The sequence below is a fragment of the Mycolicibacterium sp. XJ2546 genome, assembly GCF_053483195.1.
Genome location: NZ_JBEFRW010000015.1, coordinates 1 through 56,528, shown reverse-complemented (window position 1 = coordinate 56,528; position 56,528 = coordinate 1). Strand labels below are relative to the sequence as shown.

At 64.9% G+C, this 56,528-nt stretch carries 55 protein-coding genes, 1 tRNA gene and 3 pseudogenes (1 of these 59 running past the window's edge); 24 read left to right on the top strand and 35 right to left on the bottom strand.

Annotated features, from left to right (window positions below):
* The 4 genes from prcA to dop form a co-directional block, all read right to left on the bottom strand.
* Positions 1-602 carry the 5' portion of a proteasome subunit alpha gene (gene prcA / locus ABQE44_RS20765; protein WP_448394169.1) on the bottom strand. It extends 121 nt beyond the left edge of the window, so only the first 602 of its 723 coding nucleotides appear in the window; the start codon lies at positions 600-602; its stop codon lies beyond the left edge, outside the window.
* On the bottom strand, positions 599-1,480 hold the full coding sequence (gene prcB, locus ABQE44_RS20760) for a proteasome subunit beta (RefSeq protein ID WP_448394313.1): 882 nt from the start codon (positions 1,478-1,480) through the stop codon (positions 599-601). Before prcB ends, prcA begins: the two co-directional genes overlap by 4 nt.
* Positions 1,481-1,500: 20 nt before the next feature.
* Positions 1,501-1,695, bottom strand: a complete 195-nt coding sequence (locus ABQE44_RS20755) for a ubiquitin-like protein Pup (RefSeq protein WP_069408097.1) — start codon at positions 1,693-1,695, stop codon at positions 1,501-1,503.
* A gap of 103 nt (positions 1,696-1,798) precedes the next feature.
* Positions 1,799-3,307, bottom strand: coding sequence for a pup deamidase/depupylase (dop, locus tag ABQE44_RS20750; protein WP_448394170.1), 1,509 nt, complete (start codon positions 3,305-3,307; stop codon positions 1,799-1,801).
* Positions 3,308-3,347: 40 nt separating this feature from the next.
* On the opposite strand from dop, the gene ABQE44_RS20745 reads away from it, so the two are divergent.
* The 3 genes from ABQE44_RS20745 (at position 3,348) to ABQE44_RS20735 (ending at position 6,431) form a co-directional block, all read left to right on the top strand.
* On the top strand, positions 3,348-4,517 hold the full coding sequence (locus ABQE44_RS20745; RefSeq protein ID WP_448394171.1) for a hypothetical protein: 1,170 nt from the start codon (positions 3,348-3,350) through the stop codon (positions 4,515-4,517).
* 45 nt (positions 4,518-4,562) lie between these two features.
* Positions 4,563-5,708: a hypothetical protein gene (locus tag ABQE44_RS20740; protein ID WP_448431749.1), complete on the top strand. Its 1,146-nt coding sequence runs from the start codon at positions 4,563-4,565 to the stop codon at positions 5,706-5,708.
* Positions 5,709-5,804: 96 nt separating this feature from the next.
* The gene (locus tag ABQE44_RS20735; RefSeq protein ID WP_448394172.1) at positions 5,805-6,431 is read left to right on the top strand and encodes a hypothetical protein; all 627 of its coding nucleotides are present in this window, start codon (positions 5,805-5,807) and stop codon (positions 6,429-6,431) included.
* 105 nt (positions 6,432-6,536) lie between these two features.
* Here the strand turns inward: ABQE44_RS20735 and arc are convergent, their stop codons facing one another.
* On the bottom strand, positions 6,537-8,372 hold the full coding sequence (gene arc, locus ABQE44_RS20730) for a proteasome ATPase (RefSeq protein ID WP_448394173.1): 1,836 nt from the start codon (positions 8,370-8,372) through the stop codon (positions 6,537-6,539).
* A gap of 146 nt (positions 8,373-8,518) precedes the next feature.
* On the opposite strand from arc, the gene ABQE44_RS20725 reads away from it, so the two are divergent.
* The 3 genes from ABQE44_RS20725 to ABQE44_RS20715 are packed head-to-tail and all read left to right on the top strand — an operon-like array spanning position 8,519 to position 9,867.
* Positions 8,519-9,013 (top strand): MTB12 family secreted protein, encoded by a 495-nt coding sequence (locus ABQE44_RS20725; RefSeq protein WP_448394174.1) that lies wholly within the window; start codon positions 8,519-8,521, stop codon positions 9,011-9,013.
* 9 nt (positions 9,014-9,022) lie between these two features.
* Entirely contained in the window at positions 9,023-9,568 is a 546-nt protein-coding gene (locus tag ABQE44_RS20720; RefSeq protein WP_448394175.1) for a lipoprotein LppK, read from the top strand.
* A gap of 5 nt (positions 9,569-9,573) precedes the next feature.
* On the top strand, positions 9,574-9,867 hold the full coding sequence (locus ABQE44_RS20715; RefSeq protein ID WP_448394176.1) for a DUF503 domain-containing protein: 294 nt from the start codon (positions 9,574-9,576) through the stop codon (positions 9,865-9,867).
* 76 nt (positions 9,868-9,943) lie between these two features.
* Here the strand turns inward: ABQE44_RS20715 and ABQE44_RS20710 are convergent, their stop codons facing one another.
* Complete coding sequence (locus ABQE44_RS20710; RefSeq protein WP_448394177.1) at positions 9,944-10,786, bottom strand: tRNA (adenine-N1)-methyltransferase; 843 nt, start codon at positions 10,784-10,786, stop codon at positions 9,944-9,946.
* A gap of 74 nt (positions 10,787-10,860) precedes the next feature.
* On the opposite strand from ABQE44_RS20710, the gene ABQE44_RS20705 reads away from it, so the two are divergent.
* The 6 genes from ABQE44_RS20705 to ABQE44_RS20680 all read left to right on the top strand — a co-directional run bounded on the left by ABQE44_RS20705 (position 10,861) and on the right by ABQE44_RS20680 (position 14,527).
* Complete coding sequence (locus ABQE44_RS20705) at positions 10,861-11,739, top strand: RecB family exonuclease (protein WP_448394178.1); 879 nt, start codon at positions 10,861-10,863, stop codon at positions 11,737-11,739.
* Positions 11,736-12,533, top strand: coding sequence for a thioesterase family protein (locus ABQE44_RS20700; RefSeq protein WP_448431689.1), 798 nt, complete (start codon positions 11,736-11,738; stop codon positions 12,531-12,533). The genes ABQE44_RS20705 and ABQE44_RS20700 overlap by 4 nt, the downstream gene beginning before the upstream one ends.
* 174 nt (positions 12,534-12,707) lie before the next feature.
* Complete coding sequence (locus tag ABQE44_RS20695) at positions 12,708-13,025, top strand: ArsR/SmtB family transcription factor (protein ID WP_448394180.1); 318 nt, start codon at positions 12,708-12,710, stop codon at positions 13,023-13,025.
* On the top strand, positions 13,022-13,525 hold the full coding sequence (locus tag ABQE44_RS20690; RefSeq protein ID WP_448394181.1) for an SRPBCC family protein: 504 nt from the start codon (positions 13,022-13,024) through the stop codon (positions 13,523-13,525). Before ABQE44_RS20695 ends, ABQE44_RS20690 begins: the two co-directional genes overlap by 4 nt.
* A 1-nt stretch (position 13,526) precedes the next feature.
* Entirely contained in the window at positions 13,527-14,171 is a 645-nt protein-coding gene (locus ABQE44_RS20685) for a flavodoxin family protein (protein WP_448394182.1), read from the top strand.
* On the top strand, positions 14,171-14,527 hold the full coding sequence (locus ABQE44_RS20680) for a DoxX family protein (RefSeq protein WP_448431687.1): 357 nt from the start codon (positions 14,171-14,173) through the stop codon (positions 14,525-14,527). Before ABQE44_RS20685 ends, ABQE44_RS20680 begins: the two co-directional genes overlap by 1 nt.
* Here ABQE44_RS20680 and ABQE44_RS20675 read toward each other — a convergent pair.
* The 6 genes from ABQE44_RS20675 to ABQE44_RS20650 all read right to left on the bottom strand — a co-directional run bounded on the left by ABQE44_RS20675 (position 14,524) and on the right by ABQE44_RS20650 (position 19,875).
* The gene (locus ABQE44_RS20675; RefSeq protein ID WP_448394184.1) at positions 14,524-15,894 is read right to left on the bottom strand and encodes an FAD-containing oxidoreductase; all 1,371 of its coding nucleotides are present in this window, start codon (positions 15,892-15,894) and stop codon (positions 14,524-14,526) included. The two genes, ABQE44_RS20680 and ABQE44_RS20675, sit on opposite strands and share 4 nt — an antisense overlap.
* 10 nt (positions 15,895-15,904) lie before the next feature.
* The gene (locus ABQE44_RS20670) at positions 15,905-16,387 is read right to left on the bottom strand and encodes a DUF4126 family protein (protein WP_448394185.1); all 483 of its coding nucleotides are present in this window, start codon (positions 16,385-16,387) and stop codon (positions 15,905-15,907) included.
* Between the two features lie 67 nt (positions 16,388-16,454).
* On the bottom strand, positions 16,455-17,306 hold the full coding sequence (hisG, locus tag ABQE44_RS20665; protein WP_448394315.1) for an ATP phosphoribosyltransferase: 852 nt from the start codon (positions 17,304-17,306) through the stop codon (positions 16,455-16,457).
* A 5-nt stretch (positions 17,307-17,311) separates the two neighbouring features.
* Complete coding sequence (locus tag ABQE44_RS20660) at positions 17,312-17,593, bottom strand: phosphoribosyl-ATP diphosphatase (protein ID WP_448394186.1); 282 nt, start codon at positions 17,591-17,593, stop codon at positions 17,312-17,314.
* Positions 17,594-17,619: 26 nt separating this feature from the next.
* On the bottom strand, positions 17,620-19,134 hold the full coding sequence (locus ABQE44_RS20655; RefSeq protein ID WP_448394187.1) for a sugar porter family MFS transporter: 1,515 nt from the start codon (positions 19,132-19,134) through the stop codon (positions 17,620-17,622).
* Positions 19,135-19,191: 57 nt separating this feature from the next.
* On the bottom strand, positions 19,192-19,875 hold the full coding sequence (locus ABQE44_RS20650; protein ID WP_448431685.1) for an HAD family hydrolase: 684 nt from the start codon (positions 19,873-19,875) through the stop codon (positions 19,192-19,194).
* Positions 19,876-19,915: 40 nt separating this feature from the next.
* On the opposite strand from ABQE44_RS20650, the pseudogene ABQE44_RS20645 reads away from it, so the two are divergent.
* Positions 19,916-20,069, top strand: a pseudogene (locus tag ABQE44_RS20645) (NmrA family NAD(P)-binding protein); the annotation flags it as partial.
* A 55-nt stretch (positions 20,070-20,124) separates the two neighbouring features.
* Here the strand turns inward: ABQE44_RS20645 and metH are convergent.
* Complete coding sequence (gene metH / locus ABQE44_RS20640; protein WP_448394189.1) at positions 20,125-23,871, bottom strand: methionine synthase; 3,747 nt, start codon at positions 23,869-23,871, stop codon at positions 20,125-20,127.
* Positions 23,872-24,223: 352 nt separating this feature from the next.
* Here metH and ABQE44_RS20635 point away from each other — a divergent pair, with 352 nt between their 5' ends.
* Positions 24,224-25,120, top strand: a complete 897-nt coding sequence (locus ABQE44_RS20635) for a PAC2 family protein (RefSeq protein ID WP_448394190.1) — start codon at positions 24,224-24,226, stop codon at positions 25,118-25,120.
* Here the strand turns inward: ABQE44_RS20635 and ABQE44_RS20630 are convergent.
* From ABQE44_RS20630 to ABQE44_RS20590, 9 genes are all read right to left on the bottom strand, one after another.
* On the bottom strand, positions 25,117-26,463 hold the full coding sequence (locus tag ABQE44_RS20630) for a DUF1254 domain-containing protein (protein WP_448431683.1): 1,347 nt from the start codon (positions 26,461-26,463) through the stop codon (positions 25,117-25,119). The two genes, ABQE44_RS20635 and ABQE44_RS20630, sit on opposite strands and share 4 nt — an antisense overlap.
* Entirely contained in the window at positions 26,460-27,338 is an 879-nt protein-coding gene (locus tag ABQE44_RS20625) for an SDR family oxidoreductase (protein WP_448394192.1), read from the bottom strand. The genes ABQE44_RS20630 and ABQE44_RS20625 overlap by 4 nt, the downstream gene beginning before the upstream one ends.
* A gap of 31 nt (positions 27,339-27,369) precedes the next feature.
* Positions 27,370-28,608 (bottom strand): cysteine--1-D-myo-inosityl 2-amino-2-deoxy-alpha-D-glucopyranoside ligase, encoded by a 1,239-nt coding sequence (gene mshC, locus ABQE44_RS20620; protein WP_448394193.1) that lies wholly within the window; start codon positions 28,606-28,608, stop codon positions 27,370-27,372.
* 79 nt (positions 28,609-28,687) lie between these two features.
* On the bottom strand, positions 28,688-29,467 hold the full coding sequence (locus tag ABQE44_RS20615; RefSeq protein ID WP_448394194.1) for a 3'(2'),5'-bisphosphate nucleotidase CysQ: 780 nt from the start codon (positions 29,465-29,467) through the stop codon (positions 28,688-28,690).
* A 28-nt stretch (positions 29,468-29,495) separates the two neighbouring features.
* The gene (locus ABQE44_RS20610) at positions 29,496-30,314 is read right to left on the bottom strand and encodes an Rv2133c family protein (protein WP_448394195.1); all 819 of its coding nucleotides are present in this window, start codon (positions 30,312-30,314) and stop codon (positions 29,496-29,498) included.
* Positions 30,298-30,885, bottom strand: a complete 588-nt coding sequence (locus ABQE44_RS20605) for an Rv2134c family protein (RefSeq protein WP_448410688.1) — start codon at positions 30,883-30,885, stop codon at positions 30,298-30,300. The genes ABQE44_RS20610 and ABQE44_RS20605 overlap by 17 nt, the downstream gene beginning before the upstream one ends.
* Before the next feature lie 46 nt (positions 30,886-30,931).
* Positions 30,932-31,636 (bottom strand): histidine phosphatase family protein, encoded by a 705-nt coding sequence (locus ABQE44_RS20600; RefSeq protein ID WP_448394197.1) that lies wholly within the window; start codon positions 31,634-31,636, stop codon positions 30,932-30,934.
* Positions 31,633-32,463 (bottom strand): undecaprenyl-diphosphate phosphatase, encoded by an 831-nt coding sequence (locus tag ABQE44_RS20595; protein WP_448431747.1) that lies wholly within the window; start codon positions 32,461-32,463, stop codon positions 31,633-31,635. Before ABQE44_RS20595 ends, ABQE44_RS20600 begins: the two co-directional genes overlap by 4 nt.
* Before the next feature lie 43 nt (positions 32,464-32,506).
* Positions 32,507-32,818 (bottom strand): hypothetical protein, encoded by a 312-nt coding sequence (locus tag ABQE44_RS20590; RefSeq protein ID WP_448394198.1) that lies wholly within the window; start codon positions 32,816-32,818, stop codon positions 32,507-32,509.
* A 154-nt stretch (positions 32,819-32,972) separates the two neighbouring features.
* Between ABQE44_RS20590 and ABQE44_RS20585 the strand changes: the two genes are divergently transcribed.
* Genes ABQE44_RS20585 through ABQE44_RS20575 form a run of 3 tightly spaced genes read left to right on the top strand, consistent with a single transcriptional unit; the run spans position 32,973 to position 35,324 of the window.
* Entirely contained in the window at positions 32,973-33,974 is a 1,002-nt protein-coding gene (locus ABQE44_RS20585; RefSeq protein WP_448431681.1) for a YncE family protein, read from the top strand.
* 5 nt (positions 33,975-33,979) lie between these two features.
* Positions 33,980-34,228 carry a DUF5703 family protein gene (locus ABQE44_RS20580; RefSeq protein WP_448431745.1) on the top strand — a complete coding sequence of 83 codons (249 nt, stop codon included), beginning with the start codon at positions 33,980-33,982 and terminating at the stop codon, positions 34,226-34,228.
* Positions 34,229-34,235: 7 nt separating this feature from the next.
* The gene (locus tag ABQE44_RS20575) at positions 34,236-35,324 is read left to right on the top strand and encodes a quinone-dependent dihydroorotate dehydrogenase (RefSeq protein WP_448431679.1); all 1,089 of its coding nucleotides are present in this window, start codon (positions 34,236-34,238) and stop codon (positions 35,322-35,324) included.
* A gap of 61 nt (positions 35,325-35,385) precedes the next feature.
* On the opposite strand, the gene ABQE44_RS20570 is transcribed toward ABQE44_RS20575, so the two are convergent.
* The gene (locus ABQE44_RS20570; protein WP_448394202.1) at positions 35,386-35,922 is read right to left on the bottom strand and encodes a YbhB/YbcL family Raf kinase inhibitor-like protein; all 537 of its coding nucleotides are present in this window, start codon (positions 35,920-35,922) and stop codon (positions 35,386-35,388) included.
* A gap of 25 nt (positions 35,923-35,947) precedes the next feature.
* On the bottom strand, positions 35,948-37,330 hold the full coding sequence (locus tag ABQE44_RS20565) for a M20/M25/M40 family metallo-hydrolase (protein ID WP_448431677.1): 1,383 nt from the start codon (positions 37,328-37,330) through the stop codon (positions 35,948-35,950).
* Positions 37,331-37,363: 33 nt separating this feature from the next.
* On the opposite strand from ABQE44_RS20565, the gene ABQE44_RS20560 reads away from it, so the two are divergent.
* The 3 genes and pseudogenes from ABQE44_RS20560 to ABQE44_RS20550 all read left to right on the top strand — a co-directional run bounded on the left by ABQE44_RS20560 (position 37,364) and on the right by ABQE44_RS20550 (position 38,223).
* Positions 37,364-37,449 (top strand) — tRNA-Leu (locus ABQE44_RS20560).
* A 37-nt stretch (positions 37,450-37,486) separates the two neighbouring features.
* Positions 37,487-37,785 (top strand): annotated as a pseudogene (locus ABQE44_RS20555) (type II toxin-antitoxin system Phd/YefM family antitoxin); the annotation flags it as partial.
* Positions 37,786-37,788: 3 nt separating this feature from the next.
* Positions 37,789-38,223, top strand: a pseudogene (locus ABQE44_RS20550) (type II toxin-antitoxin system VapC family toxin).
* Positions 38,224-38,675: 452 nt separating this feature from the next.
* Here the strand turns inward: ABQE44_RS20550 and ABQE44_RS20545 are convergent.
* The 11 genes from ABQE44_RS20545 to ABQE44_RS20495 form a co-directional block, all read right to left on the bottom strand.
* Positions 38,676-39,401 (bottom strand): fumarylacetoacetate hydrolase family protein, encoded by a 726-nt coding sequence (locus ABQE44_RS20545; RefSeq protein ID WP_448431675.1) that lies wholly within the window; start codon positions 39,399-39,401, stop codon positions 38,676-38,678.
* A 164-nt stretch (positions 39,402-39,565) separates the two neighbouring features.
* A complete protein-coding gene (locus ABQE44_RS20540; protein WP_448431673.1) occupies positions 39,566-39,976 on the bottom strand; it encodes a RidA family protein in 411 nt (136 codons plus the stop codon).
* 33 nt (positions 39,977-40,009) lie between these two features.
* On the bottom strand, positions 40,010-40,561 hold the full coding sequence (locus ABQE44_RS20535) for a cupin domain-containing protein (RefSeq protein ID WP_448431671.1): 552 nt from the start codon (positions 40,559-40,561) through the stop codon (positions 40,010-40,012).
* Entirely contained in the window at positions 40,558-41,250 is a 693-nt protein-coding gene (locus ABQE44_RS20530; RefSeq protein ID WP_448431670.1) for a cupredoxin domain-containing protein, read from the bottom strand. The genes ABQE44_RS20535 and ABQE44_RS20530 overlap by 4 nt, the downstream gene beginning before the upstream one ends.
* A complete protein-coding gene (locus ABQE44_RS20525) occupies positions 41,247-42,869 on the bottom strand; it encodes an FAD-dependent monooxygenase (RefSeq protein ID WP_448431668.1) in 1,623 nt (540 codons plus the stop codon). Before ABQE44_RS20525 ends, ABQE44_RS20530 begins: the two co-directional genes overlap by 4 nt.
* The gene (locus ABQE44_RS20520; RefSeq protein ID WP_448431666.1) at positions 42,869-43,594 is read right to left on the bottom strand and encodes an SDR family NAD(P)-dependent oxidoreductase; all 726 of its coding nucleotides are present in this window, start codon (positions 43,592-43,594) and stop codon (positions 42,869-42,871) included. Before ABQE44_RS20520 ends, ABQE44_RS20525 begins: the two co-directional genes overlap by 1 nt.
* A 78-nt stretch (positions 43,595-43,672) precedes the next feature.
* Positions 43,673-44,722: an Ldh family oxidoreductase gene (locus tag ABQE44_RS20515; RefSeq protein ID WP_448431664.1), complete on the bottom strand. Its 1,050-nt coding sequence runs from the start codon at positions 44,720-44,722 to the stop codon at positions 43,673-43,675.
* The gene (locus ABQE44_RS20510; RefSeq protein ID WP_448431743.1) at positions 44,719-45,675 is read right to left on the bottom strand and encodes an amidohydrolase family protein; all 957 of its coding nucleotides are present in this window, start codon (positions 45,673-45,675) and stop codon (positions 44,719-44,721) included. The genes ABQE44_RS20515 and ABQE44_RS20510 overlap by 4 nt, the downstream gene beginning before the upstream one ends.
* Before the next feature lie 321 nt (positions 45,676-45,996).
* Positions 45,997-47,715, bottom strand: a complete 1,719-nt coding sequence (locus tag ABQE44_RS20505; RefSeq protein WP_448431662.1) for a flavin reductase — start codon at positions 47,713-47,715, stop codon at positions 45,997-45,999.
* A 24-nt stretch (positions 47,716-47,739) separates the two neighbouring features.
* On the bottom strand, positions 47,740-48,969 hold the full coding sequence (locus tag ABQE44_RS20500) for a styrene monooxygenase/indole monooxygenase family protein (RefSeq protein WP_448431660.1): 1,230 nt from the start codon (positions 48,967-48,969) through the stop codon (positions 47,740-47,742).
* A gap of 15 nt (positions 48,970-48,984) precedes the next feature.
* The gene (locus tag ABQE44_RS20495; RefSeq protein ID WP_448431658.1) at positions 48,985-49,776 is read right to left on the bottom strand and encodes an SDR family oxidoreductase; all 792 of its coding nucleotides are present in this window, start codon (positions 49,774-49,776) and stop codon (positions 48,985-48,987) included.
* A 689-nt stretch (positions 49,777-50,465) separates the two neighbouring features.
* Here ABQE44_RS20495 and ABQE44_RS20490 point away from each other — a divergent pair.
* The 4 genes from ABQE44_RS20490 (at position 50,466) to ABQE44_RS20475 (ending at position 55,913) form a co-directional block, all read left to right on the top strand.
* Complete coding sequence (locus ABQE44_RS20490) at positions 50,466-52,145, top strand: phytoene desaturase family protein (RefSeq protein ID WP_448431656.1); 1,680 nt, start codon at positions 50,466-50,468, stop codon at positions 52,143-52,145.
* 173 nt (positions 52,146-52,318) lie between these two features.
* Positions 52,319-53,299, top strand: coding sequence for an MBL fold metallo-hydrolase (locus tag ABQE44_RS20485; protein ID WP_448431654.1), 981 nt, complete (start codon positions 52,319-52,321; stop codon positions 53,297-53,299).
* Positions 53,296-54,282 (top strand): MBL fold metallo-hydrolase, encoded by a 987-nt coding sequence (locus ABQE44_RS20480; protein WP_448431652.1) that lies wholly within the window; start codon positions 53,296-53,298, stop codon positions 54,280-54,282. Before ABQE44_RS20485 ends, ABQE44_RS20480 begins: the two co-directional genes overlap by 4 nt.
* A 566-nt stretch (positions 54,283-54,848) precedes the next feature.
* Positions 54,849-55,913 (top strand): nitrilase-related carbon-nitrogen hydrolase, encoded by a 1,065-nt coding sequence (locus ABQE44_RS20475; RefSeq protein ID WP_448431650.1) that lies wholly within the window; start codon positions 54,849-54,851, stop codon positions 55,911-55,913.
* Positions 55,914-56,528 lie beyond the last annotated feature (615 nt).

Sequence of the window (56,528 nt, the reverse complement as noted above, 5' to 3'; positions counted from 1 at the left end):
AGGCTTCGCTGTTCTGAACCACCGTTGGCGTCCGCCTTCAGCGCGTCGACGGCGATCTTCACCGCGTCGGGCAGGCTGGCATTCTCGGTGTAGGACTCGTTGAGCGCCGCGGTGATCGGTTCGGTCGTGCCGCCCATTACGACGAAATGCGGCTCGTCGGCGATGGACCCATCGTAAGTGATGCGGTACAGCTCAGGCGGTTTGGACTCGCCGTAGTGCGCGACCTCGGCGACGCACAACTCCACCTCGTAGGGCTTGGCCTGCTCGGTGAAGATGGTGCCGAGAGTTTGCGCGTAGACGTTGGCCAGTTGGCGGCCCGTGACATCGCGCCGCGCATAGGCATAACCGCGGGTGTCGGCGAACTGGATGCCGCCGCGTCGCAGGTTGTCGAACTCGTTGAACCGGCCGACGGCGGCGAACCCGACGCGGTCGTAGAGTTCGCTGACCTTCTGCAGCGAACGCGAGGGGTTTTCGGCGACGAACAGCACACCGTCGGCGTATGCCAGCACGACCACGCTGCGGCCCTTGGCGATTCCTTTACGTGCGAGCTCCGAACGCTCGCGCATCGCCTGTTCTGGCGATATGAAATATGGAAAGCTCACGAGTCCCCTCGCGCGTCAGTCGATCGGTGGGTGGCATCGGGTCCGAATGTGTCGGTACGCGAACGGCTTTCGATGACTTGGCGCGCGAGATCGGCGATCCGTTCTTCGGTCACCTCCTCGGCGCCATCTTCGCCGATGATCACCGCGGTCGGGTAGATGCCGCGCACCAGGTCCGGTCCGCCGGTCGCCGAGTCGTCGTCGGCGGCGTCGTAGAGCGCCTCCACCGCCACCCGCAACGCCGAATCGCCGTCGCGGACTTGGGAGTACAGCTTCTTCATCGACGACTTGGCGAAGATCGAGCCCGAACCCACCGACTGGTAGCCCTCTTCCTCGAAGTTCCATCCGCCGGCGGCGTCGAACGACACGATCCGGCCTGCGGCCTCGGGATTGGGGTCATCGAGGTCGTATCCGGCCAGCAGCGGCAGTGCGACGAAGCCCTGCAGGGCCGCACCGAGATTGCCGCGCACCATGGTGGCCAGCCGGTTGACCTTGCCGTTGAAGGTCAGCGCGACACCCTCGAGCTTCTCGTAGTGCTCGAGTTCGACGGCATAGAGCCGGGCGAACTCCACCGCGATCGCCGCGGTGCCCGCGATACCGGTGGCCGTGTAATCGTCGGTGATGTACACCTTCTGCACGTCGCGTCCGGCGATCATGTGGCCCTGGGTGGACCGGCGGTCGCCGGCCATCACCACACCACCCGGGTACTTAAGCGCGACGATCGTAGTGCCGTGCGGCACCGCGTCGGTGACGGCGGCGTGCATGTTCACGGGCAACAGCTCCGGTGCCTGATGGCGCAGCAGATCAGAAAAAGACGATAGGTCCACGGATACAGACGGAACCAGGGGCGTAGGAAAGTTCGACTGGGTGGGCAAGGTCAGCTTTTCGCGATTCGCCCAGCTCACTGTCCGCCCTTCTGGACGTATGCGCGGACGAAGTCCTCGGCGTTCTCTTCCAGAACGTCGTCGATCTCGTCGAGCAGGTCGTCGGTGTCCTCGGCCAGCTTCTCGCGACGCTCCTGCCCGCCGGCCGCGTTGCCGGAGAGGTCGTCGTCCTCGCCGCCACCACCGCCACGCTTGGTCTGCTCCTGAGCCATCGCTGCCTCCTGCTATGTCTATAGCCGTCGCGGGCGGGCCATTTGCCTGCCCGCCGTCCTTCCACCCTACCGGTCGGCACGTGAAATGCCGGGCTTAGCGCTATCAGTTCGTGAGCTGTTCGACCAGTTCGACGGCGCTGTCCACCGAGTCGAGCAGCGCGCCGACATGCGCCTTGCTGCCCCGCAGCGGCTCGAGGGTGGGTATCCGCACCAGCGAATCGCCGCCCAGGTCGAAGATGACCGAGTCCCAGCTGGCGGCCGCGATATCGGCGCCGAAGCGCCGCAGGCACTCACCCCGAAAGTATGCACGGGTGTCGGTGGGCGGGTTCTCGACCGCGTCGAGCACCTGCTGCTCGGTGACGAGCCGCTTCATCGACCCGCGTGCCACCAGCCGGTTGTAGAGGCCCTTGTCCAGCCGCACATCCGAGTACTGCAGGTCGACGAGATGCAGCCGGGGCGCCGACCAGCCCAGGTTCTCCCGCTGCCGGAAACCCTCCAGCAACCGCAGCTTGGCGGGCCAGTCGAGGATCTCGGAACATTCCATCGGGTCGCGCTCCAACAGATCCAGCACGTGCGCCCAGGTCTGGACGATGTCGCTGGCGCGCGGGTCGAAGTCGCGGCTGTCGACCAGTTTGGCCACCCGGTCGAGGTAAATGCGTTGCAACGCAAGACCGGTCAGTTCCCGGCCGTCGGCCAGCGCGACGGTGGCGCGCAGCGACGGGTCGCGGCTGAGCACGTGTACCGCGTGCACCGGCCGGGCCAGCGCCAGGTCGGTCAGGTCCACCCCGATCTGGTGGCCCTCTTCGATGAGGTCGAGCACCAGCGCGGTGGTGCCGAGCTTGAGGTAGGTCGAGGTTTCCGACAGGTTGGCGTCCCCGATGATCACGTGCAGTCGGCGGTACTTGTCGGCGTCGGCGTGGGGCTCGTCGCGGGTGTTGATGATGCCGCGTTTGAGCGTGGTCTCCAGGCCGACCTCCACCTCGATGTAGTCGGCGCGCTGCGACAGCTGGAAGCCGGGCTCGTCGCCGGACGGGCCGATGCCGACCCGGCCCGAACCGGTGATCACCTGGCGCGACACGAAGAACGGTGTCAACCCGGCGATCACCGCCGAGAACGGCGTCTGGCGGCTCATCAGGTAATTCTCGTGCGATCCGTAGGACGCGCCCTTGCCGTCCACGTTGTTCTTGTAGAGCTGCAGTTTGACGGCTCCGGGCACGCTGGCGACGTGCCGCGCGGCGGCCTCCATCACCCGCTCACCGGCCTTATCCCAGATCACCGCGTCCAACGCGTCGGTGGTCTCGGGTGCCGAGTATTCCGGGTGCGCGTGGTCGACGTACAGCCGCGCGCCGTTGGTCAGGATCATGTTGGCGGCACCGACCTCGTCGGCGTCCACGATCGGCGGTGGGCCCGCCGAGCGGCTCAGATCGAATCCGCGTGCGTCGCGCAGCGGTGATTCCACCTCGTAGTCCCACCGGGTGCGCTTGGCACGTTGAATCCCGGCGGCGGCCGCATAGGCGAGCACCGCCTGCGTCGACGTCAAAATCGGATTCGCGGTCGGATCGGACGGCGACGAGATGCCGTACTCGACCTCAGTCCCGATAATCCGTTGCATGTGGCCCAGCGTAGGCGACGCCGCACAGTAGCCTGCCACCGTGCCGTCCAATCGCCAGGCCAAACAGGCCGATGAGGTGGTGCTGCGCCGCGCCGCCGACGCGTGGTTCCTCGACCACGGGCTGCCGGCCGTACTGCGGCCCGGCGCCCTGGTCCGGCGGGTGTGGCCGCGCTCGGCGCCCGCGCTGGCGGCGTTCGCGGTGTTCATGCTCAACTCCGCGTTGGTCGTGCAGATCACCGGTAAGCACACCATCGACATCGACGGCCAACCGACGCGCACCGAGTGGTTCGTTCTGGCGCTGGTGATTCTGGTGTTGCCGGCTGCTGCGGTGGTCGGCTGGCTGGTGTCACGCATCGCCACGGTGCCGCGCCGCAGGGTGGCTGCAACGGTGTCGCTGGCCGTCGCGGTCGTCGGCGGTATCCTCGGCGGCCCGGGCCCGCGGGTGATCGGAGACCTGATCTTCGAGGCCATCGTCATCGCGATCATCCTGGCGGCCACCGCGTGCGGCGCCGGTTCGATCCTGAGCTGGACGGCGCGAATGACGTTGTCGCATCTGGCCGCTGCCGGTTCGCTGGTCGTCCGCGCCCTTCCGGTGCTGCTGCTGACGTTCCTGGTGTTTTTCAACTCGCCGGTGTGGTTGATGGCGGCCAAGATCTCGCGTCAGCGGCTGTGGCTGGCGCTGTTGTTCCTGTCGTTGATCGCCGCGGCGTTCGTGGTGTCGGTGACCGTCGACAGGTTCCGGCCGCTGATGGAAACCCAGGGTCTGCTCGACGGTCGTGAAGCACAGTTGGACACAACGCCTTTCGAGGCGATGCCCGATCCGCCGGGCAGCCTTCCCCTGCGCAGACCCGAGCAGCTCAACGTGATGTTCGTGCTGGCCGCCTCCCAGCTGGCGCATATCTTCGTGGTGGCCGTCGTGACGGCGCTGATCTTTCTGGTGCTGGGGCTGATCGTGCTCTCCCCCGAGGTGCTGGCCGCCTGGACCCAGCACGGGTCAAGCGACGGAACGCTTCTCGGCATGACGATCCCCGTACCCCAGGCGCTGATCCAGGTCACCCTGTTTCTGGGTGCGCTGACGTTCATGTACGTCAGCGCCAAGTCGGTCGCCGACAGCGCTTACCGGCAGCAGTTCCTCGATCCGCTGACCGACGATCTGCGGCTCACCCTGATGGCCCGTGACCGCTACCGGGCCTACGTGTCGGCGCGCTGACCCGCCGGAGCCGTCGTCATCACGCACAATGTGGCGGTGTCCGACATGCGGCATGTCCACGAATGGTTTCTACATCGCGGCCTGCCGCTGGTCCTGACCCGGCGCGTGCGGTCACGTGCGCTGGTGGAACGCTCCGCGCCGATGGTCAGCGGTATCGGCGCGCTCATCGCGCTGACGTTTCTGCTCGCCGAATTGAGCGACGGCGATCCCGACTTCGGCATCGTGACCCGCCTGGCGGTGCTGACGCTGCTGCTGATCGCCGCACCGTTCGCGTTGTATGCGCTGCACCGCTCGGGCACGACCCGCTCTGATGCGGTCCGGCGGTCTGCCGCCCTGCTCGTGATCGCCCTGTTCGTGTTCGGGCTTCCGTTCGCCGACAGCGGCTTTACGGGTATCGCGGCGGCGGAGGCGGTGGGGTTTGCGGTCGTCGTGCTGGTGGCGATCTGGCTGACCTACATCGGGTTCGGCGCGATCGCGTTGTGGGCGCTGCGGTTCGCGTCGGTGCAGTTCGGCGCGCTCGGCACGTTGATGAGCCGAGCGCTGCCGCTGCTGATGATCACCGTGGTCGTGTATTTCACCGGCGAGCTGTGGCAGCTAGCCGCCCGGATTACCCGTCAACGACTGTGGGAGACAATCGGTTTCCTGGCGCTGGTGGCCCTGCTGTTCATGGTGACCACCATCCGCGACGAGGTCCGCGCGCTGCGGGAAGACCGCGCAGAACGAAACGATCCGGCCAAACTGCTGGCCGGCACCCCGTTGGCCACGCCGAACGGCCACCAGCCTGCGCGCACCCCGCTGTCACTGGCCGAACAGGTCAACGTCGTCGCGGTGATGGTGGTGTCGCAGACCATCCAGGTGGTGTTCTTCACCGCGGGTATCTTCGCGTTCTTCCTGGCGCTGGGCATCGTCGCGATACCCGACGACGTGGCCGTGCTGTGGGCGGCCGAGCAGTCCTGTGCTATCGGTCAACCACCGTGTCCAGGAACATGGTTCGGCGTCGACGTGCCTGTGCCGCAGACCGTCGTGCACGTTTCGCTGTTCGTCGCGGTGCTGTCGGGGTTGTACTTCACCGTGAGCACCAGCGTCGACCCGCACTATCGGGAGCGGTTCTTCGATCCGCTGATCGCCGATGTGGCGGTCAGCCTCGCCGGCCGCGACGCATATCTGGAACGCGAAACCACCGGCCCGTAACCGCGGCGAGCGTGCGAGCCTGCCTGAGGGCGACACGCCGGTCATTTGCGCGATTTTCCGCACCCTCGTCGCGGCGCTGACGCTACGTTCGCGGGTATGCCCGACGATATGACGACGACGACCGACGTGTTCGGAAAGCGCTACGGCGAAATCTTGCTGGTGCACAACGCAGCGAACGGTCCGGAGGCCACCGTCTACAACACCTTTCCGCTGAACGACTGCCCGGCCGAGTTATGGGAGAAGCTGGACGCCCAAGCCATTGCAGCGGACAACGGCGCCGTCGCCGCGCTGCTCAACGGACCCCGGTACTGGCTGATGAGCAGCATCGGTAAGCGTGGTCGAGAAACGCTGGCACACAAGACCTTCGGCGGTATCGAAATGATCCGCCAGGCCACGGTGCAGCTGTCCTCGATGAACCCGGCGCCCTACAACGTCAACCGGGTGGACCGCAAAGCCGTGTTCACCTTCGACGCCGGCCGCGAGATCTACGAACTCGTCGACCCCGACGGCCGGTGTTGGGTGATGCAGACCTGGAGCCAGACGGTCGATCCGTCGCTGTCACTGGACGATCTGGCTGGATTGGGCGAGCGGCTTTCGCTACCGGCGGGCTGGAGCTACCGGTCGCGGGTGCCGACGTCGCCCCTGGTGGTCGACACCGCGACCGAGCGCGCCTGCGTCACCCAGGACGATCTGGCCAACAGCTACTCGCTGCAGACGGCGTAAAGCTGACCAGCCTGACGAGCGTGCGCAGAATCGGCTAGTGCACCGGCGTGCCGGGCTCAGACACGCACGCTCGCGGCAAAAGGGGCTACACCCAGCGCACCCTCGCTATAGGTACTGGCCGAGGTTGCTTTCGGTGTCGATCGCGCGCGATGCGCTCGAACTCTTACCGGTGACCAGGGTGCGGATGTAGACGATCCGCTCACCCTTCTTACCCGAGATCCGTGCCCAGTCATCGGGATTGGTGGTGTTGGGCAGGTCCTCGTTCTCGGCGAACTCGTCGACGATCGAGTCGAGCAGGTGTTGGATGCGCAGACCGGGCTGACCGGTTTCCAGCACCGACTTGATCGCGTTCTTCTTCGCGCGGTCCACGACGTTCTGGATCATCGCCCCGGAGTTGAAGTCCTTGAAGTACATGACTTCCTTGTCACCGTTGGCGTAGGTGACCTCCAGGAACCGGTTGTCGTCGATCTCGGCGTACATCCGGTCGACGACCTTCTCGATCATCGCCTTCAGGCATGCCGACCGGTCGCCACCGAACTCGGCCAGGTCGTCGGCGTGCACCGGCAGGTCCTCGGTGAGGTACTTGCTGAAGATGTCTTGGGCCGCTTCGGCATCGGGCCGCTCGATCTTGATCTTGACGTCGAGGCGGCCGGGCCGCAGGATCGCCGGGTCGATCATGTCCTCGCGGTTGGAGGCGCCGATCACGATGACGTTCTCCAGCCCCTCGACGCCGTCGATCTCGCTGAGCAACTGCGGCACGACGGTGGTCTCCACGTCAGAGCTCACCCCGGTGCCACGGGTGCGGAAGATCGAGTCCATCTCGTCGAAGAACACGATCACCGGGGTGCCTTCGGAGGCCTTCTCGCGCGCCCGCTGGAAGATCAGCCGGATGTGTCGCTCGGTCTCGCCGACGAACTTGTTCAGCAGCTCCGGGCCCTTGATGTTGAGGAAGTAGCTCTTGGCCTCGCGGGCGTCGTCACCGCGGACCTCGGCCATCTTCTTGGCCAACGAGTTGGCCACCGCCTTGGCGATCAGCGTCTTACCGCAGCCGGGCGGACCGTAGAGCAGCACGCCCTTGGGCGGGCGCAGCGAGTACTCCCGGTACAGCTCCTTGTGCAGGAACGGCAACTCGACCGCGTCGCGGATCTGCTCGATCTGGCGGCCCAGCCCGCCGATGTCGTTGTAGCTGACGTCCGGCACTTCCTCGAGCACCAGATCCTCGACCTCGGCCTTGGGGATGCGCTCGAAGGCGTAACCGGCCTTGGTGTCGACGAGCAGCGAATCGCCCGGCCGCAACCGGCGGGGCCGTTCGTCGTCGAGGGGGTCGTACTCGTCGGTCAGATCCTCGACGGACACCAGCGGCTCGGCCAGCCAGACGATGCGCTCCTCGTCCGCGTGGCCGACCACGAGTGCGCGGTGGCCGTCGGAAAGGATCTCGCGCAGCGTGCTGATCTCACCGACCGCTTCGAAGTTGCCGGCCTCGACGACGGTCAGCGCCTCGTTCAGCCGGACCGTCTGACCCTGCTTGAGCGTCTTGGTGTCAATATTGGGTGAGCACGTCAGCCGCATCTTGCGTCCGGAGGTGAAGACGTCGACGGTGTCGTCGTCCTGCACGCCCAGCAGCACGCCGTAACCGCTCGGCGGCTGACCGAGACGGTCGACTTCCTCGCGCAACGCCAGCAGTTGCTGACGGGCTTCTTTAAGAGTTTCCATCAGTTTGGCGTTTCGCGCCGCCAGGGAGTCGATCCGCGCCTCGAGCTGATGCACATCGCGTGCGCTCCGCAACCCGCTCGCCGGGCCCACTGCGCTCTCCAACTGCTCCCGCAGAACTGCCGCCTCGCGGCGCAGTTCCTCGAGCTCAGCGGCATCGTCGCTGGACATGCCTGATTCCCGGCTGCCGAAACCATCTGGGTAGGCTTCAGAACGCTCGGATTCACTCATGTTGCGCCCCTTCCCGCACCGGAAGTTGGTGCAGTAACAACTTCAACGCTACCGGCGATTCAGCCATTGTGTGCGGTGTAGGAAGCCGACACACCAGCACCACTTGTTAACCTCTCTGCTCAGTTGGTCCCATCGAAAGGACAATCGTGATCCTGAAAACCCTCGTTACCGGCATGGCGGCGGCCGCTGTCGTAGCCGGTGCGGCGGCGGGTGTGACTTCCCTTGCATCCAATGGAAATTCTGCCGCCCCGGCCGTGCAACCCGTGGTGTGGGACATCCCCATGCCGCAGACGCCGGCGCCGGAGCTCGAGGGCCCGCTGCTGACGACGCTCAACGCGCTGGCCGGCGGAGGTTCGTTCGGCGGCTCCAAGGAGGCCTACATCCAGGGCGGCATCGGCCGCATCGAGGCCCTCACCGCCGACCGTGCGTTCAAGAACGCGGCGTCCAACGGCGTGTTCCCGCTGTCGTTCAGCCTGTCCGGCATCGAACAGAACGGCCCGTCGGCGACGGCGAATGTCACCGCCTCGGCCGCCAACGGTTCCGTCGCGACGCAGAACGTCCTCTTCGTCGCGGGTCCGAGTCCCACCGGCTGGCAGCTGTCGAAGTCCTCGGCCATGGCCCTGCTTTCGGCAGCCGGCTGACCGATTCCGGTGCCGCGCACCACGCAGTCCGTTGTCCTGGGCGCCGTCGCGATAGCGGCGGCGCTCGGGCTAGGTGCGTGCGGCGCCGACGAAACACCCCGGCCGGCGGCAAACGAGACGCTGCCGCCGATCACCAAACCACCGACGGTGCCGCCCTCTGCGCCATCGCCGACGGCCGCCCCGCTTCCCCCGGACACCGCGCTGACCGACGTGATCTACCGGCTCGGCGACCCGAACGTGCCCGGCGCAGAAAAGCTCACCCTAGTGCAGCACGCCACACCCGACGACGCGGCCGCGCTGGACAAGTTCGCCCGCGCGCTCGCCGACGGCGGGTTCGCCCCGCTGACCGTGGAGGCGCACGATATGAACTGGTCGCAGGGCGGCACCGGTGACATCGTCGCGCGCATCGTCATCAAGCCCGCCGACCCCCAAGGCGGCGACTTCGCGTTCCCGATGGAGTTCACCCCCGGCCCCGACGGCTGGCAGCTGACCCGTCAGACGGCCGACGTGCTGCTGTACGCGGACAAGGAACCGTCGCCGACACCGACGCGCTGACCGCGATGTGGATCGGCTGGCTGGAATTCGATCTGCTGCTCGGCGACGTGCGGTCGCTGAAGCAGAAGCGCTCGCTCATCCGTCCGGTCATCGCCGAACTGCACCGCCGGTTCACCGTTTCGGCGGCCGAGACCGGGGCGCAGGAGCTGTACCGCCGCGCCAACGTCGGCCTCGCTGCGGTGTCCGCGGACCGCGGACACGTCGTCGACGTGCTCGACGCCGCCGAACGGTTGGTCGCGGCGCGCCCGGAGATGGAACTGCTGTCCGCGCGGCGGGGCCTGCTTCGCAGCACCGACTGAGCGGAGCCGCGCGAAACCGACGCTTTGGTCGTTTCCGCGCGGCGGATTCGACCATTGCGTCGGTCTGGGCGAGCGACTAGCCGCCGAGCCGGCGTTTGCGTCGGCTCGGCAGCGGCGCGACGGTTCCCGGCGCCAGCCTGCGCGCGCTGATCAAGAACGCCGTGTGTCCGCGCATCGTGTGTTCCGGACGCACCGCGAGGCCGACGACGTGCCAGCCGCGTTGCATGCCCTCCCAGGCCCGGGGCTCGGTCCAGCACTGCTGCGCGCGCAGCGCCTCCACCGTGCGCGAAAGCTGGGTCACCGTCGCGACGTAGACCATCAGCACCCCACCCGGGATCAGGGCACCGGCCACCGTCTCCAGCACCTCCCACGGCGCCAACATGTCGAGCACCACGCGGTCGACTTCGGCGCCCGCGTAGTCGGTGAGGTCGCCGATCACCAACTCCCAGTTGCCCGGCCGCTCACCGAAGAAGGTGGCCACATTGCGGGCCGCGTGCTCGGCGTGGTCCGCACGCACCTCGTAGGAGGTGACCCGGCCCTCCGGGCCGACGGCGCGCAGCAGCGAGCACGTCAGCGCGCCGGAGCCCGCGCCGGCCTCCAGCACCCTGGCGCCCGGGAAGACGTCGCCTTCGTGCACGATCTGCGCGGCGTCCTTGGGATAGACGACCTGCGCGCCGCGCGGCATCGACATCACGTAGTCCACGAGCAGGGGGCGCAGCACCAAAAACTGGTCACCGCTGGTGGACTTCACCACGCTGCCCTCCGGCAGGCCGATCACGGTGTCCAGCGAGATGATGCCGCGATGCGTGTGGAACTCGCCGCCGGGGGTGAGCAGCATCGTGTAGCGCCTGCCCTTTGCATCGGTGAGCTGAACCCGATCGCCGACGGCGAACGGACCGGTCCGCGAGTTGCCTGCCACAGCCGTTTAGCGTGCCAGTCGACTCGCCGCCACGGCTGTCCGGGGTTGTCGGAGCTCAGTCTTAGGCTGCCCCTATGACCGACGTGCCGGACGAACGGGCGGCCCGGCGTCCGGCGCTGTCGCCGTCGCGGGCCGCCGACTTCAAGCAGTGCCCGCTGCTGTACCGGTTCCGTGCCATCGACCGGTTGCCCGAGCCGCCGTCGGCCGCTCAGGTGCGCGGTTCGGTGGTGCACGCCGCGCTGGAGCAGCTCTACGCGCTGCCGGCCGACCAGCGGCGTTGGGAGACGGCGAGGACGCTCGTCGTGCCGGCCGCCGAACGGCTGGTGGCCGCCGAGCCCGAGCTCGCCGATCAGATCGACCCGGCGCTGCTGGATGAGGCGCGGGCGTTGCTGGCGGGCTACTACCGACTCGAGGATCCGACCCGGTTCGATCCGCAGAGCTGCGAACAACGCGTCGAGGTCGAGCTCGCGGACGGCACGCTGCTGCGCGGGTTCGTCGACCGCATCGACGTCGCGCCCACCGGTGAGCTTCGGGTGGTCGACTACAAGACGGGCAAGGCCCCACCGGAGGCGCGCGCACACGCCGAGTTCAAGGCGATGTTCCAGATGAAGTTCTACGCGGTGGCGGTGCTGCGCTCGCGCGGGGTGGTGCCCACCCGGCTGCGGCTGCTGTATCTGGCCGACGGTCAGATTCTGGACTACACGCCCGACATCGAGGAGCTGCTGCGGTTCGAGAAGACGTTGTCGGCGATCTGGCGGGCCATCCAAACCGCGGGCGCCACCGGCGACTTCCGGCCCAGCCCGTCGCGGATGTGTGACTGGTGCGCCCACCACGCGCACTGTCCGGTGTTCGGCGGGACACCCCCGCCGTATCCGGGTTGGCCGCAGGCACCCGATGACGGCCGCGGGTCCAGTGACGACGTGGTGCTGCGCGGCGCGGAGCCGGCCGCGTGATCGACTGCTATTTCCGCCGCGTCGGCGTCGACGGCGATTACGCGGTCTTCGACTCCACCGACGGCACCCGCAGCAACTGGGATCCCGAAATCCAGCACGGCTCTCCGCCGCTGGCGTTGATGACCAAGCACATCGAGGCTCTCGCCGGCGATTCCGGGTTGCGGATCGGCCGGTTGACGCTCGACATCCTCGGCGCGATCCCGGTGACGCGGGTGCGGGTGCGGGCTTGGGTGGACCGCCCGGGCAGGCGGATCTCGTTGATGGTCGCCGAAATGGCTGCGGCGCAACCCGACGGTACGTACCGGGTGGTGGCGCGCGTCACGGCGTGGCTGCTGGCCACCAGCGATACTGCCGACGTGGCGACCGACCGCTATCCCCCGCTGGTCGAGGGTGAGGCGTTGTCGGTGCCGCACAGTTGGGAGGGCGCCAAGGGTTACCTGGAGACGGTGAGCTGGCGCAGGCAGCGCGTTACCGAGGGCGAGTCCGCGGTGGTGTGGTTGGGCCCGCTGGTGCCGCTGGTGGATGCCGAGCCGACGACGGATCTGCAGCGCCTGGCGATGGTGGTCGATTCCGCGAACGGGGCCGGCGCCGCGTTGGACCCGACGGAGTTCCTGTTCATGAACACCGACACCGCCGTGCACCTGCACCGGTTGCCCGTCGGCAGCGACTTCGCGTTGCGCGCGCGGGGTTCGATCGGTCCCGACGGGATCGGTGTCACCACCGCCGATCTGTTCGACCGGCACGGCTTCATCGGCACCTCGGCGCAGACGCTGCTGGTGCAACGCCGCCGATGACCGTACCCGTGGGGTTCCGAGCTCACGTTCACCCACACCGCGCTGTGGGTGAACGTGGAACTGACGAAGAACATCTCCGAGATCGGCCAACTCCGTTTTGATGCGCTCCGCCGCGGGCACCCCTAGGAGTTATATGTGTTTGCATCTATATAGACGAGATGCGATACTCGATGGGTGGATGTCTTCGAAGCCGTCGCCGAGCCGAGTCGTCGGGCACTGCTCGACGCGCTGATCGACGGTGAACGCACCGCCGGTGAGCTCGTCGCGACCCTGCCCGGCCTGACCCAGCCGACCGTGTCCCGCCACCTGCGCGTGCTGCGCGAGGTCGGGTTGGTCGAGGTTCGGCCGGACGCGCAGCGCCGGATCTACGCGCTGCGCGCCGACGGGCTCGTCGCCATGGACGCATGGATCAACCGTTACCGCCGCTACTGGACCGATCACCTCGACGCCCTCGAGCGGCACCTGGAACGCACGCACAAGGAGTCACAGTGACCGAACTCGACGGCCGGCTGACGGTCGACGGCGACCGCGCCGTGTTGAATTTCGAACGCCGTCTGCCCTTTCCGATCGAGGCGGTGTGGTCGGCCATCACCGATCCAGCGCAGCGGGCGCAGTGGTTCGGCGAGACGACGATCGATGCCCGCGAAGGCGGTTCGATCGAGATGGTGGCGACCGACCCGCCGCTGCCGCCCGAACGCAAGCGGATGAACGGGCGCATTCTGGTCTGGGATCCACCGCGCGTGTTCGAACACGAGTGGAAGCAGCCCATCGTCGAGGACGGCGTGGTGCGTTACGAGTTGGCGCCCGACGGCGACGGCACGCTGCTGCGATTCAGCCACCGCGGCCTGAGCGTCCGCAACGCGTCGGGCTTCTACGGTGGCAGCCACGCCTACCTCGACCGCTTGGCGGCCTATCTGGCGGGCACCGAGTTGCCGGACTGGGAGGGCCGTCGGCTGGAAGTGAACAAACTCGCCCATCAGGAAGCGAACTGACATGTCTCACAACGGATCCGATATCGCCGCAGCTACGATTGTTATCGCCTACCATTCCGGATTCGGTCACACCGCCACGCTCGCCGGCGCGGTGGCCGCCGGTGCGCGCGAGGCCGGCGCCGCGGTCACGCTGCTGTCGGTGGACCAGATGACCGAAACGGATTGGGACGTTCTCGACGGGGCGGACGGCATCATCTTCGGCAGCCCCACCTACATGGGCAATCTGTCGGCGGGCTTTCAGGCGTTCGCCGAGAAGACCGGACGGCGCTGCGCCAACGGCGACTGGCGCGACAAGGTCGCGGCGGGGTTCACCAACTCCGGCGCCAAGAGCGGCGACAAGCTCAACACGCTGGTGTCGATGGCGGTCTTCGCGGCCCAGCACCATATGCATTGGGTCAGTTTGGGTTTGGGTCCTGGATGGAACAGTTCGGGCAGCAGTCAGAACGATCTCAACCGCCTGGGCTTCTGGCTGGGCGCCGGCGCGCAGACCGACATCGACGCCGACCCCGATCGGGTGCATCCGTCCGATGTGCAGACCTGCCGGCACCTCGGTTGGCGGGTGGCGATCGTGACCCGCCAACTCAAGGTCGGCCGGTCCGTCACCCCGGCGGCGTCGTCTCCCGCAGTAGCGTCGGCGGCTCGCTGATGCTGACCACCGCGTACGTCATCGTCACGGCGGTCACCGCCGTCGTCAACGTCGCGGCAGCCGTCGCGGACTTCGCTCGTGCCCAATTCGTGCTCGACAACGCCGCCGCCGTTCACCTCTCGGACCGCTCCATCACACCGCTGGGTGTGCTCAAGGCCGCCGGAGCGGCCGGCCTGATCGTCGGGCTGGCCGGCGTGCCGGTCATCGGGCTCGCGGCGGCGGTCGGCCTGGTGCTGTTCTTCATCGGCGCGGTCGCCATCCACGTGCGCTACCGGGTGTTCCACAACATCGCCTACCCGACGATCTTTCTCGCGCTGGCGGTGGCGACGATGGTGCTCGACCTGGCGCGGCCCTAGTCGAGCGGCTTCAACTCCTGCAGCATCGTCGGCACCAATTCGCTGACCGTCGGGTGGATGTGCATCGTGCGCGAGATCGCGGTGTAGGGCTCGTCGGCGGTCATGATGTCGAGGATCGCGTGAATCACCTCATCGCCGCCGACGCCGAGGATCGCCGCACCGAGGATCTTCTCGGTCTCGGCGTCGACGACCACCTTCATGAAGCCTTGCGTCTCCCCCTTTTCCACCGCGCGACCGACCCGCGTCATCGGGCGCGTGCCCACCAACGCCTTTCGCCCGGACTTGCGCACCTGGGCCTCGGTCATCCCGGCGCGGCCCAGCGGCGGGTCGATGTAGAGCGCGTAGGTGGTGATGCGGTCGCTCACCCGGCGCGGGTCGTCATCGAGCAGGTTCGCCGCGACGATCTCGAAATCGTTGTACGACGTGTGCGTGAACGCGCCCTTGCCGTTGCAGTCGCCCATTGCCCAGATGTGCTCGACGTTGGTTCGCAGCTGGTCGTCGACGACGATGTAGCCGCGATCGTCGGTCGCAACCCCCGCCTTGTCGAGCCCCAGGTCGTCGGTGTTGGGCGTGCGGCCGACGGCGACGAGCAGATGGGTTCCCGCGATCGGTGCCGCACCGTCGCTCGGGACGACTTCGAAGCCGTCGTCGGTTTTGGTGAAGCGGATCGCGTCGGCGTCGACGACCACCTCGATCCCCTCGGCTTCGAGGATCTCTTTGATGGCGGCCGAGACGTCCTCGTCCTCCCGTGACGTCAACCGCGGGCCCTTCTCGATCACCGTGACGCCGGCGCCGAACCGGTGGTACATCTGCGCGAACTCCAACGCGATGTAGCTGCCGCCGATGATCACCAGATGCTCAGGCACGGCGTCGAGTTCGAGAATGCCGACGTTGGTCATGTAGTCGATGTCAGACAACCCGGGCATATCGGGGGCCACCGCGCGACCGCCGACGTTGAGGTAGATCCTGTCGGCCTCCAACACCCGGTCGTCGACCCGGATCGTGTGCGGGTCCTCGAACCGGGCGTGGCCGCGGAGGAACGTACACCCCGACATCCCGGCCAGCCAGGACTCCACACCTTCGCGGTCGTCGTTGACGATGCTGTCCTTGCGGGCCTTGACCTTTCGCATGTCGATCGTGACTTCGCCTGTGCCGACCCCGTATTCGGCGCCGCGACGCGCCAATTGAGCGGCGTGGGCGCTGGCCACCAGGGTTTTGGTCGGGATGCAGCCGTAGTTGACGCAGGTGCCGCCGACCAGCTTGCGTTCGATCACCGCGACCGTCTGCCCGGCCTCGGTCAGCCGTCCCGCCAGCGGTGGCCCCGCCTGACCGGCGCCGACGATGATCGCGTCGAACTTCTCTGCCATCGGCTGCCGCTCAGATGAGGCTGACGAGGAAGGCGACGAGGAATCCGCCGCCGACAGCGACGATGTCCTCGAGGATGGCGCCGGGGCGGTCCTGGCCGTTGCGCAGCGATGCCAGCCGCTCGCGCGCCGCCGCACCGGCCAGGGTGCCGAGCACCGCACCCACCATTCCGGCGCCCAGCGCGCTGAACGTGTGGAAGAAGGCGCTGCCGATGACGGCACCGGCGAAGGCGCCCATGATGAGCCGGAAGACGAACTGGGGCGTCGTCTTGCGGCTCGGTGTCTGCGGCAGTTGGTCGGTGACCAACTCCACCAGCAGGAAGATCGTCAACACCGTGACGGTGATCGGATGCGCCATCCACTCAGACCACTTGTCGCCCACGTCGATCCAGCCCAGTACCGCGCCCCATGACACCACCGCGGGCGCGGTGAACGACCGCAGGCCGGCGATCACACCGATCAGTAGCGCGAGCAAGATAACCAGAGCCTGCGTCATGTCGACCTCCGACCGGTGAATACGCCTTTCGGACGCTAACACGGCCCACGCGTGCCGGCCGGGTGAATCAGATGCGGCAGAACCGGATATCGGAGGCCAGGATCGCCTTCGCGCCGATGGCTCCGAGCTGGTCCATGATGGCGTTGACGTCGCGGCGCGGTACCAGCGAGCGCACGGCCACCCACGCCGTATCGGCCAGCGGCGCGATGGTGGGCGATTCCAGGCCGGGCGTGACGGCGATCGCGGCGTCCAGCACACTGCGCGGACAGTCGTAGTCCAGCATCAGGTACTGCTGGCCCCGCACCACGCCTTGGACGCGTCCGGCCAATTGGTCGCGGGCCGAGCGGTTGTCGTCGGAGGCGTCGATGCGTTCGACGAGCACCGCCTCTGAATCGCACAGCGATTCTCCGAACGCCACCAGGTTGTGCAGCCCGAGGGTTCGGCCCGAACCCACCACGTCGGCGATCGCGTCGGCGAGGCCCAGCTGCACCGAAATCTCCACCGCACCATCGAGGCGGATGACCGTGGCCTCAATTCCCTTTTCCGCCAGATCTTTTCGGACCAGATTCGGAAATGCCGTGGCGATCCGCTTACCTGCGAGGTCCTCGACCCGCCAGGTGGTCCCGGCAGGCGCCGCGTAGCGGAAAGTCGAGTAGCCGAACCCCAGCGCCAGACGTTCTGTCACCGGCGCATCGGATTCGGCGGCGAGGTCACGTCCGGTGATACCGAAGTCCAGCTCGCCCGACCCGACGTAGGTGGCGATGTCCTTCGGCCGCAGGAAGAAGAACTCGACGTGGTTGGCGACGTCGACGACCGTCAAGTCCTTGGAGTCGGTGCGGCGCCGGTATCCGGCCTCCGACAGGATTTCGGAGGCCGGTTCGGACAGCGTGCCCTTGTTCGGGACGGCGACGCGCAGCATGTCGGTCATAGCTTCGCGTAGACGTCATCGAGCGTGAGCCCCCGCGCGAGCATCAACACCTGCGTCCAGTACAGCAGTTGGCTGATCTCCTCGGCCAGGGCCTCGTCACTCTCGTGTTCGGCGGCCAGCCACACCTCGCCGGCCTCTTCGAGGATCTTCTTACCGAGCCCGTGCACGCCGCCGTCGAGCGCTGCGACGGTTCCGCTGCCTGCCGGCCGGGTCCGCGCGCGCTCGGACAGTTCGGCGAACAGCGCTTCGAAGGTCTTCACGGCCTGCGATTGTTTCACGCCGGACCGGTGCGGGTCACGCGGGTTTAGCCAGCACGGGGTTTCGACACCGGAATGTCCTGCTGCATATCCTCCAGGTGCTTACCCTTGGTCTCTGCCACCCAGCGCCACACGAACACCAACGACAGCACCGCGCACACCGCATAGAAGCCGTACGCCGCGCCCAGATGGTCGCGCAGACCAGGGAACGTCACGGTGATCAGCCAGTTGGACACCCACTGTCCGGCCGCGGCCAGGCCGAGCGCCGCAGCGCGGATACGGTTGGGGAACATCTCGCCGAGCAGCACCCAGACCACCGGGCCCCACGACATGCCGAACGACACCACGAACAGGTTCGCCGCGACCAGCGCGATCGGCCCCGATGCCCCTTGGAGCACCGGTTGTTCCACGCCGTCGACGACCTCGGTGCCCGCGGTGGCAAAGATCACCGCCATCGTGCTCAGCGTGACCGCCATACCCGTCGAACCCACGAGCAGCAGGGGTTTGCGCCCGACCTTGTCGATCAGCGCGATCGCGATCAACGTCGTGACGATATTGGTCACCGACGTGATCACCGTGATGACGAACGCCTGGCTCTCATCGAAGCCGACGGCCTCCCACAGGATGTTTGAGTAGTAGAAGATCACGTTGATGCCGACGAACTGCTGGAACATCGACAACCCCAGGCCGACCCACACGATGCCGTAGATGCCGCCGGTGGGCTTGCGCAAATCACGCCATGACGGCGGCTTCTCGGCCTCGAGCGACTTCTGGATGCGGGTGATCGTCAACTCCAGGTTCTTCTCCCCCAGCAGCATGGTGAGGACCCTGCGCGCTTCCGGAATCCGGTATTTCGCAACGAGATAACGCGGCGACTCGGGGATCGTGAACGCCAGCGAGCCGTAGACGACGGCCGGGACCGCCATCATGAGGAACATCCAGCGCCACGCCTCCATGCCGAGCCACAGGACTTCACCGGACCCTCCTGCCAGGTGGGCCAGCAGGTAATCGATCGCCAGCGATAAGAAGATGCCCGTGACGATCGCCAACTGTTGCAGCGAGCCGAGCCGGCCCCGGATCCGCGGCGGCGAGGTCTCCGCGATGTACATCGGAGCGATCACCGAGGCGACACCCACCCCGACGCCGCCGACGATGCGGAACACCACCAGCATCCACAGGCCGCTCGGCAGGCCGAGATAGTGGTCGTCGTTGCCACCGATGAAGTTGAACGCCAAACCGGTGCCGAACGCGCTGATCAAAAAGAGCATGGCCGCGAGCTTCATGACCGCCAGGCGGCCGATTTTGTCGGCGAGCCCGCCCGCGGTCATCGCGCCGACCGCGGCCCCCAGCAAAGCCGATGCCACCGCGAAGCCCAACCCGAGGCCGCCGATTGCGAACTCGTCCTCGATCGCGGCGACCGCACCGTTGATCACCGCGCTGTCGTATCCGAACAGCAGCCCGCCCAGGGCCGCCACGGCCGCGATCCGCACGACCCGCCCGGCGTGCTCCGTCTCCTCGTAATCCAATCCGGATTCGGGTGCGCCAGCCGGTGAATGACTCATGAGTCGCCCCTCCGCAGCATGCGTGACAAGAGACACATTGAATCATTGGCGCCCGCGTCAGGCGGGCTGTTCGCCGAGTTCTCCCGTCAGTTGCGCGTAGATCTTCAGCAACGCCGCAGCGTCCAAACCCGCGAGCGAATCGACGTGTCGGCGCCGGGGCCCGGCGGGTACCTCGACGTCATTGGGTACCACCAGCACCGGGCAGCCGGCGTTCTCGGCGGCGGCGGTGCCGGTGACGGAGTCCTCGATCGCCAGGCACTTCGCCGGCGCCACCCCGAGCAGGTCGGCGGCCCGCTGGTAGGCGTCGGGCGCGGGCTTGCCGCGACGCACCTCGTCGCCGCAGACAGTTGCCGAAAAGTAATGCCTGCCAATGCTGTTCAGCGCACGCTCAGTCAGCAGGCGCTGCGTATTGGTCACCAATGCCATCGGAATTGCTTCGGCGGCAAGCGCTTCCAGCATTTCACGGGCGCCTTCACACCACGGCAGCCCGTCCTCGAACAGCCCGGCGGTGTAGGTATGCAGCCAACGGTCGGATTCGGCCATCGCGGCCGGGTCCGCGTCGAGGCCGAGGTCGGCGTACACCGTGCGGATGGTGTCTTCGGCGGAGCTGCCCACCAGCGACGCCCTGACCTTCGCGGTCAACCCGCCACCGAGTTCGGTGTAGAGCGCGGCCAGCGAGACGTCCCAGAGTTTTTCGGAGTCGACGAGGGTGCCATCCATATCGAGCAGCACGGCCTGCATGTTCGCGATTGTGTCATGGCCGGCGCGGAGCGTGAAATCCGTGACAATTCTCGTGACGGGAGCCACCGGAAACATCGGTCGCCGCATTGTCGACCACCTGATCGACTTGGGCTGCAACGACATCCGCGCACTGACCAAAAACTCCCGCCAAGGCCAGCCTGCCCGATGGGGTCAGCGCCGTCACCGGCCACCTCGGCGAACCCGAAATCGTGCAGCAGATCGGCGTGGGTATCGGCATCGACGTCAGGCTCAGTCCTCCGGGTTGTAGCTGAGGTTCGAGCTCAGCCAGCGCTCGGCTTCCTTCAGCGTCCAACCCTTGCGCTTGGCGTAGTCGGCGACCTGATCCTGGGCCACCCGGCCGACCACGAAGTACTGGGACTGCGGGTGCGAGAAGTACCAGCCGCTGACCGCAGCACCGGGCCACATCGCCATCGACTCGGTCAGCTCGATGCCGGTGCGCTTGTGCACGTCCATCAACTCCCAGAGCGTCGCCTTCTCGGTGTGCTCCGGGCACGCCGGATAACCCGGGGCCGGGCGGATTCCGACGTACTTCTCCCCGATCAGTGCCTCGTTGTCGAGCTGCTCGTCGGGCTGGTATCCCCAGAACTCCGTGCGGACCCGCTGGTGCATCCGTTCGGCAAACGCCTCTGCCAGCCGATCGGCAATCGACTCCAGCAGGATCGCGCTGTAGTCGTCGAGCGCCGCCTTGAACTCCATGATCTTTTCCTGGCTGCCCAGCCCCGCGGTGACAGCGAACGCGCCGACGTAGTCGGCCAGCCCGGTGTCTTTGGGCGCGACGTAGTCACCCAGCGAGCGGTTCGGGATGCCTTCGCGGTGCTCACCCTGCTGGCGCAGGTTGTGCAGCGTGGTCAACACCTGGGTGCGGGTCTCGTCGGTGTAGACCTCGACGTCGTCCCCATTACCTGAGCCGACGGCGTTGGCCGGGAAGAACCCGATCACCCCGTTGGCCGTCAGCCACTTCTCCTTGATCACGGTGTCGAGCATTTCCTGGGCGTCGCCATACAGCTTGCGGGCGGTCTCGCCGGTCGACGGGTTGTTGAGGATGTCGGGGAAGCGACCCTTCATCTCCCAGGCGTTGAAGAACGGCTGCCAATCGATGTACTCGCGCAGTTCGGCGAGGTCGTAGTCCAGAAACTCCCGCACCCCGAGCCCCTGGGCAGGCACCGGCGGTGTGTAACCGTCCCACTCGATCGGCGTCCGGTTGGCGCGGGCCTTGTCCAGCGTCAACATCGGCCGCTCGTTCTTCTTGGCGTGCCGATCGCGCAGTGCTGCGTAGTCCTTCTCGGTGGCCTCCAGCAGGGCCGGCCGCTGTTTGTCGTCCAGCAATGCGGCGGCCACCGGCACCGAGCGCGAAGCATCCTTGACCCAGACCACCGGGCCGCTGCGCCGCGGCGAGATCTTCACGGCCGTGTGGGCCCGCGAGGTGGTGGCGCCACCGATCAGCAGCGGGATCTCCAGGCCCTCGCGTTCCATCTCGACGGCGAAGTTGGACATCTCGTCCAGGGACGGGGTGATCAGCCCGGACAGCCCGATGATGTCGGCGTCGTGTTCCCTGGCCGCGGCCAGGATCTTCTGCGCGGGCACCATCACACCGAGGTCGATCACCTCGAAGTTGTTGCACTGCAGGACGACCCCGACGATGTTCTTGCCGATGTCGTGGACGTCGCCCTTCACCGTCGCCATCACGATCGTGCCGTTGGTGTCCTTCTCGGCGGCCGTGCCCGACGCTTCCTTCTCCGCCTCGATGAACGGCAGCAGGTACGCCACGGCCTTCTTCATCACCCGGGCCGACTTCACCACCTGGGGCAAGAACATCTTGCCCGAGCCGAACAAATCCCCGACGACGTTCATCCCGTCCATCAGCGGACCCTCGATCACCTCGATGGGGCGACCGCCGGCCGCGGCGATCTCGGCCCGCAGCTCCTCGGTGTCCGACTCGGCGTAGGCGTCGATGCCCTTGACCAACGCGTGCGTGATCCGTTCGCGGACCGGCAGGTTGCGCCACTCGGCGGCGGCCGGATCCTCCGACTTCTCGGTGCTGTTGAACCGTTCGGCGATCTCCAGGAGCCGTTCGGCAGCGTCCTCGCGACGGTTCAGCACCACGTCCTCGATGCGGTCCCGCAACTCGGGGTCGATCGAGTCGTAGGGCACCAGCGCGCCGGCGTTGACGATGCCCATGCTCAGCCCGGCGTTGATGGCGTGATAGAGGAACACCGCGTGGATCGCCTCGCGCACCGGGTTGTTGCCGCGGAACGAGAACGACACGTTGGAGATGCCGCCGGAGAGGTGCACCCCGGGCAGGTTCTCCTTGATCCAGGCGCAGGCCTCGATGAAGTCGATGCCGTAGGTCGCGTGCTCCTCGATCCCGGTGGCCAGCGCGAAGCAGTTCGGGTCGAAGATGATGTCCTCGGCCGGGAAGCCGACCTGCTCGGTCAGGATCCGGTAGGCGCGCCCGCAGATCTCCTTGCGGCGCTCCAGGTTGTCGGCCTGGCCCTCTTCGTCGAAGGCCATCACGACGACGGCGGCGCCGTACTTGCGGCACAGCCGGGCCTCCTGGATGAACTTCTCCTCGCCCTCCTTCATGGAGATCGAGTTGACGATCGGCTTGCCCTGTACGTTCTTCAGACCGGCCTCGATGACCTCCCATTTGGAGGAGTCGATCATCACCGGGATCCGGCTGATGTCGGGCTCTGAAGCGATCAGCTTGGTGAACCGGTCCATCGCGGCCACGCCGTCGATCATGCCCTCGTCCATGTTGATGTCGATGACCTGCGCACCGACCTCGACCTGCTGCAGGGCCACCGACAGCGCAGTGTCGTAGTCCTCGGCCTTGATCAGGTTGCGGAACCGGGCCGAACCGGTGATGTTGGTGCGCTCACCGATGTTGACGAACAGGGAGTCGTCATCGATGTTGAGCGGCTCCAGCCCCGAGAGCCTGGTGGCCACCGGGATTTCGGGCACCTGCCGCGGCGCTTTGCCCTCGACGACTTTGGCGATCTCGGCGATGTGCGCAGGCGTCGTGCCGCAGCACCCACCGACCAGGTTGACGAAGCCCGCCTCGATGAAGTCGGCGAGGTATCCGGCCTGACGCTCGGGGGTCTCGTCGTACTCGGCGAAGGCGTTGGGCAGCCCGGCGTTCGGATAGCAGGAGACGAAGGTGTCGGCGATCCGCGACACCTCGGCGATGTAGGGCCTCATCTCCGGCGCGCCCAGCGCGCAGTTGAGGCCGATCGCCAGCGGTTTCGCGTGCCGGATCGAGTTCCAGAACGCCTCGGTGACCTGACCGGACAGCGTGCGCCCGGACGCGTCGGTGATGGTGCCCGAGATGATCACCGGCCAGCGGCGTCCACGTTCCTCGAACAGCGTCTCGATGGCGAACACCGCCGCCTTGGCGTTCAGGGTGTCGAAGATGGTCTCGACGAGCAGGATGTCGGCACCGCCGTCGACCAGGCCGTTGGCCGCTTCGAGGTAGGCGGCGGCGAGCTGGTCGTAGGTGACGTTGCGGGCCCCCGGATCGTTGACGTCCGGTGAGATCGACGCGGTCCGGGTGGTGGGCCCCAGTACCCCGGCGACGTAGCGGGGCTTGTCCGGGGTGGCGAACTCGTCGCAGGCTGTGCGCGCCAGGGCGGCGCCGGCGTAGTTCAGCTCGTAGCTGAGCTCGGCCATACCGTAGTCGGACAGTGAGACCGCGTTCCCGTTGAACGTATTGGTCTCCAGGATTTCGGCGCCCGCTTCCAGATATTCGCGGTGGATCGCCTCGATGATCTGCGGTTGCGTCAGGTTGAGCAGGTCGTTGTTGCCCTGAAGATCGCTCGGCCAGTCCTTGAACCGCTCGCCGCGGTAGCCGGCTTCGTCTGGCCGGTCGCGCTGGATCGCGGTGCCCATCGCGCCGTCGATGACCATGATCCGTTGGCGCAGCGTGGCCGCGAGTTCGTCGGTGCAGTCCGGGCGGATATTGGGCTCAAATTCAGTCATGGCGCTCCTTCCGTAACGGAAGGCGTCCTTGTTGACCTCGTCGAGCGTGGCGGATACCGAGGGGAACCCCGCCCCCCAGATAGCCGTTGCAACGCCTCTCGACCAGCAAAGTCTACGTCCTAACCTGTTTGGCGTCTCCTCGTCGCTGCGAATCGCCGTGCCCGCGGGTGACAGTCCGCATTAACCGAATTGCAGCTGAACGTATTTCGTCTTGGTGGCCTCGGCTGGCCGCTGGCGGCCGGTAGCGGCCGGTTGCTTCACCTCAGCCACGCATACAGGGTAGTCGCCCGGTTCAAGTCGGCTCGTGCGGCGATGGCGCTCCTCTCCCCCGCACAGGGCTTACGCTGGCGTTGTGACCCTGTCGGATGCAAGCGGCTCATCTGAAAACCGCCCGGGCCTGCCCAAACTCAACGAGACCATCATCGTTGCGGCTTTCGAAGGCTGGAACGACGCCGGTGACGCCGCCAGCGACGCGCTGGGCCACCTGGAGGCGGTCTGGGGCGCTGAACCGCTCGTGGAGATCGACGACGAGTCATACTACGACTACCAGGTCAACAGGCCGGTGATCCGCCAGGTCGACGGCGTCACCCGGGAGTTGGTGTGGCCCTCGATGCGCATCTCGCACTGCCGGCCCCCGGGGTCGGGGCGCGACATCGTGCTGATGAACGGAGTGGAGCCCAATATGCGGTGGCGTACGTTCTGCGCCGAGCTGCTGGCGATCGCCGACAAGCTCAACGTGCAGACCGTGGTGATCCTGGGCGCGTTGCTCGCCGACACCCCGCATACCCGGCCGGTGCCGGTGTCCGGGGCGGCCTACTCGTCGGACTCCGCGGAGACGTTCGGGCTCGAGGAGACCCGCTACGAGGGCCCGACCGGTATCGCCGGGGTGCTTCAGGACGCGTGCGTGCAGTCCGGTATCCCGGCGGTGACGTTCTGGGCGGCGGTGCCACACTATGTGTCGCAACCGCCGTGCCCCAAGGCCACGGTGGCGCTGCTGCGCCGGGTGGAAGACGTGCTCGACGTCGAGGTGCCGCTCGGCGACCTGCCCGCCCAAGCCGAGGAGTGGGAGCAGGCGGTCTCGGAAATGACGGCCGACGACGACGAGATCGCCGAGTACGTGCAGTCACTCGAGCAGCGCGGTGACGCCGAGGTGGATATGCACGACGTGCTCGGCAAGATCGACGGCGACGCGCTAGCCGCCGAGTTCGAGCGGTATCTACGCCGTCGCGGTCCGGGTTTCCGCGGCTAGACCTTCACCACCTGCGGTGGCTTCCATGTGCCGTTCAGCGCGTCGGGTTTGGGCCAGTACAGCCGCATGACCATCTGGAACGGGCCCTTCGGAGCCGGCAACCAGTTGGCCTCTCGGGCAAGACCGGGCGATGCGTTCTGCACATAGACGGTGTATCCGCCGTCGGGGTCGGGCACCAGGCCGGGCAGCATCTCCGAGTTGATCAGGTAGCGCTGGATCGGGTTATTCACCAGCAGGCTTTGCGGCATCTCGTACATCGTCACCGACCAGAAGGCGTTGACCGGGGGCAGCTGGCCGGCAGGCAGCTTCACGACGTAGTCGTTGGCTCCGGTCAGCGGCGCCCCCGTGGCATCGACGGCCAGACCGGGATATACCGCCTCGGCCGCGGTGTTGCCGAAGATGCCGTACACCGCGCCCGCCATCCGGTAGAGGTAGTTGCCGTTCAGATCCGCTGCGGTGCCGAAGAACTGCGCAGATCCGACCTCGCCGGTTTCGATCTTGTCCTTGGTCAGCGTGTCGAGCTCGACCCACGCGTCCGCCATACCGGCTTGTACGGCCGAGCGCATCTGCGCTGAGAGCTTGTCCGCTTCGAAGTCGCCGTCGGGCCCGATCCCGATGGACGCGAACCGCTCACGCAGTTCCTTCTCTTCGGGCAACGTCGGCATGCTCCGCAACGTGAACCCGAGAATCTCGAAGAACTGCGGCGACGTCCGCTGCTGATCCGGGCGCAGCGGCGGCACGAAGTCGATCGGAGGGGCCGGCTCGGGCGCCGGTTGGTTCAGGTATGCCGACAGGGGCGTCGCGGTGTATCCGGCCTGGATCTCCTCGACGTTCGGCAGATCCGCGGGCCCGAACAGCTGGGTGCGGTAGATCACCGACCCGAGCTGGGTGTCGAACCGGATGACCTCGTCAATGCCTTCGGGTTTCGGGCCGTCCCAGTCAGGACCGGTCAGAAGGTATTTGCCGCCGTCGTTTCCGGTGGTGCGGCTGCCGATATACGCGACGTTGTAGGTGTAGCCGTCGATGAACTGCAGCGAGTAGTAGCGGTCCTGTTCGATCCGCGGAACGGTGAGCACCAGCGGCTCGGTGCGCAGGTCGACACCCAGCATCGAATACGGCGTGTCCGCGTTCGGCGTCTGCACCGCCTTGTCCTCGGGTGTGAAAAGCCTTGCCTCGCTGTGAACTTCGTTGAATCCGCCCCTGTACTCCGGATCCTGCCGATCGACGAAGTAGGAGTACTGGATGCGGCAGCTGTCGACCAACGGGAAACCGTAGATGTAGGCCTCTTTGGCGATTGCCCTCGCCTGCTCCGGGCTCACCGGCGCCGCGGCGCGGCGGATCACCGCTTTTCCAGGCCTTCGGTGCGTGCGCTCATCGAGCGTCCGAGGGCGGCCACCTCGGCGTCCATCTGCGGCAGCAGCTCCGGCACCGATTTAGCGGTGATGCGGTCGCCTAGCTGCGACGCCATCAGCGGCTTGAGCCACCGCATCAAGCCGACCCAGCGCGGGCAGTTGATCTGGCGTTTGCGGGCTTCGATGCCCTCGACGAAGATTTCGCCGCACTTCTGTACCGACGTGGTCGTGCCCAACGGCCCCGGCAGCCGTCGCATCATCTCGCGGAAGGCGGCCGAATCGGCCTTGCCCTCGCGCACCATCGGCGTATCGATCCACAGCATGTGGCCCGAGCCGACGTCGACGCCGCGGTGGGCAACCTCCAGCCGCAGCGCGTTGGCGAAGTGTTCGACGCCGGCCTTCGAGGCGTCGTATGCCGCCATCCCGGCCCCGGCTGCGTAGGCGGCTGCCGACGACATGACCAGCACGTAGCCGCGCCGGTCGAGCACCGACGGCAGTGCGGCGCGCACGGTGTGGAACACGCCGACCACGTTGACGTCGATCAGCGTCTGAAACGCCTGCGGATCCACCCCGAGCACGGAGCCGGCCGTCGCGATACCCGCGTTGGCGATCACGATGTCGATGCCGCCGAAGCGTTGCACGCCCTGGTCCACCGCGGCCTGCATGGCCTGCAGGTCACGCACGTCGGCGACGGTGGTCAGCACCCGCTCTCCGCCGAGGCGTGCGGCCACCTTCTGCAGTTGGTCGTCGTCCAGGTCGGTCAGCACCAGGCGGGCGCCCTTGGCATGCAGGCGCTGCGCCACTTCGGCTCCGATGCCGCTGGCGGCGCCGGTGATCAACGCGACTTTTCCGTGCACAGAAGTCATGGCGCCAAAATTACCCGGCGGGTGCACCCGGTTACAGCTCCACACCCAGCAGCGCGTCGGTCACGGCCGCCACGGTGCGCGGGGCTTCGGTGTCGTGGCCGCCATACTCGAGCGCGTCGGTGGCCCAACCGTCCAGCGCGGCGAGCGCTTTCGGGGTGTCCAAATCGTCTGCCAGGTAGCGACGCACCCGCGCCACCACGTCGGTGGCGTCGGGACCGGCGGGCAGCGCGGCCGCCGTGCGCCAGCGGTGCAGCCGCTCGTTGGCCTCGGTGAGCACCGCGTCGCTCCAGTACCGGTCGGTGCGGTAGTGCCCGGCGAACAGGCCCAACCGGATCGCGGAGGGGTCGACGCCGTCAGCGCGTAGCGCCGAGACCAGCACCAGGTTGCCGAGGCTCTTGCTCATCTTCTCGCCGTCCCAGCCGATCATGCCCGCATGCACGTAGTGGCGCGCGAAACGCCGCTCTCCGGTGACGGATTCGGCGTGGGCCGCTGAGAACTCGTGGTGCGGGAAGATCAAGTCGCTGCCCCCGCCCTGGATGTCCAGCCCGGTGCCGATGCGGCTCAGCGCGATCGCCGAACACTCCACATGCCAACCGGGCCGTCCCGGTCCGAACGGCGATGGCCAGCTGGGTTCACCCGGTCGGGCCGCCTGCCAGAGCAACGCGTCGAGCTCGTCGCTCTTACCGGCCCGCGCGGGGTCGCCGCCGCGCTCGGCGAACAGCTCCAGCATGGTGTCGCGGTCGTAGCCGGACTCGTAGCCGAACTGGCGGGTGGCGTCGGCACGGTAGTAGATGTCGGGATGCTCGGGATCGTCGACGACGTAGGCCGCGCCGGAGGCCAACATCTTCTCGACGATCTCGATCACCTCGGCGATGGCGTCGGTGGCCGCCACATAGTCGTGCGGCGGCAGCACCCGCAGCGCGGCCATATCCTCGCGGAACAGCTGGGTTTCGCGTTCGGCGAGCTCACGCCAGTCGATCCCGTCGCGCTGCGCGCGTTCGAGAAGCGGATCGTCGACGTCGGTGATGTTCTGCACGTAGTGCACCCGGTGTCCCCCGTCGAGCCAGATCCGGTACACCAGGTCGAAGGCGAGGTAGGTGGCCGCATGGCCCAGGTGGGTGGCGTCGTACGGGGTGATTCCGCAGACGTACATGGTGGCGGTTTCACCGGCGCCGACCGGGCGTACCTGCCGGTCGGCGCTGTCGTAGAGGCGCAGTTGCGGACTGCGACCCGCGATCGCCGGAACGACGGGCGCCGGCCACGAATTCATGATCTCGACTCTAGGCATCGACGTGACCGACAACGCAGGGGGCTGTTTCTATTCCCGTTCTATTCCCGCTTACACCCGGTCAGTTTCGAAACCGGCTGCGGTAGGCCGACAGGATGCTGTCGAGCAACACGTCGCGCAGTTCTGTTCGACACATCAGCAGGTCGGGCAGGTACGGATCGCGCCGGTTGTAGATCAACTCGGACCCGTCGAGCCGGGACGCATGCAGGCCGGCCGCCTGCACCACCCCGGCCGGCGCCGCCGAATCCCACTCCCACTGACCGCCCGCGTGCAGGTAGGCGTCGACGTCGCCGCGCACCACGGCCATCGCCTTGGCCCCCGCGGAGCCGATGGCCACCAGCCGGATATCCAACCGCTCGCGCAGCCACCACAGCACCGCCGGCGGGCGGTTGGAGCTCGCGGTGATGAGGATCGGGCCGTCGGCGCGCGGCGGCGGCGGTGGCACCGTATCGGTGCGGTACACCTCACCGCGCCCGGGCAGCGCGACGGCGGCGTCGGTGATGGCCCCGTTGGGTCCGCCGTCGCGGCGCCACAGCGCGATGTGCACCGCCCAGTCGGTGCGGCCGGGGATCGAAAACTCGTGGGTGCCGTCGACGGGGTCGACGATCCAGACCCGGTCGGCATGCACCCGGGACAGGTCGTCGACGGCTTCCTCGGACAGCACCGCATCGTCGGGCCTGGCCTGACGCAGCCGGTCCAGGATCAGCACATTGGCGCGCTTGTCACCGAGGTCGCCGAGGTCGTAAGGGTCCCAGAAGCCGATCTCCTCACGGATGCCCAGCAGCATCTCGCCGGCTTCGGCGGCCACCTCGGCCGCCAATGCCGCATCCGTCAGGCTCACCGGCTCAGTAGACCATGCGTCGCGGCCATCAGAACGCGGGCCACGGGATCGGGCGGTGCCGGTCGGGTGTCGGCATCACCGGATTGGCCAGCAGCTCAACGGCTCTGGCTTCCAGCGCGGCGATCTCGCGGCGGGTGATGTGTTCAGTCAACTGCTCGCCCAAGCCGTTTCGCAGCTCTTCGCGCAGCCGGTTGACCGATTCGAGCATCTGATCGTCCACGGGTTTACCGGCCCAGCCCCACAGCACGGTGCGCAGCTTGTCCTCGGCGTGCAGGCACACGCCGTGGTCCACGCCGTACACGTGCCCGTCGACACCACACAGGATGTGCCCGCCTTTGCGGTCGGCGTTGTTGATCAGCACGTCGAAGACGGCCATGCGCCGCAACCGCAGATCGTCGGCGTGCACCAGGGTCACCTCGTCGCCGGCGTAGTCGTAGGCCCGCAACACCGGCAGGTAGCCGGGCGGAATGTGTCCCACCGGCAGCAGATCGATGAGGTCGGGGCCGGACACCGGTTCGTCGTCGGGGTCGTCGCCGGGCTGGTCCACCCATAGCTGCAACATCCCGCGCCCGGCCGGTCCGTCGCGAATAATGGTGTAGGGCACGATGTTCCAGCCGAGCGCCACCGATACCAGGTACGCGCCTAGTTCTCGGCCCGCCAGCGTGCCGTCCGGGAAGTCCCACAACGGCGCCTCACCTTTGATCGGCTTGTACACGCAATGCGCCTGGCGTTCACCGAGATGCGCCTCACACAAGAACGTGGCGTTGCTGGCCGAGCGGATACGTCCGATGACGGTCAACTCGCCGCCGCGCAGCACCTCCGATGGCCCGCTAGATGTCGGGGTCATCGTCGGACTCTGCGAAGGCGCCGCGCCGGTAACCGTTGGTGCGTACGCAGAAGTGACCCTCCGGATCCAGCGGTTCGTCACACAGCGGGCACGGCGGCCGGCCCGCCGAGATGACCCGATTCGAGCGCGTCGCGAACTCGCGCGCAGACTCGGGGCTCAAGAACACCCGCACGGCGTCGGGCCCGTCCTCGGCGTCGTCGAGCACCACCGACGCGTCGAACTCGGTTTCGGAGACCGCGAGGAGTTCGACGACGACGGTCTGGGCCTCCGAATCCCAGCCCAGCCCCATGGTGCCGACCCGGAACTCGGCGTCCACCGGCGTGATCAGCGCGTCCAGATCCTCCACCTCACCGGTGTCCGGCGGCACCGGCGTGCCGAACCGACGGTTGATTTCGAGCAGCAACGCAGAAATGCGTTCTGCGAGCACGGCAACCTGCTGCTTCTCCAGGACCACCGACACCACCCGCTTGTCGTGGACGGCCTGCAGGTAAAAGGTGCGGTTGCCCGGCTGCCCAACCGTGCCGGCCACGAAGCGGTCGGGGGTGCGGAAGACGTGAATTGCGCGGGCCATGGTCTCTCCCAAAATACCGGCAACGATTCGCCAGCCGTAACCGCTACTAACCGGTGGATCCCCCGACGACGGCGTCGTCCGGCGGGACCTCGTGGTCGGATCCTTCGGCCTTCGGCGGTTTGGCCAACAGTGCGGAGGTCAACTGAGCGCCAGTGTGGTTGACGTGGATAACAAAGGGCCGCACCGGGGTGTAACGGATCACGCTCATCGATGCGGGGTCGGCGGTGATGCGCTGAAAACTGTCCAGATGGGTGCCGAGCGCATCGGCGACGACGGCCTTGATCACGTCGCCGTGCGTGCAGGCCACCCACAGCGCGTCGCCGTCGTGGGCTTCGGCCAGCCGGCGATCGTGCTCGCGCACCGCGGCCACCGCGCGCGCCTGCACCGCGGCCAGGCCTTCGCCGTCGGGAAACACCGCGGCGCTGGGCTGCTGCTGGACGACCGCCCACAGCGGCTCCTTGACCAGTTCGCCGATCTTGCGGCCGGTCCAGGCGCCGTAGTCGACCTCGCTGATCCGCTCGTCGACGATGACGTCGAGGCCGAGCGCGGCGGCCAGCGGTTCCACCGTGCGCTGGCAACGCAGCAGCGGTGAGCGCACGACCGCGCGGATCGGCAACTCGCCGATCCGGCTCACCAGCGCCTGCGCCTGTGCGCGGCCCCGGTCGTCGAGATCGACGCCGTCGGAGCGGCCGGCCAGGGTGTGGGCGGTGTTGGAGGTGGAGCGGCCGTGGCGCAGCAGGATCACCGTCATGTCGCCGACATCACCCCCGTACCCAACAGGATCAACACCAGCGTGCCCAGCGCGATCCGATACCCGACGAACCAGTACATGCTGTGGCGGACCAGGAACCGCAGGAACCACGCGACGGCTGCGAAGCCGACGACGAAGGCGATCAGCGTCGCGACCAACAGCTGGGGTCCGCTGGCGCTCATCCCCTTGCCGGCGGGTTCGAAGGCGTCCGGCAATGAGAAAAGTCCGGAGGCGAACACCGCCGGAATCGCGAGCAGAAAGCCGAAGCGGGCCGCGACCTCACGGTTCAGCCCGAGGAACAGCCCGGCCGAAATGGTGGCGCCCGACCGCGATACGCCGGGCAGTAGCGCCAGGCACTGCGCCAGCCCGACGATGATGCCGTCCTTCCAGGTGAGCTGGTCGAGGCGGCGGGTCTGGCGGCCGAAGTACTCGGCGGCGGCGATCACGAACGAGAAGGCCACCAACGCGATCGCGATCGCCCACAAATTCCTTGCGCCCGTGCGAATTTCGTCTTTGAACATCAGGCCGATCACGCCAATCGGGATGGTGCCGATGATGACGTACCAGCCCAGCCAGTAGTCGGCGCTGCGCTTCGCGCCTGCGAATAGCCCGGCGAACCATGCCTTGACGATGCGGGCGATGTCCCTGGCGAAGTAAAGGAGGACGGCGAACTCGGTGCCCAGCTGGCTGACCGCGGTGAAGGATGCGCCCGCGTCGTCGTCGAAGAACAACCGGGAGGCGATCGCCAGGTGACCTGACGACGAGACCGGCAGAAATTCGGTGAGGCCCTGCAATATCGCGAGGACGACGACCTGCAGCCACGACATCGCCGCCACGTCAGTCACGACGACGACCGTACCGTGGGCCCGGTCAGCGCCCGTTCCGCGCCACCGGCTGCGCGGCGGCCACCGCGTCACGCACGGCCGCCGACAGGCTGCGCTTGTCAGTGAGGTCGATGTCGGTGAGCTTGTGGCTGCCCAGGGCGACGACGTCTTCTTCCTGAGGTACCAGGGCGGTCAGCCGGGGGCGATACACCTCCACGACGAGCAGCTGCCGTTCGATCCGGAAGGAAAAACTTCGTCCGTCACCGACTTGGCCAAACCCGCTGGCGTGTACACCAGTCGAGATGTCCTCTATAGCAAACTCTTGGTGGCCCAGGTCCCGTTCCGCCGCGAGGGTCATGATCGCACCATACCGCTGTTGAATCCAAAGTTTGCGCACCCCCGCCGAGCGGGCGGGGCGCTGCCAGGAGCAGTCTGCATAGACTGACCTTTCGATCGGGATCAACGTCGCACGAACCGAGAGCTACCCCTTGCCGTCTTCTGTAAACGCGCGAATGCAGGTCTTTCGCGTATGCGTTTCCCTGCTGGCTATTTTTTCGTTTTCGGGATGCTCGTCGAACCCGGTCGACGCACCGCCCGCGACGATTCCCCCGGCGCAGGCCGCGGACTCCCCGCCGGTCACCGCCGAGCCCGCCGGTGTGGTGTATCCGCTGCGCGGCGATGCGTATGCCGCAAATTTCGACCCGGTGACGGAGTCGTTGGTGGTGCTGAGCTCGGGAACGTCGGTGCTGACGGTGATGGCGTCGACGGGCGCCACCCGCGAGTTGGCGCTACCCGGTGCGGCCACGGCCATGACCGGCGACGGCGACGGCCGGATATATCTCGCGACCAAAGGCGGCTACCTCGACGTCGACCTCGCCACGGGGGCGACCACGCCGGTCAGCGTGGCAGGTCAGCAGGACACCGACTTCACCGCCATCGCCCGGCGCAGCGACGGCAGGTTCGTGCTGGGCAGCGCTGACGGCGCGGTGTACACACTGGATGCCGATGCGGGTGTCGCCGCCGAACTCAAGGCCTTCGCCCGGGTGGATGCGCTTGTCACCCAAGGCAATACGGCCATCGTGCTGGACCGCGGACAGACGTCGGTGACCACCGTGTCCGACGACGGTACCCAGGCCGGGCAGGCCCTTCGGGCCGGCGAGGGCGCGACGTCGATCGTGGCCGACCCCGTCGGCCGTGTCCTGGTCACCGACACCCGCGGCAGCGAGTTGCTGGTGTTCGGCATCGACCCGCTGATCCTCCGCCAGCGCTATCCGGTGCACGACGCGCCCTACGGGCTGGCCGGCTCCTCGACGCTGGCGTGGGTGTCGCAGACCGCGAGCAACACCGTCGTTGGCTACGATCTGGCCACCGGCATCCCCGTCGAGAAGGTGCGATATCGAACCGTGCATCAACCGAACGCCCTGGCCTACGACGAACGGTCTGGCACGCTGTATGTGGTGTCGGGCTCGGGAGCAGGTGTGCAGGTGATCGCGAATGCGGCGGTGCCCGGGTGAGCGCCATGCACCGCGGTCGGATGCCACCTGGTTGGGACCAGGATCTGTCCGAGGATTACGAGTGGATTCCGCTTCGGCTGCCGCCGGACGTGACCCGGGTCAGCGCTTCGATCCGGCTGTCGATCGAGGCCGAATACCGCGGGTGGGAGCTGACCCGGGTCCGGCTCTACAACGACGGCTCGCGGCGGGTGCTGCTGCGCCGAAAAAAGACACCGGCGGACCGGTTCGGTATCGCGGAGCAGCCCGCGCTGTGAGTCGCTGATGTACCGCGCGCTGCGGCGAGCGCTGTTTCTGGTCGCGCCCGAACGCATCCACACCTGGGTGTTCGCGCTGCTGCGTGGGATCACCCATCTGCGCCCGACGCGGCGGGTGCTGACGGCGTGGCTGGCGCCCCGCGATCCGGTGCTGGCCAGCAAGGTGTTCGGGGTGCGTTTCGCCGGGCCGCTCGGCCTCGCCGCGGGGTTCGACAAGAACGGAAGCGGGCTACGCACCTGGGGTGCGTTGGGGTTCGGCTACGCCGAGGTCGGCACAGTGACCGCGCAGGCCCAGCCCGGTAACCCGGCGCCGCGGATGTTCCGGCTGCCCGAGGACCGCGCACTGCTCAACCGGATGGGGTTCAACAATTACGGCGCCGGTGAGCTGGCGATGAAACTGGCCCGCGACGTTCCCGACGTACCGATCGGGGTGAACATCGGCAAGACCAAGGCAACTCCGGCCGAGGACGCGGTCGACGACTATGCCGAAAGCGCGCGGTTGCTCGGGCCGTTGGCGTCGTTCCTGGTGGTCAATGTCAGCTCACCGAACACGCCGGGGCTGCGGGACCTGCAGGCGGTGGCCTCGCTGCGGCCCATCCTGGCGGCGGTGCAGGCGCAGACGTCGACGCCGGTGCTGGTGAAGATCGCACCGGACCTGTCCGATTCGGATGTCGACGAAATCGCCGATCTGGCAGTCGAATTGGGGTTGGCCGGCATCGTCGCCACCAATACCACGGTGTCGCGCGAGGGGCTGCGCAGCCCCGGCGTCGACGAGCTGGGGCCCGGCGGCATCTCGGGACCACCGGTGGCGGCGCGATCGCTTTATATCCTGCGCAGGCTCTATCGGCGGGTGGGTGACCGGTTGGTGCTGATCAGCGTCGGCGGCATCGAGACCGCCGACGACGCGTGGGAGCGCATCACCTCCGGCGCCTCGCTGCTGCAGGGCTACACCGGGTTCGTGTACGGCGGCGGCATGTGGGCCAAGCACATCCACGACGGCATCGCCGCGCGCCTGCACGACGGCGGCTTCGCGTCGCTGTCCGACGCCGTCGGCTCGGCCGTGCGGCGCGAGCCTTTTGGCCGCGAGCAGACGTGAAATCCCCCTTTTTGGCAGTGTTTTAGGGGTTTTAGCGTCTGCTCGCGGCAGCGGGGCCGGGCTATTTCTGTTCGTAGGTGCCGTGGATGACGGCGCGCGCGATCGCGTTCGAGAACAGGTTGAAGCCCAGGTACGCCGGGGTGGCGTCGCCGTCGAGCTCGAGCTTTTCCACCTTGACCGCGTGCACGGCGATGAAGTAGCGGTGCACACCGTGTCCGGGCGGCGGGGCCGCGCCGAGGTAGCGCTTCAGGCCGGCGTCGTTGGCCAGGGTCAGCGCATCACCGGGGAATCCGCTGCTGCTGCCGTCGCCGACGCCGGCGGGCAGGTCGGTGACGGTGGCAGGCAGGTTGGCCACCGCCCAGTGCCAGAAACCCGAGGCCGTGGGCGCGTCGGGGTCATAGACGGTGACGGCGAAGCTGCGCGTCTCCTCGGGGAATCCTGACCAGCTCAGCTGCGGTGAGACGTCGGAGCCGCCGGCGCCCATGATTCCGCTGACCTGATCGTTGGCTAGCGGCTGGCCGTCGGTGACTGACTCGGAGGTCAGCGTGAACGACGGCAGCTTGGGCAGGAAGTCGTAGGGGTTGTAGTCAAACGCCACGGGAAAGCCCTTTCTTTGGTTGGAATCAGCAGTTCAGCAGGAAGTGTTCGAGTACGCGGGTACCGAACTTCAACGCGTCGACGGGTACCCGTTCGTCGACGCCGTGGAACAACGATGCGAAATCCAGATCCGGCGGCAGCTTCAGCGGCGAGAACCCGAAACATCGAATTCCCAGCCGCGCGAAGTGTTTTGCGTCGGTGCCGCCCGAAAGCATGTAGGGCACGGTGCGAGCTTCGGGGTCGGCGGACAGCACCGCGGCGTTCATGGCGTCGAGGAGGGCGCCGTCGAAGGTGGTCTCATACGACGGCAGGTCGGTGATCCACTCCCGGGTGACGTCGGGGCCGATGAGCTCGTCGACCTCGCGTTCGAAGGCGGCCTGCCGACCGGGGAGCACCCGGCAGTCCACCACCGCCTCGGCCGAGCCGGGGATGACGTTGGCCTTGTAGCCGGCGTTGAGCATGGTGGGGTTGGCCGTGTCGCGCAGCGTCGCGCCGACGATCTTGGCGATCGGGCCGAGCTTGGCGATTGCCCCCTCGATGTCGGGTGAGTTGGTGTCGAAGGTGTAGCCGGTTTCCTCGGCGACGGCCGTCAGGAACTGCTCGACGGAGTCGGTCAGCACAATCGGGAACTGGTGGCGGCCCAGTTTGGCGACCGCCTCGGCGACGGCGGTGACGGCGTTGTCGTCGTTGATCATCGAGCCGTGGCCCGCGCGGCCGCGTCCGGTCAGCCGCATCCACATCATCGCCTTCTCGGCCGTCTCGATCAGGTACAGCCTGCGCTCACCGCCGTCGCGGCGCGGGATCGTCAGCGAGAAGCCGCCGACCTCGCCGATGGCCTCGGTCACGCCTTCGAAGAGGTCGGGCCGGTGCTCGACCAGCCACTTGCAGCCGTAGTCGCCGCCGGCCTCCTCGTCGGAGACGAACGCGAAGACGATGTCGCGCGGGGGCACGATGCCCGAACGTTTGAAGTGGCGGGCGACGGCGATCATCATCCCGCACATGTCCTTCATGTCGACGGCGCCGCGGCCCCACACGTAGCCGTTCTCAACCGCGCCGGAGAACGGGTGCACGCTCCAGTCGGCCGGTTCGGCGGGCACGACGTCGAGGTGGCCATGCAGCATCAGGGCCCCGCGCTGACGGTCGGCGCCCTCGAGCCGGGCGAACAGGTTGCCCCGGCCCGGCGCTCCTGCCTCGATGTATTCGGTCTGGTAGCCGACTTCCTGCAGCTGCTCAGCCACCCAGTGGGCGCACTCGGCCTCGCCCTTGGTGGTTTCCGGCTCACCCGTGTTGGAGGTGTCGAACCGGATTAGGGTGCTGACGATGTCAACTATTTCGGCTTCGGCTTGCGACGGCGCGGACACGTCACCATTCGTACCATTGAGGGGATGGGTTGGGTTTGGGTCCGGCATCGGTGATCCGATAGCCTTAGCTGCCCAGAACTGGTCCGAGTGGCGGAATGGCAGACGCGCTAGCTTGAGGTGCTAGTGCCCTATTAACGGGCGTGGGGGTTCAAGTCCCCCCTCGGACACAATTCCTTGGCTACTCGTTTCCGCCCTCAATAGCGAATGTACAGATCATGGTTCCGTGAGCGTACAGACCACGGTGTGGAGGTATCCGTGACTGAGTTGCGCGCGCACCTCAGCGATTGGCTCGATCGAGCTCGGGTTGGTGGTGAGGTCATCATCACCGACCGCGGGATTCCGGTCGCGCGACTCGCTGCGCTGGACGGCGCAGGCACCTTGGAGCGTCTCACGGCTGAAGGCGCGATTGGCAAGGCCACCGCGCAGCGGCCCGTCGCTGCGGGTCGGTCCGGCCCCGGCCGCAGCAGCCGGTGTCTGACCGGGTCAGCGGCCAGCGGCGCTGACCGGTGCCGATCGTCTACTTCGACGCCAGCGCCTTCGTCAAACTTCTCATCACCGAGACAGGGAGCTCGCTGGCGTCCGCGCTCTGGGACGGTTGCGACGCCGCATTGTCCAGCCGCCTGGCCTACCCCGAAGTCCGCTCCGCACTCGCTGCAGCAGCCCGCAATCACGACCTAACCGAGTCCGAGCTTGCCGACGCCGAACGTGACTGGGAGGACTTCTGGGCCGCCGCCCGCCCAGTCGAACTCACCCCGGCGGTCGAACAGCACGCCGGGCCACCTTGCCCGAGCCCACGCCTTACGCGGAGCCGACGCTGTCCATCTGGCCAATGCGTTGGCGCTCGGAGACGCCGGCCTGATCGTCGCCGTCTGGGACCGACGCCTGCACACCGGAGCCCAAGCCGCCGGTGTCGAGTCGCGCCCGCCCAACTCGACCCCTAGCCCGACGGCTCGACATCGGGTAAGTCAACCCCAGCGCGGACGACGATCAGGTACCGATTCGCCAGGTCTCAACCCGTGTAGCAGGTGGACGAGTCCCCCTCGGACACCACAACTCTCGACGCATCGGCGCAGCTCGATGCCGGCTTTCGTGAACTTGCCACGAGGCGCGCAGGCTCCTTGAACACGCTTTGGACATAATCCGCGATCTACGCGGCCAGGCCCTCAGCTCCCGGAACAGAGACCACGACCCGTAAAGGAGTGGGGACTTTCTCATGACCACGGACACCACGCCGCGTGGTCGATTATGTTTGGGTTCGCTCTATGCCCGGCTGAACCGTCAAAGCTCAGACGCTTAGAAAGCCGCTACTGCGCGTAGGAATCTAGATAGCCAGCTGAGTGGCCCTAACAGCGGCATGGCACGAACGTCAGGTCAGCTGGTCCGTAATCTTCGGCTAATGATGGAGATGCAACGGGGTTGGGGTGACGACGTTCCGTAACGCTCCGAGTGGTCCGCCCCGGGTGACCAGGATGTCGCCCGCGCCGAGAAAGAGAGCTGGTTCTCGCGCATTACCGACGCCGCTGGGTGTACCGGTCAGAATCAGATCGCCTGCATTTAACGTCATCCCCCAGCTGAGTTCGGCGATGATGCGCCCAATGGAAAACGCCATTTGACCCGCGGTGGCTTGCTGCACGACGACACCGTTGAGTTCGCACTCGATTGGCAAATCGGCTATCGCCGGCAACTCGTCAGCGGTGGTAATCCATGGCCCGATTGGCATGGTGCGGTCGATGCTTTTCCCTTTAAGCCATTGGCCGCCATGCGCTCGCTGGAGGTCCCGTTGTGACACGTCATTCGCCAATAGAAGGCCGAATACGTGATCCCATGCGTCTTCTTCTCGGATCGAGCGTCCGGCGCGGCCGATGAGGATGGCGAATTCAGCCTCGTAATCCCATTTTTCAGAGATTCGGTCGTCGTAGGCGATCGGATCGAAGGGGCCGATTACGGTCTGCGGACCCTTGCTGAAGAACGTTGGCCGATCTGGCATTCTGGCCGGATCTTGGCCCTCGCGTTTACCGCTGGATTCATAGAAGTGGTCGACATAGTTCCAGCCGGTGCAGAGGATGTCGCGGTTGAATTGACTCAGCGGCGCCGCAAGCGCGACCGATGTCAGCGGCACGGGTTCGAGCTTACTGGCCAGGTCAGCTACGGTAGCGAGCGTGAGGTGACCACGGACGACGTCATCGACGGAGCCAGCTGAGCTTTTGAGAACCCGGATGCTGCTGTGGTCGGCGGATACCACGCCGACGCCGAGTCCGCTACCGGTTCGTACCGATGCCAGTCTCACGAAGCACCGCCGATCGCAGCGATGGCGTTGATCTCAATGAGGTAGTCCTTTTTCACGAATTTTGAGACCTCGACCATCGTGGACGCAGGCGCGTGTTCGGTGAAGTACTGTTGCCGTACCCCGTGAATGGCTGCGAAATCCTCCATGTTGCGCACGTAAACATCGACGCGTGCAATGTCAGCGAGCGTCCCACCCGCAGCTTCGACAGCTGCCTTCAGGTTCTGGCAAACCTGGTGGGTCTGCGCCGTGATATCCCCTACACCGGTGACGCCGCCCTCCGCATTGCGCGCGGTCATGCCTGAGATGAACACCAGTCGGGCCGTTGCGGGAACGGAAGCGACCGACGCGTGGACGAAATGCCCGTTCGGTTCTGCGAGTCCTGGTGCCACTATGGTTTCGATCGTCATGTATTTCCTTATCTAGCAGTTGGTTTGGATTGCCTATCGAGCGTCATCGGCCGACGAGTACCAGTCAGGTTGGGTGGGATAGTGTGGCCCGTCATAGATTTCGAGGAGGACGGACTCCTCCTCTGCAAGCGTCGGCCCATGCATGCTCCCTTTCGGGTTCCAGTAGAAGGCTCCCCGAGTGAGGGTGATGCCAGTCGACACGTAGGTGTACCGGCCTGCGAGGCAGTACATGAACTGATTGGAGGCGTGCGAGTGACGCGATGGGATCCCGGCACCCTTGGCGAATTTCACCAGTGAGATCGATGCGCCGGTGTCCTCGTTGCGCCATAGCGCCTTGTGGGCCAGTCCGGCAAGTGTCTTTTCCACCCAGCTCAAATCACTCGTATGCACGAGGATCTCGCGAAATCTGTGCGCTGCGTCACCGTGCGGATCGACGACAGCTTGTTCACGCGAGGATTCGGCCGCCACGCCGCCGTAGCGAGCAGCGTCAGAGAGGTTTTCTACCCACTCGTGCTGTTGTATGCCGTGCGGACGCGGTGGCGGGGAAACGAGCGGTGCGTTGGCGTCGTAGGCGGCACTGTTCATAAAGAGTGTCCATTCGTGAGGTGGGCCAGGTTGTCGAGGTAGGTGAGTTCGACGACGAACCAAGTTTGCGGATCGATAGAGGAATTGGTCAGAGCGACCTCACCCCCAGCGTGATAGCTGGTGCCGCCCGACGGGTCGAGAACAAGGTCGGGGGCCTCGATCATCGCGAGGACGTGCGGCAACCCGGATAGGTGGAGTGCCACCTCCTGTCCGGCGGCGAGGTCTACGGTCCACACCTTCACGTGCGGATGAATGATGACCGGCTTACGTCTGTCCGATAACTCAGGGCCGATGGTCTCGCCCTCGACGCTGCGCGCGCCCGGACCAATGTCGAGGGGGACAGTGAGTCGTTCACCGAGATCCTTGAACTCGATCAACCGGTTCCGGTAACGCTGGTCTTTGAGATTGGTCAGGCGGTGAACTGGCGAAGTCGGTCGGTAGACGGCTCCGCCCCGGTATTCGGAGATGAAGCGCGGTGGGCTGCCGTCAAGCCAGTCCATACGTCCATCCGATCCCTCTACACTAAGCACTAGGTAGGGGTTGTGGTGCAGGTGCCAGGGGTGTTGGCCATGGCCATCGAGGGTAACGTCCCAAACTCTGACCACGCGATTATCGAGCAGTTTGGTGACACCTACGTCGACGAGGATAATCTGTTGCCCCGCAGGGGAGTACACGATGTCGCCTTTCATGGGTTCGCCCCTTTTGCGCGTGGGTTGAGGTCAACGAGATCGAGATAGTGCGCTTCGATCACTGCGGCCGAATCGGTCGTCCAGGGCTCGATCAGGGCTATATGGCCGTCCGGCCGCAGCAACACCACGGCATCGTTGGCGAGCCCGAATCGAGCACGCACAGTGTCGCCTGGGTCGAAGTAGGCGCGGTTGCGCAGCCCAGAATCGTGTGGGGCGTCCCACCGGCTGACCACCACCTGTCGCAATCCAGCCGGTCCCCTGCTTGGAATCGAAGGCCGGCGACGGACATCGGTGAGATGCAAGGCCAAGAAGGTGTCGCGGCAGAGGCGGTGCAGCCATTCAGGACCGTTCGGGCCGAAGACTTGCAAATCGGGAACTCGCTCGCCGGTGCAGATTGGAGTGGGTTCGGCAGTCTTGCGTACCATCGACCAGTCGCCGTCTCCGGTAACGTCCAGGCGAACGCCGAGTAGGGTGCGCGTCATCGCGTCTCCCCAGCCGCCAGCCCCCATGGCTACGGCAAAATCGGAGCGCCGGTCCATCACTGCCCGTGCCGCCTCGGCCATTTCGCCGGATCCCTTGATTGCCACCGGGGACTGCTCGGTCTCGTACGCCTCCAGCAGAGATGGTGCCGCCCAGCCACGGTGCACCCATGCCATGCGCCACGGAAGGTTGGAAGCGTCCAACACGCCAGTATTGAGACCTAGCGCCCACATCGGGGTGATCAGATGCGCTGCGTCACCCATCAGGTACACGCGCCCGTCATGCCATCGCCCGGCGACTCTGTGATGAACGGTGTAGACATTGGTGCCAAGTACCGAGAGGTGATCGACCTCGCCGATGAAGCGGTGGACCTTATCGCGGAGCTGATCCGCGGTCGGCTCGGGCTGGTCCGGCCCCAACGGGAAGAGGAAGCGCCAGCAATGCGGCTGCCGGACCAGAATCATCCATTCTGCGGCGTCGCCGAAATAGGCAAGATACGGGTAATCACGGGGGTTACTCACATCGAGGTCGCAGGTCAGATCGACCAGCATGTAGCGCTGCTCTAATGTGTGGCCGGCGACTTCGATACCGAGTTGTTCCCTCACCGTTGACCGACCGCCGTCACAGGCCAGCAGCCAACTCGCCTCATGCAGCTCGGGCCCAGCGGGAGTACTCAGGTGCAGTGTCACGCGGTCGGCATGCTGTTCGAACTTCTCGAGGCGATGCGCCATCCGCAGCGTGCCCGGCGCGCACTCGTCTAGTTGCGCAGCCAAAATCGGCTCAAGTTCGTGTTGAGGAATGTTGATGACGAATGGGAATCGGGTTTCGCCGCGTAGCGCTGTGGTCAGCACGCTTCCGGTGGATTGACCGGTGGCACGGTCTAGTTCACCGATTTCGTCGATGCGCAGACTAGCGTTGAGAACTGCTTCCAGGGCATCGTATCGGTCGAGGACTTCCAGGGTGCGGGTCAGGACGGTGCCGGCCTTCGTATCCGTCGATAATGTGTCGTCCAGTTCGAAAACCATCACTGGCACCCCGTAATGCACCAACCCCAAAGCGGTGATCAAACCGATGGGCCCCCCGCCGACGATGGCGACAGGCAGCTTCTCACTGCTCGATACCGATAATCGGTCGACCATCAGGCGTGCTCCTTGGAAAAGACGCAGTCCCGGGTGAGTACCGACCCGGTCATCGTGGCCGCGTCGGAGAGCAGAAAAAGCAGCGGGCCAACGACGTCTTCAGGCTCACCGATGCCAGTGGTCCGCTTCCAGTGATCATGTTCAGGACCAACGGGATTGGCGGCCCGAAACTGGGCGGTGTCGATGACGCCTGGGAATACGACGTTCACGCGGACGCGTCGCTCGACAACTTCGGCTGCCAACGACTTGGCATACGGGACCAAGGCGCCTTTGGTTGCCGCGTAGGCGGAAGCCTGCGCGTGGCCGAACTTGGCGAAGCCGCTGGAGAACATCACGATGGATCCACGGCCAGCGGCCAGCATGGTTGGCAACACAGCCTGACAGCTCCAGACGACCCCGTCGAGGTTGACCGCAACGGTTTGACGCCAAACGTCTTCAGGGGTGTCCACAACCGGCATGCGGGGCTGAACAGCCGCGCCGGCGATTAGTCCGTCGATGCGACCATGCTGAGCAAGGACCTCTTTGGTGGCGCTGCGCACGGCTGCACGATCAGCGACATCGACGTAGTGGTAGTCCACACCCGCAACGTCTTCGGGTTCTTGGAGATCGAATACGACAGCCTTGCCCCCTGCCCGGGCGAAGGCGAGAGCGGCGGCGGCTCCTATGCCGCTTGCGCCACCTGTGACGATCAACGTCTCACCGGTGGCATCGAACGAGGTCTTCACTCTTGTCTTCCTTTCGCTGAAACGTGGCCCGCGACACGATGTGGTCGACGGTCGTGATGGTGATGCGCGTAGCGTGGTTCATCGTCGAAGCTCTTCCGGTAGCGTGACGCCGAGCTGCTCGGCAGCTTGGCGGAGTCCGGTCAAGACGCTCTGTGCGACCGATATGCCGTGTATCCGCGCCCGTGACGCGTTTTCGCTCTCACGCTGCCCGGGCAGCATCACCGCATCAATGCCGGGTCTGGGCGTTGATGCCCGGATGTGTTGCGTCAGTGCGAGGGTTCGTTGTCGGAAGGAGTCGAGATCGCCGAAGACCGCGGGATCGATTGCCATGAAAAAATGCGCGCAGTCATTGGGAATCTCCGTGTTGGCGTAAAGCCCTTTGACTGCTGGCCCGAACGCACCGCCGGACAACACTCCGCACAACACGTCGACGATGAGTGCCAAGCCATAACCTTTTGGGCCGCCGATCGGCAGCAGCAACCCGGTAAGCGCCGCTGTCGGGCTCGTGGTAGGTGAGCCGTCTTTATCAGTGGCCCAAGTCAGGGGAATATCGCGGCCTTCGGATGCGGCGAGTCTAATTTTGCCAAGTGCGGCCTCCGACAGGGCCATGTCGACCATCAGTGGATCATCGCCGGGCACTCCGACGGCAATAGGGTTGTTACCCACCACGGCAGTGGCTCCGCCGGGTGCAGGCATCAGAGCACGGGTATTGGCTGATGCTATTCCAATGCAATTCGCATCGACGGCCTGCTGGGCATAGCGGAAGCCGCCGCCGAAGTGAAACGCGTGGCGCGTAGTCACTGCGCCGATGCCAAATACTTTCGCCTTCTTAATCGCGAGGGACATACTTTGGTCGGCAGTGCATACTCCTACCGCATGCCGTGCGTCGAGGACAGCGATTGCGCCGCGATCGACGACGATCTCGGCCTCGGTGTTGGTCGTGACCGAGCCGGCACACAGCCGGTTCACATACATGGGCACGAGCATCAAGCCATGCGAGCAAATCCCTCGCGCATCGGCCTCGACAAGCGCTTCCGCTACTTGCCGCGCAGCATCGTTCGTCATTCCCGCTGCAGCGAAAATTACTGAGGCGGCCTCGATCAGAACACAGGCAGAATAGTTGCTCACGAATCTGTCCTTTCGAGTAGAAGCACAGCGGCATTACCAGCGACCTGTTCACGCAATGAAGCGTCGAGATGAGCGATTGACTCGAACGGGTTCTCGAACCCCATGGGGAACGGATAGTCGCTTCCCAACAACAACCGATCGATTCCGAACACGCTGACTGCAAGGTCGACAGCGGCTGGACTGTGGGCCAGCGTGTCAGCCCACAACAGCCGCACCGTTTCTCGCGGATCTGCCACGTACGGCGCAAGACCAGGCCGCCCGGTGGCAACACCGCGAGCCCAGCGGCCGACCACAGCAGGCACAATCCCGCCACAGTGGACCAGCACAAGCTTGAGCCCTGGGTGGCGCACCAGGACCCCTCCCAGAACCAATTGGGCTGCGGCTACTCCGGTTTCCACTGGATTGCCAAGGAGATTCGCGAGGTAGTGGGCGCGCAACCGACCGTCGGGTGACTCACCCGGGTGCAGGAGAACGGGCTTGCCGATCGCGGCGAGCTGTGCCCACAGCGGGGACAGCGCATCGTCATCAAGCGGCAACGAAGCACCGCCGGCGCTGGCTGTCCAGCCGACATTGCCAGTTCGGAAGGCAAGATCGTCGATGAGTTCCGACGCGACGGCTGGCTGGTCTAACGGCAGATATGACAAGAGCCCCAAGGTCGGATAGTCACCGATTCGCGCCCGCATACCTGCATCGAGAGCGCGGACCCATGACTTTGTTGCGGACGCATCCATACCCTGCCGGTAGGTCGCTGGCGGGGCCGAAACCCATGCCCGGTCGATGTCATGAGTTCCAAGGGTGCGTACGAGCCGAGGAGCGTCGTACAGCCCAGGGTGAGCGAGCACATGATGGTCGATGACGAGCTGCCCGTCGGCGTCATGATGCACGCCGTTCGAGCAGCTGAGCATAGACGGGCACAACTGCGGCGCCAAGTGGGTGTGAACGTCTATGACCACGGACTTCAAGTCACCTCCTCATCCATTGCGCGGACCGCGTCGGCGGAATGGGGGTGGCAAGCAGCGCCGAGGCTGCGCTTGACGTATTGTCCTACAGCGGATTTCACGAGATAACCGCAGCACGTGTGCCGAGCCACGCCGGTGCGGGTGGCGCCTGGCAAGTGCAGGGCGCGCCGGAAGTCGGGATGGTTGGCACTGCCAGCGCCAGCGAGGTTTGGGTTCATGGGTATCGGTTTCAGCTGAGAAGTGACCTGCGAAAGCATGGATAACGGTGCGTCATCAACAGAGCGACTGTGCGGGTGTGTAATGACAGCGGTGCGGCTAGGCATCATCTGGATGGCGGGTAGGTACGTGAAACGAGCCCGAATGAAACACGAGGGGTTCCCCGCCGTTGGCGTCGTAACGTTCCACCTCACCCATGAAAATGGCGTGGTCGCCGGCGTCGATGTTTCGCACTGTTCGGCATTGGAAGCGTGCCACCGCGTCGGCGATGAGCGGTACCCCGCCCAATCCTTCAGTGAGCGTTACATCGGCGAACTTGTCGGGTGCTGGAGTGGAGAACTGTCGAGACAGATGCAGTTGACCAGCTCCGAGCACGTTGACGGCAAAATGCGACGCCTCTGCAAAGCCCGCGAAACTCGGCGCGCTCTTCGCCACACACCACGAGACAAGGGGTGGATCCATCGACACCGAGGTGAAGGAGTTTGCGGTTATCCCGACCTTTGCACCATCGGCGCCACGCGTGGTGATCACTGCGACGCCGGTGGCGTACTGTCCGAGGGCCTGTCGATATTGCCGGGGGCTGAAGCGATTCAACTCTGCTTGTCGCATCTCGTCGATGAACCGCTCGGCATCGACCGGGTCGAACCACCAGTTATGCACGGTGCGTGGATCATCGAAAGCGTTGACGATCGCCCGAGCGAGTTCTGGTGCTGTCTGGGCTGCGGAGAGTAGGCCGAGATGATGTGGTTGCCGAGGACGCAGCATCGCGTTGGTCCAGGACACCGACCACTGTCCCCACCCCCGCCAGAAGCTCAGGAAGGTGCTCTCCATCCAGGCGCGGTCGAACGGATCGTCACCGTGACGCATGATGCTGTCGAGATAGACCCGTGCAGCGTGGGCGGCATTGTTCGATCCCTGCGCACTCACTGGGTCGTTGAGCAATACAGCGTCACCGATTCCTAGGACGGGGGTGCCCGAATCCAGTGTCGCCACCGGATGACGCACGGTTGGTGTCAACCTGGTGCGTAGCACGCCGCCGTCATCGACCAACTCTGCCCCATCGAAGCGGGCACGTTCAGCAGGAAAGAGTTGCTCTACGAGTTCGAGCGAATGTCTCAGATGCTCCTTCGGTGAGGTGATCTGGTCCCAGCAATCCATTGGGCCGCCGGGGATGCCTTCAAACACCATGATCTCGCACGGGCCGGACATGGTTAGTGCGGGAACCACGATTAGTTCGCCGACACCACGATATGAGCTGAAGCTCATTACGCGCTTTTCCTGAGTTGCTTTGGGCCCACGAACGTAGGTCAGCGCCAGGGCACGCTGTGGCCGATCAAATGAGGACTTGGTGGCGTCTCGAGAGAAGAGGCGGCCCAGATTCCCCTTGCCCGTCGCAACGATAACCAGGTCGTGGTCTCGGGCGAGGTCCTCTGTGAATCTAGTGTCTGCGTGCCGGATGATCAGCTCACCACTCGTCTTTTGGAAATGTTCGAGCCATTCCGCGCATTTGAGCCGCTGATCAACCGAATGAGCTGGTGCGTTGAGAGGTGCGGTGAAGCTGGCGTTGTGGTCCGAATCGGTGAAACGGGCGGCAACTTCGTTGATCGCGGGACTCAGCTCGTCCCAGAAATTGAGGCCGAGTTTTCGCTCATTCTGAACGGCGCTGTCGAATACGCACTGACTGGAAAGGACGTTCCCGCGCAGGATTTCCTCACTGGAGCGTTCACTGACAATGGTGACGTTGTGCCCAGCCTCGAGTAGGCCCACTGCTAGCTGCAGCCCCGCTTCGCCAGCGCCTACGACTGCGAAATTTCGCATAGTACAAGCTCCTTCGCGCGAGACCTAGGGAGTCGACGCCTCGTCCACGAACGCGTTGGCTACGTCGGGGTCCATAAACCACAGGTAGAAGTCGCGTAGGTCGTCAAGGCCGTTGCAGAAGCGGTATGGGATACGTCGGTCGTCGTGGCCCGCAGCGAGTACCCGCAATACGTGCTCGCGGGGAGGTGCAAGCAGGAGGTTTGTGAACCCGGTGGCGTAACGCGCGTAGTTCCAGTATCGCTCGAAGGTGTCAATCATGAACTGGGTGTCGAAGCTAGCCTCGCCATGATCAAGGATTGCATTCAAGTAAGTTGTCGCACAACGACTAGCGTTGCTCGAGCCTTGTCCGGTGAGTGGATCATTGAGCACGACGACATCGGCCATCCCGAGAACGTGTGCGCCGGAGGGCAGCGTAGCGACGGGCTTGCGGACAGTCGGTGGAAACCGGCCTGCAAGAATTCCGTTGTCATCGGTGAGTTCCACATCTGTACAGCGTTCGGCCTCCCATGGGACGTGGGTCTTGACTACCTGGAGGGTGCGTTCTAGGTGCATCTGCGGCGAGGTGATGTCCGACCAACAGTCCATCGGGCCGCGCGGAATGCCTTCCATCACAATGATGTCGCAGGGGCCGGTGGTGGTCAGAGCTGGAAAGGTGAAGTATTCACCCGCCCCGGGGATTATGTGATACTCCACAGCCGAGAATCCATCACGCGGCGCCATCCCAGTGACGTAAGTTAGCGCCAGCGCTCGCTGCGGCGTGTCGTAAGTCGATCGCGTTGTGTCACGAGGGAAGAGCTTGGCCACCTCTCCCTTACCGGCGGCGACAATCACCAGGTCGGCCTGCTTCGTATACACCTCGAGTTCTTTAGTGCCAGCTTCTTCGTATACGAGCTTTCCGCCTCGACTTTCGAAGATCGACATCCACGCCGGTATCTTGACGCGCTGGTCGACCGATTGGCCGGGGAGGTCGAGACGCGAACTCCACGAGACCGCCCTGCCTTCACCTGGCTCCCCGGCCACGTTCATGCTTATGCCATCGATCGCCGGACACTCTTCGTCCCATAGGTTCAGGCCCAAACGTCGCTCGCGGGCAAGCGCGGTGCCCAACATGCACTGGCTAGACAAGACTCTGCCCGACGCAATGTCCGACGGAGCACGGTTACTAACGATGGTCACGTCGTAGCCGTTGTCGACTAGACCGATTCCCAGCTGCAAACCCGACTGGCCGGCCCCGACGATCGTAATTTTTCGCATCAACAAATTCCTTGTCTATTCGGTGAGTTTCGGGATCGATGGAACTGCTTGCTCCGGGCCCATGGCGCTGTAGCCACCGTCAACTGCCCAGTCGGCGCCGGTAACGAAGGACGCAGCGGAAGAGCAGAGGAACACGACGACCTCGCCCACCTCGGCCGCGTCTCCGACACGCCCGAGAAGGTGAAACGGCGCAGCCACTCGATCGGTCTTAGCTCGATCGTTGGCGGTGGCGTCGACCATTGCTTTGGACCAGATCCATCCAGGGCTGATCGAATTGACCCTGATGTTGTCAGAGGCGAGGTCCATCGCCATGCTCCTGGTGAGCTGCACGATCGCGGCCTTGCTGACCGGGTAAAGCCACCGGCCGGTCTGCGCCACCCGCGCTGAAATGGACCCGAAGTTCACAATCGATCCGCCGCCTCGTGAGACGAGGTGCGGATGTGCAGCTTGGACTACACGCACCGCCGACACGACGTTGACATCAAGCGTGCCAAGCCATTGCGTCCTACTGGAACCGAATCCGGCGTCGTCGTATGAACAGGCCAAATTTACAACGATATCGAGCCCGCCGAAAGCGTTCACCGCTGCAGCCACTGCGCTGTCCAGCTCGACATCGTTGGTGATGTCGGCTGTTTCGAACCGCACACGTGCGCCTAGATCCGCAGCGATCTGGCCTCCACCAGCTTCATCGATGTCGAGGACTGTTACGGCAGCTCCGTGGTCGTGCAGTGCGCGAACCACGCCTTGCCCAAGCAGGGTGGCCCCGCCAGTTACGAGTGCAGCCTTAGCTGCGAGTCGGTCACTCATCGTGTCCCTCGGTCGGCCAATCTTCCTCTCATCGTGTTCCGGTCCCCTTGCCAAGCGCTCGACAGGCTCGCAGGACCATCCGATGTCGTGCCGCGCCACTGATTTGCCCAACCCTTAGGTATAGGTTGCACCGGAATGTACGGTTCCATCATTCGGTTCGGTTTCTCCTTTTAGCCTCAAGGCGGCATCACATAGATAGGTGCACGCCTATTTGGTCGCATAGCAACTAGCCCGGGGTGCCGCACCGTCACTTCTGGCGGAAGCTGCGGTGAGCAATCCAGCGACTTTCATGCAGCCTGTCGGGGGTAGATCCGGACTGTCGAGCGACTTTAAGGGTTTTCAACTCACCCAGCTATCCTGCCGGCGCGCCACCTGTGCAGATCGCGTCAGATCGGAATAACCTCGCCGATTGAGATGGGATCGACAGTCCGCTGGACGCTTCGAATGTGGCTGCGGCCGACCGATACCGCCTGTATCGCAGACCATCTCCCGATCCATCGTGGCACACATCGCCGGCGGGTACCGGGGTCCTACTGAATTGTCAGATGCGCGATCCGCACAAGTAGAGCGTCGTCGGCATAGCCGGTCATTAGAGGTCTTCATATGGTTTGGCCCAATTCGAGGGCTCATTGCTTAAACCGTGGCTCCATGTCACACCAGCCCTCTGGCTCGCGGGCGAGGAGTTCCAGATGGTCGACAACACTGCTGAGCGGTCAATGAAGACCGCAGCGTCGACTCGTCGGAGAGTTCCGTTCGTGCCGCGCCGAGCTCGTACGCCGAAGAAGATCGTCATCATCGGTAGCGGCATCAACGGATTGGTGGCCGCCGCTGAACTAGCAGACCATGGGTGCGAGGTAGTTCTGCTGGAACGCGCCGAACGTATCGGTGGATTCATTGCGGCGCAGGAGCGAACGCTCCCCGGGTTTATTCACGACGTCTACTCTTCTTGGCATACATTGTTCGTATGTAGCCCGGCGTACGGTGTCCTAGCCGAGAAACTACGTGCCTGTGGTCTCGAGTATGTCAACGCCCAATCTGCAGTCACGGCGAGTGTTGCCGACATTAGGGGTCAGCGACAGACCGCCGTGGCGTACAGGGATCCCTTTGAGACGGCTGCGCGCCTAGACAGCGAACGTGACCGCTGCGCCTATCTCGAAATGCTGGACGAGTTCGGCCGGCGCTCCAGCGTAACTGTCGACGCCATGGGAAGGGAGCTTCGATCAGGCCGCACACTAGCCGCATTGGGGTGGAAGGCATTTCAGGCGCTAGGCATCCGCGGTGCCGAGGGACTAGCTCGTGATGCGCTCTCGAGCGGCCGCGGCTTCCTACGGCGTAATTTCGATGGTTGGGAAATTGACGCAATGTGGTCGCCTTGGTTGTTGCACGCTGGGCTTGGTCCGGATCATGCTACCGGTGGATTGATGATTCCGATGCTCGCCGCGACGTTGCACCAGTTCGGCGTGCCGACAGTCCTCGGCGGAGCAGGACGATTCATCGAAGCCTTCGAGAGTTTGTTTGACGATTATGGGGTCGACTTCCGCACGGGCACCCAGGCAGAGCGAATTCTTTTGAGGGGTAACCGCGTTCGAGGTGTAGCCACATCCTCAGGGCCAGTCGCCGCCGATGCGGTGCTAGCAAGCGTGGGCCCGCAGGCCCTGTACGGAACGCTCCTTGATGGGGTTCCAAAACTCGATGCTCATCGTAAAGCTGCCCAGCGATATCGACCCGGCAGAGGGGCAGCACAAGTCCATTTAGCTCTAGAGCACCCCGTGCCGTGGGAGGATTCCGAACTTCGCCAGGTCCCACTTATCCACCTCAGCGATGGTTCAAACAGCACGGCAATCGCCGTAGCGCAGGCTGAGGCAGGCTTGCTGCCTGCCAGACCGACAGTAGTCGTCGGCCAACAAAGCCAGCTCGATCCCAGCCGTGCCCCCGAGGGCAGAGCCACGTTGTGGGTGCAGCTTCAGGAAGTGCCCTACGCGCCGACGGGTGACAGCGCGGAGGTCATCGCCGTTGACGGCGGCTGGATCAATCCCGCGCTCCGCGATTCGTATCTCGACCGGGTGCTGGATCAAATCGAGCAGTTTGCACCAGGTTTCCACAGCAGCGTTCTCGCCTCGGACTTCATCGCACCTACCGATCTCGTGTCCGCTAATCCTTGTGCGCTCAATGGAGATCCGTATGCCGGCAGCGGTGAATTGGACCAGAACATGCTGTGGCGCCCCTTCCCTGCCGGTGCCAACCACCGGACGCCTATTGGCGGACTGTGGCACATCGGCGCCTCGACACACCCCGGGCCCGGTCTTGGGGGCGGCTCAGGACATCTGGCCGCACAGCAGGTTCTCCGTCGTCTGGCCGCATCACAATGATGCAACTCCCTACTTCTGCTTCTGCCACGGCTGTTGTTGAATCAACTGCTCGAATCTGGAAGTTCCAGACCATGGCAGGCAACCTCCGGTGCGCGCCATCGAACGGCGATCGATGCTCTGCGCCATCACCGAGCCTGTCCGCTTACCAACATTGAAAGTCAGGAGGAGACAGCATGTCTGAACCAATCGAGTCCGAATCTTCCAAACGTGACGGCTCTTGCCATCGAGGGATTCTCAATATTGGTGGAGACTTCGCTGGGTATGAGTACGAACCTGCCATGACCACCGATCCAGTTGGCGGACAACTGTGGACGATTACCGATGGTATATACCGCACCATCGCCATAGAGGGAGACCAAGGGCTTATCGCTTTCGATACCTTCTGGTCACCTGGGTCGGCGCGCCAGTACCGCAGAGCGTTGGAACGCCACTTTCCGCGCAAGCGTGTCCATACCATCATCTACACCCACGATCACATCGACCACACCGGGTTCGGCGCCGATTTTGCACCTGAAGCCGATCAGATCCTCGCCCATGAACTGACCGCCGCAGTCGTCGAGGCACGCGGGTCTGATGGACAACTCCTACCAACCCAGGTCTGGAGCGGGGAAAGAAAGCTGATGGATATCGACGGTGCAATATTTGAGCTCATTTATCCCGGACCCACGCACGGGACAGGTAATACCGCTGCGTACTTTCCCGAACAAAAGTTCCTCTACATGGCTGACACTGTGATCCCCGGCGCTACGTACACGGTTGTCCCCGACTGGGCATGGACGAATTGGATTCCTAACACTCGACGACTCCTGGGTCTCGACTGGGACCGCTACGCACCCGGTCACTTTTGGCAACTCTCACGACGCGAATTTGAGGCCGACTTCGAACTTTGGGATGCTACTGCCGGTTGCGCACTCGAAGCATTGCAAGCGGGCGTTGATGTCGACGACTTCGCCGAAGTGAGAAAGTTCACCTACGAAAAGCTTGACGCGCCTTTCGGATACCGGGTGTTTCGTTTCGATGAATTTATGGCGGTCAATGTTTTACGTCACATGATCCACTACAAAACAGGAAGTTGGGGATTGTCAGATTACGAACCTTACTCAACCGAACCATTCCGGACGACCCCTTCAAACAAATTAGGTTCGCTGGCATGAGCACAATCGATACACGAAAGCTCGTCACCGAACCCGACTTCCCGGTTCACAGCGCCAGCATCGAACAGCTCACCCACCGGGTGTGGACTGTCGCAGTGGACAGCTATCGAACCCTCGTGGTTGAAGGAAGATCCGGCCTAGTCGCCGTCAACTCATTCGGCACACCTTCGCAGACGGATAAGTACCGGGAACTTATCAATGAGGTTTTCGGCGGCAAACCCATTACGTCAGTGATCGGGTCAATTGACCACCTCGATCACACCGGTCGAATCGGTCCATTTGCCCAGGGGGCAGAAATCATTGGGCACGAACTTGCACAATCGCTGATTTATGGCCGTGGCGCACCCCAACAGCGTCTGGCCGATACCGTGGTAACAGGTGACGTCACAGAGTTGGAACGCGAGGGTATTCAGTTCCTGCTCCGTTATCCGGCTCCAACGGTCGGAACAGGCAACCTCGCAGTCGATATCCCAGGCGAAGGTGTCGTCTTCATGGTAGGCCTCCAATCGGACGCTCGCTACGGAATCTTTCCCGACTTTCACTTCGGCCATTTCACCACAGCAACACGGGCGATCCTCGATCTGAACCGACCACACTTCATACCCGGCCGAAGTCGCCTGATGGACCACGGTAGCGCTTCAACAGCCTTGGCCTATGTGATCGACTTCGAGCGGGCATGTCAGCGAATCCTTGCAGGGGGCAAGATCGCCCACTGGCTGCTTGATCCGGTTGCTGATGCGCTGTACGAAGCTCTCGCACCCCGATGGTCCCACCTTGACGGTTTCGATCGTCTCACGCTCGGCATCGGGGGACTGCGCTGCGTTTGTCACTACCTCATGGGCGGCTGGGCGATCGACGACACACCTGAACCGCACCGCCTGTACGACCATCCCACAGTCCGCGCCTTCCGCGAGCACCGCGCGAAGGTGCCGCCCGAACGAAACGGATCGCCGAATCACCTCAGCGGCAGCTCAGACGGATGAGTGGAAGTTGGCTCCCCGCTGATTGAGATCGGGCTCTTCTTTGTGTTAGTGCGGGACTAAGCTCAGATCCGCTTTCAAGTCGGCCTTGGTCGGCGCGAAAGATCGACTCTTTGTCGGCAACGCGCTCGCCGGAGGCAACGAACCCGGTCGATGGGCCCGTTCTAAAGGCTTCACGCAGGCCGCGGGTTCCGCTGCTGAGGTCCCGAAACAATGTGCTACGCACAGTCTTAGCTGATCGCATCCGTCCGGCGGTCCTGATGACGCGTCTGCAAGGCATGACAAACGCGCAAGGCCGGCAGACCGCCAGCACGCAACGGCCCGCATCACCTCAGCAGATCGATGCACCTCAGCTCTATAGGGCAGTCCGCGCAATCACGAAATGGCTCACTTCTCCTTTTCGGCGCAGGACGCATAGCAGCTGCGCAAATCGGCTAGTCTCGCCCTCGTTCCTGCCGGTAGCTTCCACCACGACGGGGACGTGGTACGCAAGTCCCCCGCCATTAATATCCGCACGCGTCGAGGTTCATCATCCCCTCGGCACGTTTTCCTCGACAGTAAGCGAGAAAATGAACAGCATCGAACCGTACATTGCAGTCGCACTGCAGCCAGCGTCGAACTTCGTACGCCATCGGGACGAGATCAAAGGGAACATCGAAAAGATTGGCGGCGTAATGGAGGCCGCGGTCTGGATAGCTGGCAGCCAGATGCCCGTACGGCTGGTGACCATTCCGGAGGGGACTCTTCAGGGTTTCACCGATGAGCTAATGGATATGCGTCCCTCCGATTACCATGACGATATCGCCATCGACGTTCCCGGACCCGAAAGCGACGCTCTCGGTGAATTGGCACGACGACACAACACATACATCGCGTTCCAGGCGAGAACCAGGGATCCGAACTTTCCGGGCCACTATTTCAATCGAGCCTTCATACTGGACCCAAGCGGCGAAATCGTCCTCACATACACGAAGTTGCAGGTGTACTACAAGGAACCCTCGACCACCCCCATCGACGTCTACGACAGGTGGCGTGAAATCTACGGGTGGACGATGGACTCACTATTTCCAGTGGCGGACACAGAAATTGGCCGTATCGGCGCTGTTGTCTGCTACGACGGGGCATTTCCGGAGGTGGCGCGTGGTCTCGCGCTGAACGGGGCGGAGATCATTTACCACTGCAGTTGGGGTGAGCCGTGGGTCAGCACCGGTCAATGGGAAGTCGTCAATCGCGCCCGAGCGTGCGATAATGGCTGCTACGTCGTTGCGCCCAATATTGGCGAGGTTCACGTCATGCCGGAGATGAACTATCCGGTCGCCTGCGGCGGGCAATCGATGATCGTCAATCCCGACGGAGTGGTTCTATCGCGCACATTCGCGTCGACCACCGCGTACATCTCAGCGCCGATCGACATCAATTCTTTACGCGCACAACGCGCACGGTCCTACACCTTCCCGACCTTGAAGGAATTGTCGTGCGAGCAGTACCAGGTGCTCTACCAGGAACCTATTCGACAGCGAAATTTCCATGCCGACAGCCCCAACAAGAATCACGAAGATCGGCGCATCGAACGAGATAGGGCGCACCAACGGTTGATCCAGCGCGGCGTCTGGCCTGCCCCGCCCACTGCATAGCCGAACACCCGCAAGTCGATACATGGGAAGGATGCCTCGCGCAGTAGGCACTTTGAGTAAGCCAACCGCGCAACCGTATCCCTCCCAGCGATGGCCAGATCCGACGCGTACTCCGACTCCTGTGAGTTGTGACCGCTAGACAAATGCAGGAATACACATCGGATTTCGGCGCCACCACTCTACGGATAAGAGTGTTTCGCGACTCTCCGCAGACCCGTCTGCCGGCCGTTAACCTACACTGAGCGTTCCGGTTTCGACACGCGACGCCTCCTTTGGTATACCTGAAAAGGAGGCTGAGTTAGCCGTAGACGCCGCTAACACTACAGACACTGTCAAAGACAATTGCGGTGCTGGACTGCGGTTGATTTTGGGGATGGCGTCAGTGAGCGCCGACCGATTGGCGCTTGTGGCGACGGACGAGCCTGGCTTGTAGGTCGTGTGTTTTCGAGCCAGAGCTGGCGGTAGCATCCAATGAGGAATTCCGGTGTCAGTTCGACGAATTGAAACAACGACTGACGCGTTCAGGGCGATCATGTAGGCATTCGGGGATCACGTCGACAGACGGAACCTGCACCGGTGCTGCGGAGCACGCACGTCAACTTTCGATGCTTTACC

Bases quoted from the DNA above. Each gene is read 5' to 3' on its own strand.
- ABQE44_RS20755 (WP_069408097.1), bottom strand. From the start codon at position 1,695: ATGGCTCAGGAGCAGACCAAGCGTGGCGGTGGTGGCGGCGAGGACGAC.
- dop (WP_448394170.1), bottom strand. From the start codon at position 3,307: ATGCAACGGATTATCGGGACTGAGGTCGAGTACGGCATCTCGTCGCCG.
- ABQE44_RS20740 (WP_448431749.1), top strand. From the start codon at position 4,563: ATGCGGCATGTCCACGAATGGTTTCTACATCGCGGCCTGCCGCTGGTC.
- ABQE44_RS20735 (WP_448394172.1), top strand. From the start codon at position 5,805: ATGCCCGACGATATGACGACGACGACCGACGTGTTCGGAAAGCGCTAC.
- arc (WP_448394173.1), bottom strand. From the start codon at position 8,372: ATGAGTGAATCCGAGCGTTCTGAAGCCTACCCAGATGGTTTCGGCAGC.
- ABQE44_RS20715 (WP_448394176.1), top strand. From the start codon at position 9,574: ATGTGGATCGGCTGGCTGGAATTCGATCTGCTGCTCGGCGACGTGCGG.
- ABQE44_RS20705 (WP_448394178.1), top strand. From the start codon at position 10,861: ATGACCGACGTGCCGGACGAACGGGCGGCCCGGCGTCCGGCGCTGTCG.
- ABQE44_RS20685 (WP_448394182.1), top strand. From the start codon at position 13,527: ATGTCTCACAACGGATCCGATATCGCCGCAGCTACGATTGTTATCGCC.
- ABQE44_RS20680 (WP_448431687.1), top strand. From the start codon at position 14,171: ATGCTGACCACCGCGTACGTCATCGTCACGGCGGTCACCGCCGTCGTC.
- ABQE44_RS20675 (WP_448394184.1), bottom strand. From the start codon at position 15,894: ATGGCAGAGAAGTTCGACGCGATCATCGTCGGCGCCGGTCAGGCGGGG.
- ABQE44_RS20670 (WP_448394185.1), bottom strand. From the start codon at position 16,387: ATGACGCAGGCTCTGGTTATCTTGCTCGCGCTACTGATCGGTGTGATC.
- hisG (WP_448394315.1), bottom strand. From the start codon at position 17,306: ATGCTGCGCGTCGCCGTCCCGAACAAGGGCACGCTGTCCGAACCGGCC.
- ABQE44_RS20655 (WP_448394187.1), bottom strand. From the start codon at position 19,134: ATGAGTCATTCACCGGCTGGCGCACCCGAATCCGGATTGGATTACGAG.
- ABQE44_RS20650 (WP_448431685.1), bottom strand. From the start codon at position 19,875: ATGCAGGCCGTGCTGCTCGATATGGATGGCACCCTCGTCGACTCCGAA.
- metH (WP_448394189.1), bottom strand. From the start codon at position 23,871: ATGACTGAATTTGAGCCCAATATCCGCCCGGACTGCACCGACGAACTC.
- ABQE44_RS20625 (WP_448394192.1), bottom strand. From the start codon at position 27,338: ATGACTTCTGTGCACGGAAAAGTCGCGTTGATCACCGGCGCCGCCAGC.
- mshC (WP_448394193.1), bottom strand. From the start codon at position 28,608: ATGAATTCGTGGCCGGCGCCCGTCGTTCCGGCGATCGCGGGTCGCAGT.
- ABQE44_RS20610 (WP_448394195.1), bottom strand. From the start codon at position 30,314: ATGACCCCGACATCTAGCGGGCCATCGGAGGTGCTGCGCGGCGGCGAG.
- ABQE44_RS20605 (WP_448410688.1), bottom strand. From the start codon at position 30,885: ATGGCCCGCGCAATTCACGTCTTCCGCACCCCCGACCGCTTCGTGGCC.
- ABQE44_RS20600 (WP_448394197.1), bottom strand. From the start codon at position 31,636: ATGACGGTGATCCTGCTGCGCCACGGCCGCTCCACCTCCAACACCGCC.
- ABQE44_RS20595 (WP_448431747.1), bottom strand. From the start codon at position 32,463: ATGTCGTGGCTGCAGGTCGTCGTCCTCGCGATATTGCAGGGCCTCACC.
- ABQE44_RS20590 (WP_448394198.1), bottom strand. From the start codon at position 32,818: ATGACCCTCGCGGCGGAACGGGACCTGGGCCACCAAGAGTTTGCTATA.
- ABQE44_RS20585 (WP_448431681.1), top strand. From the start codon at position 32,973: ATGCAGGTCTTTCGCGTATGCGTTTCCCTGCTGGCTATTTTTTCGTTT.
- ABQE44_RS20580 (WP_448431745.1), top strand. From the start codon at position 33,980: ATGCACCGCGGTCGGATGCCACCTGGTTGGGACCAGGATCTGTCCGAG.
- ABQE44_RS20575 (WP_448431679.1), top strand. From the start codon at position 34,236: ATGTACCGCGCGCTGCGGCGAGCGCTGTTTCTGGTCGCGCCCGAACGC.
- ABQE44_RS20565 (WP_448431677.1), bottom strand. From the start codon at position 37,330: ATGCCGGACCCAAACCCAACCCATCCCCTCAATGGTACGAATGGTGAC.
- ABQE44_RS20540 (WP_448431673.1), bottom strand. From the start codon at position 39,976: ATGACGATCGAAACCATAGTGGCACCAGGACTCGCAGAACCGAACGGG.
- ABQE44_RS20535 (WP_448431671.1), bottom strand. From the start codon at position 40,561: ATGAACAGTGCCGCCTACGACGCCAACGCACCGCTCGTTTCCCCGCCA.
- ABQE44_RS20530 (WP_448431670.1), bottom strand. From the start codon at position 41,250: ATGAAAGGCGACATCGTGTACTCCCCTGCGGGGCAACAGATTATCCTC.
- ABQE44_RS20525 (WP_448431668.1), bottom strand. From the start codon at position 42,869: ATGGTCGACCGATTATCGGTATCGAGCAGTGAGAAGCTGCCTGTCGCC.
- ABQE44_RS20505 (WP_448431662.1), bottom strand. From the start codon at position 47,715: ATGCGAAATTTCGCAGTCGTAGGCGCTGGCGAAGCGGGGCTGCAGCTA.
- ABQE44_RS20500 (WP_448431660.1), bottom strand. From the start codon at position 48,969: ATGCGAAAAATTACGATCGTCGGGGCCGGCCAGTCGGGTTTGCAGCTG.
- ABQE44_RS20495 (WP_448431658.1), bottom strand. From the start codon at position 49,776: ATGAGTGACCGACTCGCAGCTAAGGCTGCACTCGTAACTGGCGGGGCC.
- ABQE44_RS20490 (WP_448431656.1), top strand. From the start codon at position 50,466: ATGGTCGACAACACTGCTGAGCGGTCAATGAAGACCGCAGCGTCGACT.
- ABQE44_RS20485 (WP_448431654.1), top strand. From the start codon at position 52,319: ATGTCTGAACCAATCGAGTCCGAATCTTCCAAACGTGACGGCTCTTGC.
- ABQE44_RS20480 (WP_448431652.1), top strand. From the start codon at position 53,296: ATGAGCACAATCGATACACGAAAGCTCGTCACCGAACCCGACTTCCCG.
- ABQE44_RS20475 (WP_448431650.1), top strand. From the start codon at position 54,849: ATGAACAGCATCGAACCGTACATTGCAGTCGCACTGCAGCCAGCGTCG.